The following is a 56,025-nucleotide window of genomic DNA, read 5'->3' as shown; positions in this document are numbered from 1 at the left end:
GTCTTCAAGGTACAAATGCAGAAGAAGGAGCGGCTATAATTAATAACTCAGGCTTAAAGGTATTTTCTGCAGTTTTATTAAAAGATGCGGCAAGATTAGTTTCTGAAGTTTTAAAATAGATTGCAATGAAGATTATTTGCGTTGGGAGAAACTACGTTGATCATATAAAGGAGTTATCTAATGAAAAGCCAACTGATCCCGTTATTTTCATTAAACCTGATACTGCGTTAATAGATAATTCACATGCTTTTTATTACCCATCTTTTTCATCAGACGTACATTATGAGCTAGAACTAGTTTATCGTGTAGGAAAAGTTGGAAAAAACATTGAGTCAAAATTTGCTTATAAATATATTGACGCAATAGGATTAGGTATTGATTTTACGGCGCGAGATGTGCAAAGTAAGTTAAAAGAAAAGGGTTTACCTTGGGAAAAAGCCAAAGCATTTAATGGTTCTGCATTTGTTTCCACACTACGTCCCATATGTGAATCAGATTTTTCAAATTCAATTGAATTTGAATTATTTCAAAATCAGCAATCTGTACAAAAAGGTAATTCAGATTTAATGATTTGGAATGTTTCTGAATTAATAGCTGATATCTCAAAATACTTTACTTTGAAATCAGGTGATTACATATTTACAGGAACTCCTGCCGGTGTCGGACCTGTACAAATAGGGGATATCTTAAATGGATATTTACAAGGAGAGAATTTATTTGAACTAGCAATTAAATAAAATGGCTTTAACTATTGGTTCTTCTGTACCTATAACGGAAATGATTGATTCTGCTGGTGTTAAGCACAGTTTACTGGGTAGTAAAACAGTTTTGTATTTTTATCCCAAGGATAATACACCAGGATGTACAGCTCAGGCTTGCAATTTGAATGAAAATTTAGATTATTTAATGTCTAAAGGTTATAAGGTAATTGGAGCAAGTGTAGATTCTACTAAATCTCATGATAAATTTATCGCTAAATTTCAATTGAAATTCCCTTTGATATCAGATGAATCACATAATATCGTTGAGGCATTTGGTGTTTGGGTAGAAAAATCAATGTATGGTAAAAGTTATATGGGGATAGCTCGTACGACATTCCTTATTGATGAATTGGGAATTATTACAGATATCATAACGAAAGTGGATACCCAAAATCACACTCAACAAATCCACTGATCGAATTATTATGCAAACAACAGAATTACAAAAAGTCGCATCCCAAGTACGTCGGGATATTTTACGTCAAGTGCATGGTGTCCAGTCAGGTCATCCTGGAGGCTCTTTAGGATGCACTGATTTATTAGTTGAACTATTTTTCAATTCCATGAATTTGAAATTAGATAGTTCTGGTCAAGTGATTTTTCAGATGGATGGAAAAAATGAAGACGTTTTTTTTCTTTCCAATGGCCATATCTCACCACTTTTATACAGTGTATTAGCTCGTCGTGGTTATTTTAACGTATCAGAATTAGCCAGTTTTCGTAAGCTAAATAGTAGGTTACAAGGTCATCCTACACCTCATGAACATTTAGAAGGCGTGCGTATTGCTTCAGGTTCGTTGGGTCAAGGATTAAGCGTAGCAATTGGTGTTGCACAGGCTAAAAAGCTTAATTCAGATAATTCAATAGTATATTGTTTGATGGGGGATGGAGAACAAAATGAAGGTCAAGTTTGGGAAGCTGCCATGTATGCACCCCATCATAACGTGAATAATTTAATAGTATTTATAGATGAAAACGGCCAACAAATTGATGGCCCAACTGAAAAAATCATGAATAACCTAGACTTAGAGGCTAAGTATCAGGCTTTTGGTTGGCAAGTTTTACGAGTGGACGGCAATAATATGTCTGATTTGACAGCAGTAATTCGAGAGTCTAAAGCTCTTTTAGTAAATAATAAACCTGTTATGGTTATTATGAAAACGGAGATGGGAGCTGGCGTTGATTTTATGATGCATAGTCACAAATGGCATGGTGTGGCACCAAATGATGAGCAACTTGCCGCTGCTCTTGGGCAATTAGAAGAAACTTTAGGAGATTATTAATAAATAGAAATGGCATTATTTACATACGATACTAAAAAGGATACACGATCTGGCTTCGGTGCAGGAATGGAATACTTGAGTCAAAATAACCCTAAAGTTGTCGCATTGTGCGCGGATTTGATTGGTTCTTTAAAGCTGGAATCATTTATTAAAAATTCCCCTGAAAGATTTTTTCAGACAGGAATTGCAGAGGCTAATATGATTGGATTAGCTGCTGGACTATCAATCGGTGGATATATTCCCTATGCCACTACTTTTGCAAATTTTGGTACAGGGCGTGTTTACGATCAAATACGTCAGTCTGTGGCATATTCCGGTAAAAACGTCAAAATAGCTTGTTCTCATGCTGGGTTAACTTTAGGTGAAGATGGGGCTACGCATCAAATTTTAGAAGATATTGGATTAATGAAAATGCTTCCAGGTATGGTCGTAATTAATCCTTGTGATTATAATCAAACTAAAGCTGCAACTATAGCCATTGCTAGCTATGAAGGTCCGGTTTATCTTCGTTTTGGACGTCCGGTAGTTCCTGTTTTTACCTCAGAGAATCAAGTTTTTGAGATTGGTAAAGCATTGCGGCTTATAGAAGGAACCGATGTAAGTATTTTTGCAACTGGTCATTTGGTGTGGGAAGCAATTATTGCTGCAGAAATATTATTAGAAAAAGGAATTCATGCTGAGATAATAAATATACACACGATTAAACCTTTAGATGTTGATGCTATTCATACCTCAGTTGCTAAAACTGGTTGTGTTGTTTCAGCAGAAGAACATCAAATTAATGGGGGTTTAGGAGACTCTATTGCACAGTATTTAGCGTTAAATTTACCTTCACCGCAAGAATTTGTAGGTGTCTATGATACTTTTGGCGAATCTGGGAAGCCGGCTGAATTGATGGAAAAATATGGTTTGAATGCGAATTCTATCGTTGAAAAAGCATTACTAGCTATATCAAGAAAAAAATAATAGTTTAAAATGGGTAACCAATACCTATATTAAATTCTATTGGGTTTTCAACTGAACTAAATGATGTTTTGTTGAAAACCCATTTTTCGTTTTTAGGCATAGCAGGATTTAACACTTTACTTGCTAAATCTAATCTTAAAAGAAAGTATTCGAAATCCCATCTTAATCCGATGCCTGTTCCCACTGCAATCTCATTTAAAAAACTATTAATTTTCCAATTTCCTACAGAAAGCTGTCCTGGATATGAAATATTCCAAATATTACCGGCATCTAAAAATAGGGCTCCATTCATAGTGCCAAGAAATTGAATAATTTTAAATCTATATTCCAATGAAGATTCTATTAAAACGCTGCCCGGTTGCTCAATTAAATTTGTGAATGAATTATATGAACCTGGACCTAATCGTCTAGGTTTCCATGCTCTTAGACTGCTTGGGCCTCCAATAAAAAAGTTCTTTTCATAGGGTAATTGATAATCATTTTCACTTCCATATACATAAGCTAATCCACCAGCGAATTTATAGGCTAATTGTGACTGTTTTTTCGGTCCAAAAAGAACATACTTTCGATAATCTAAATTAAACCTTAAATATCTGTAGAATTGCAGTTCTTGGTTGGATTGAAATAAATTCTCAATAAAGGTAATTCGTTTATTTCTAATTAAATTTAATGAAGTACCCCCTGATTCTAATCCAATTTGAAAACTTCTACCGTCTACTAATTTATTCGAAGGGAGAAATGATCTGTAGTTATATTGAAATATAATACTAGAAACAAAACTAGGATTAAAGCTGCGATATAGATTATTTCCGCGTTCTCTCAAACTTTCTAAATAGGAAGTAAAACTAGTTGAAGTTTCTGTTAGAGGATAATTTGTATTTATTACGTTGACATCAAATAATGATAATTGAAAATATTTATTAACTGACTTTCTCCATTGATATCGTTGGAATAATTTAAAATTTGTTCTTAAATACTCAGGCCTATTTATGTAATCATATCCTAAACCAAACTGGGTTTGAGATCCTATGATATTTGACGACCATTTTGAAAAATATGCGGGTATATATAGTGTAGGAAGATTTAAAATCGCTGTCAGGTTTAGTTCTAAATTTTTTCTTGTTTGATCTGTATTTATAAATCCAGTCTGTGCTTCAAATCCAATTCTACTATTAAATTCTAGATTATCTAGAACTGAAAATACACGACGAATTTTAAATGAATTAGTTAAAAAAGGACCAGGAATTCCTCTAAACACACTTCCACCTAATTCAGATGAAATATTAAATTTATCGTTCCGAATTAGATCGATTGTTGGATTGACTCGAGTTGCTCCGGTATCAAACTTTATAGCTACTGATTTATACTGATCTGTTGCGTAAATATTTTGAAGACTTTGCGTTATTCTATTTGCTGCATACATATCACCTTCTTTGAAGGTGACGATTCTTTTTAATTGATTTGTATTCAAAGATTGAGAAATCCATTTCTCTTCTTTTTCATTTAATTCTAAATGTAATTCATTGAATTTGACAAGTCCAATACGAAAGAGTCGATCATATTGAATATTAGTAGTGGATATGTTTGAATTCGGAATCTTATAAGCCAATGATATTGATGTCAGTGTAGAATCTTTTGTATCGTTTAACTTAATTCCAATCTGATCTTCATTAAAGTAATAATATCCTTGATTTCTTAGTGTTTCACCTAGTTTTTTTTTCTCCTCTTTTAATAAAGAAATAGAAAGTCTACTGTTCAATTTAATTAAACTTTCTTCACTTATGAATTTCTTTACTATATTTTCTAGAGCTGGATTGTTAATTATAAGCGTGTCTTTTTTAGTAAATAAACTTGGTAGGCCCTCTGAAATTACATATTCAATTTTTATTTTATTGTTTATTGAGGTATCTATTTTAATAGCAATTTGAGAGTTTAAATAACCAATAGAACTGTAATAACGAGAAATCTTATCTCTTATTGAATTCACTGAAGAGGTATCCAGCACTTCAGGTTGGCGTTTAAAAAGTTGAAACTTAGCTTCTTTTATATTTAATGAATCCTTTTTTCTTCTTTTAATTGTTAAATAACCGTTTAATTTGATAAAAATGTAAGGTTTATTTACTTCTTTTAATGAACTAAGGTTTGTTTTGAAATCCTCAATTTTAACATGCTTATTACCACTTATCGAAGTTTTTTCAATTGTATACAACGGAAGTTTATACATTTGCAAATTCGTACACGATAAGTGTAGAAAGGAGATTATAATTAAAAAAGAATAATAGCTTATATTTTTCAAGTGATGTTAACCAATAAACAAATAAAGTTAATTAATTCCCTACATTCTAAAAAAGGACGTTCGGAGAATCGATTATTTTTAGTTGAAGGGGAGAAAGGTGTAAATGAATTGTTAAATTCTAGTTTGAAAATTCATTCTATTATTATCAATGATAATATTAAACTTGATACTACTTTTTTAAATATTAAATGCACTGTTTTTTATGTTGCCGATTTTTTAATTCATCAACTTTCAACTTTGGTCACTAATAACTATGGATTTGCTATTGTAGAGATGCCTAATGAATCTTTTGTTTATATGCCTGATGAATTTACAGTTATTTTAGATGGTATAAGAGATCCTGGTAATCTTGGTACAATTATTCGTATTTGTGATTGGTATGGTATTAACCAAATTGTCTTATCTAATGATTGTACTGAATTCTACAATCCCAAAGTTATTAATGCTTCTATGGGCTCTTTCTTGAGAATATCACATATGTATGTTCAATTGGACACGTGGTTAAGTAAATATACGAACTCAAAAAAAATTGGAGCGGTACTTAATGGGAAGAATATACACGAATATGAATTTCCTGATGCCGGCTTTATTATTTTTGGAAATGAATCAAATGGCATTTGTCAATCAGTGATTGAATTAATTGATGATTCCGTAACCATTCCTAGTTTCGGCGGGGCCGAATCACTAAATGTTGGCATTTCGTGTGCAATTTTTTTGGATAATTTAAGAAGAAGTTAAATTTTCATTTAATTCTTTTTTTAAATAGACTTCAATTATATAATGAACTAAGTATAATAAGGGTGTTAATAGTATAGCAACAATGAATTTATATAAGTAGTTGTTCAAAGCCACATTGAACCACTGATTGACGCTCCAATTCCCGAAAATATAAAACGCAATACCAATAACTAGAAAACTATCGATTAATTGTGAAACTAAGGTAGATCCAGTCGCTCGTAGCCAAATGTGTTTTTTACCTGTTTTTGATTTGATTTTTTCAAAAATATAAGCATCTAATAATTGACTGACCAAAAAAGCTGTTAAGGATCCTGCAATTATTCCAAGACCCTGCCTAAATATTAATGAAAATGAATCATTTATATTACCTGTTTTTTCATTGACGGAAATCCAAAAATCAGCTGGGACTAATAAAGTTGCTAAATAAATAACAAGGAAGGAATATAATACAAATAGGGAAGTGGTGTATGAAATAAATTTTACTCCTCTTTTGCCAAAATAATCATTTATTAAATCTGATGTTATAAATACGATTGGCCAATTTAAAGCACCTGCGGTTTGATTAAATGACCATGTTTCACCCCAAAATGTTTTCAATTCTAATGGGTTGAAACCAAGAGATTTTTCAATACTTACAATTTTTACTCCGATAATCTCTGCTATTATTGCATTCGTCAAAAAGACACCGAATAAAACAATAAAAAGCTTTTGTTTTCGTGAAAATTGACTAAAAATCATATTCTATGATTATTAAAATGAGATGCAATTTTATCTAAAGCTAAATTTAATTGTTCGACATGTTGAAGAAATACAATTCTGAAATGATCTTTTCTCGTAAAATTAAATCCTTGGCCACCAACGACCAGAATTTTTTGTTCCTCTAAGAGTGTCATGACAAATTCATTGTCATCTTTAAACGTAAAAACATCAAGGTCAAATTTTGGAAAAAGGTAAAGTGCCCCTTTAGGTTTCACACATGAAACCCCTGGTATTGCATTTAATTTAGCATATGCAAGATTCATTTGTTTAGCTAATCTACCATCATTAGAAACTAAATCATTAATAGATTGGTAGCCGCCGAGTGCTGTTTGTATTCCGAGTTGTGTGATAACGTTGGCACAAAGTCTTGTGCTGAATAAAAAATTCAAGCCCTCAATATAGGATTTAGCTTTATGTTTTGCGCCAGTTAAAATCATCCAACCGCCTCTAAATCCTGCTGCACGATAGTTTTTTGACAATCCGCCCATGGTAACAATTAAAATATCTTCACTTAATCCTGCCGCTGAATAATGTTTAGCCGTGTCGTAAATTATTTTGTCATAAATCTCATCTGAGAACAAAATTAATTGATTCTTTTCAGCAAGTTTTACAACTTGTCTAACTGTTTCTTTTGTATAAACTGCTCCAGTTGGGTTATTTGGATTTATTAAAACAATAGCTTTTGTCTTGGAATTTATTTTATTTTCAATGTCTTGAATATTTGGATTCCAATCATTTGATTCATCACATTCGTAATGAATAGCCTTACCTCCTTGTAGGCCGACAACTGTAGTCCACAGTGGATAGTCGGGCGATGGAATTAAAACTTCATCGTCTGTATTTAGTAAAGCCGTCATAACTAGTGAAATTAATTCACTAACTCCATTACCAATATAGACATCTTCAATTAAACTATTTTTAACACCTTGATTTTGGTAATATTGCATAACAGCTTTTCTTGCCGCAAATAAACCACGTGAGTCTACATATCCTTGTGCAGACCGAATATTTACAATAATATCATGTATAATTTCATCGGGAGTTTCAAATCCAAATGCTGCAGGGTTACCAATGTTTAATGAAGTAATCTTATAACCCTGATTTTGTAATACAATGGCTTTCTCATATACTGGACCACGAATTTCATATTTTAAATTGTCAAGGCGCTTACTTTTATAAATATCCATATGTTCCAAATGATAGAAATGTAAAATTAGTAAATTACTTTTGATTCTTTAATTCGGTAATTTGTATTTAAATGAGGTCATATTAGGCGGTATAATAGCTATATTCATTCTTTTGATGAATTTAGCTTTAAGGTATTATGTTGTTTTTCGAAAAGGAGCACGAATTTCTAACCTAGTAATAGTGAAAATGTTTTTACGTACGTTAATACTATTGTGTTTAATTTTGGTTGTATTGTCTAGTTCAGAGGACAGAAGTAGCTTAAAGTCAAAAAGTGAGAGTAACTTAATTTTATATTTAACAATTTCAGAATATCAGAATAAACTTATTTTTACTGAATCAACTAGATTGAAATTAATTGAAATAGCAAATGCAGCTAAAATTGAAAAAATTGGATTAGTAATATTAAATACGAATAGAAATTTAGGCAACTTTATAATTCCTACAACGAATAAAAGTAGATTTATTAATTTATTGCGTAATGAATATTTTAAAAATAGATCAGATTATAATCTTCAAAAGATTGATTTAAATAAAACCAATACCAAATATTTAGACGTAAATAATTCTGATTTCTCTGAAGGCTCTAGTTTTATTTCTGAAAGTAATGAACCAGTTAAGCTTATAAATTACTTTACTTATATTTTTGAGATATCGTCCTTAAAAAATTATTTACTAATTTTGACGATAGTATTAATATCGACTGATTTAATTTTTAAATTAAAGATTTTGAAAATATAATTTGTTCTCATCCCTCATTTATATTGCTATATTATTGTATCAGAGTATATACACTTTGTCTAATGATTCATATAATAAACAGGTATTAAAGCTAAATCAGTATCTAAGTGTAGTAAAATTAGAAAGAGCTGAAAAGTCTATTAAACAAATGAAAAAAAACACAATTTTCAACGATTTTGAGGCTGAAAGTAGGCTAAAATTAATAAGTGTGAAATCAGGTTATCCTTCAAACTATCACAAAACAGTGAATTTCACACAATCAAGTAATACGAATGATTTAATTTTAAATTCTTTATTAATTGATAGGATATATAGTTCAGCATTAGCCCAAAAAATGTTAAAAAAAGGGATAATTGAAAATTCAAACTCTGATAGCTTGGTTTATGTTTTCGAATTATTAAAATCAAATACTTCAAAAATTTCTTTAAGACCAAAAATATTTAATAAATCTACACTTACCCAACAATGGGACAAATCAGAGGCTTTGCAATTATTAGAGATAATGAAGAAAAATGAAAAGTTAATATTATAAATTTTTACATGAGTAATACTATTATTGAATTTCCTAATCAAACCTCTTTTTATAAAGGAAAAGTGCGTGATGTTTACTCTTTTGGAGAACATCTATTAATGATTACATCAGATAGAATTTCTGCATTTGATGTAATATTGCCACGTTTAATTCCATTTAAAGGTCAAGTTTTAAATCAAATAGCTTCCTATTTCCTTAATGCGACTGCAGATATAGTTCCTAACTGGTTAATCAGTACACCGGCTCCTAATGCTGCTTTTGGAATCAAGTGCAAGGCTATACCAATTGAAATGGTTGTTAGAGGATATTTGGTGGGTCATTTATGGAGAGAATATAAATCGGGTAAAAGAATTATTTGTGGTGTAAAATTACCAGACGGATTAATTGAAAATCAAATTTTATCGTCACCAATTATTACACCTACGACAAAAGCAAGTCATGGTCATGATGAAGATATTTCAATAGTTGAAATTGTTAAACAGGGAATATTAAGTGAAAAATTAATTACAGAGATAAGTCAAATTTCACTCGCATTATTTCAACGAGGTCAGGAAATGGCTGATTCTAAAAATTTAATTTTAGTTGACACAAAATATGAGTTTGGTATTCGTGATAATAAAATTATTTTAATGGATGAGATACATACGCCAGATTCGTCTCGATACTTTTATAAAAATTTATATAAAGAACTTTTTACAAAAGGTTTGCCACAAAAACAGTTATCAAAGGAATTCGTTAGAGAATGGCTGATTGCAAATAATTTTCAAGGTAAAGAAGGTCAGAAAATTCCATTGATAACGGATGAATTTGTTTACCAAATATCTGAGCGTTACATACTTTTGTATGAGGAGATAACAGGTAATAAATTTGTAAAATCTGATTTAAAGGAAGATTACATATCTAATATTTATAATCAAATATCATACCATTTTTAAAATGTCATCTCAAGTTTATCAATTAGAAAAAAATGAAAGTTATGCTGTTATTGATTGGCTTTCAGCTGATTTAACTCAAACAAGCTCGGAGGAATTAGAATATGCAGTTAGAATATTATTTAAAAATGAATACTCGAATATTATTTTAAATGCGTCAAAAGTTAACATTATTGACGGTTTTGGTGTTGCAGCAATTAGGAAGGCTACCAAAATTTGCACAAATGAACTTGGCCTATTTGTCCTAATATTAAAATCCGATGAAGTTATTGATCGTCTTGATCAAGCAAAGATTGATGATTTGACTATAATGAATTCGGTCAAAGAAGGTGTAGATGCTATATACCTTAATGATTTAGCAAATGATTTTGAAGATGAATCTGATGCAAATACTGATGAATATGGCCTAGATGGATCTGATTTAGGTGAAGATTATTAATTTTATTGCACTTTTCTAAGAAATTTTATTTTAGTTCTTCGAATTAGCTTTATTCAAAAGATTATTTTGTTAAATACTTATTTGCCAAATCTATTTTGTGTTAAATTTGGATTAGACTTACATTTTATATTGCTCCCCAATAAATTAACTGTTTTATTTATTATACTTTTTTTATAATATATAATTTGAATAATCTAATTTCTATATGAATAATGTTGCCGAAAATGGACTTTACAGAAAAGAATTTGAACATGATGCTTGCGGTATTGGTTTTGTCGCAAGTTTAAAAGGTATAAAATCCCACCGTATTGTTCAAGACTCCATTAAGATGCTTATTCGTATGGATCACCGTGGAGCTTGTGGGTGTGACCCCAATTCAGGTGATGGAGCAGGTGTTCTTGTGCAATTACCTCATGAATTCTTTTTAGAAGAAACTAGTTTACTTGGATTTACTTTACCGTCTTTGGGCCATTATGGTGTAGGAATGGTATTCTTTCCGAATGATGAAACTTTAATAAAGGAATGTAAAGAGGTTATTGAACGCAAAACAAAGAAGTTAGGATTACGTGTATTGGGTTATCGAGTAGTCCCTGTAGATAATTCGGAAATCACAGGAGCAGATTCAGGTAATACAGAACCTTCTATTCAGCAATTATTCATAGAGAGACCGGTTGATTGTACCACTGAGATTGATTTTGAACGAAAACTGTATGTTTTCAGACAATATGTAGCTAAGTTATTAAATGAAACCATTTCTGGCTTAGATAACAATTTTTACTTTGCCTCTTTGTCATGCCGTACAATTATTTACAAGGGTATGTTAACTACGATGCAAGTTCCTGGCTATTTCTTAGATCTTTTTCAAGAGAATTTCACCTCAGCTTTAGCTATTGTTCACTCTCGCTTTTCGACCAATACGTTTCCAGAGTGGAAATTGGCTCAGCCGTTTCGTTTTATTGCGCACAATGGGGAGATTAATACAGTAAAAGGTAATTCATCTTGGATGCAAGCGCAATCAGCTTTATTCTCTAGTAAATATTTTACACAAGAAGAATTAGACATGATTCTTCCGGTTTGTAGTCTTGGACAATCAGATTCAGCCATATTAGACAATGCCATTGAATTATTGTATTTAACGGGTCGTTCGTTGCCGCATGTGATGATGATGCTTATCCCTGAAGCTTGGGATGGCAATGAAAGCATGGAGAAATATAAAAAGGACTTCTACGAATACCACGCAGCCATGATGGAGCCTTGGGATGGCCCAGCTAGTATTTCATTTACAGATGGTAAAATGATAGGAGCTACCTTAGATCGTAATGGTCTTCGTCCGTCGCGTTATTGGGTAACATCGGATGATCACGTTATAATGGCTTCAGAAGCAGGTGTCTTAGATTTAGATCCAGCCACTATAGTTTCTAAGGGCCGTTTACAACCTGGAAAAATGTTTGTGGTGGACATGGAACAAGGGCGTATTATTCCTGATGAAGAATTAAAAGAAAAGATTTGTCAACAACAGCCTTATGGAGAATGGTTGTTAAATAATAAGATCAGAGTAGAGGATTTACCAGAGGCTGGAAGTGAATTCAGGGAGCCAAAAGCCATTCAATTAGTCTCTAGACAACAGATATTTGGCTTTACTACGGAAGATATTCGTATTGTTTTAGCTCAAATGGCAGAGACAGGAAAAGAAGCTCTTGGTTCTATGGGTATCGATACCCCATTAGCTGTATTGTCTGAGAAGGCTCAGCATCTATCTTCTTATTTCAAGCAGCTATTTGCACAAGTTACGAATCCGCCAATAGATCCAATTCGTGAGCGAATGGTAATGTCGCTACTTTCTGATATTGGAGGTTTATCTAATTTATTAGAAGAAAGTTCTACTCATTGTCGTCAAATCGAAATTCAACAACCCGTATTACGTAATAAAGAGGTAGAAAAAATCCGTTGGATTGATCATGAGAATTTCCAAACAAAAACCATTCACATGACTTTCCGTGCGTCAGAAGAAGAAGGTGTTTTGAAGAAAGCTTTAGATCGCATTAATCAATATGCGGAAGATGCAGTGGATGATGGTTATTCCATCATTTTATTAACGGATAGAGGAATCGATAGTTCCCATGCACCCATTCCGTCCTTACTAGCTTTAGCCTCAGTACATAACCACTTGAATCGTACGAAAAAACGCGCCAAAGTGGGTATTATTATTGAAGCAGGGGATGTGTGGGAAACCCACCACTTTGCTACTTTGATTGGATATGGCGCGAGTGCAATTAATCCATATATAGCTTTTGAAACAATTAAAGCCATGAAAGATCAGGGTTTTGTTAATCAAGATTTAAGCTATGATAAATTAGAGTATAATTATATCAAAGCAGTTAATGGTGAACTTCTAAAGATTTTTTCTAAAATGGGTATTTCCACTTTGCAGTCTTATCAAGGAGCTCAAATTTTTGAAATTTTAGGTATAGGGAAGGATGTAGTTGATACTTATTTTACGGGTTCAATTTCCCGAATTGGTGGTATTAGTTTAGATATCATAGCCAAGGAAGCGCTGATCAAGCATGCGTCAGGATATCAATTATTAAAGCAAGATTCTCCCAAATTAGAAGTGGGTGGAATCTACCAATGGAAACAAAGAGGCGAAGAACATTTATTTAATCCAGCTACAATACATTTATTGCAGCAAGCTACAAAGCAAAATGACTATGCTGTTTATAAAAAGTATGCTCAATTAATTGATGACCAAAGTAAGAAAACTATTACGCTTCGTGGTTTGCTTAAGTTTAAATCTAGTACTGCCATTTCTATTGATGAAGTAGAACCAATAGAAAGTTTATTAGCTCGTTTTGCAACTGGAGCTATGTCATTTGGTTCTATTTCTTTTGAAGCTCATACGACATTAGCCATCGCTATGAACCGTATTGGAGGAAAATCTAATACAGGTGAAGGCGGAGAAGATCCTATTCGTTTTGAAAAAATGGCAAATGGGGATTCTATGAATTCAGCTATTAAGCAAGTAGCCTCAGGTAGGTTTGGTGTTACTGCACATTATTTAACGAATGCGAAGGAACTTCAAATTAAAATGGCTCAAGGTGCTAAGCCAGGAGAAGGTGGCCAGTTGCCTGGACATAAAGTGGATGATTGGATTGGAAAAACGCGTCATAGTACGCCAGGCGTTGGTCTAATATCTCCTCCTCCACATCATGATATTTATTCTATTGAAGATTTAGCTCAGTTAATTTTTGATTTAAAAAACGCCAACAGAGCAGCCAGAATTTCTGTTAAATTGGTCTCTGAAGCTGGCGTAGGAACTATTGCTGCAGGTGTTGCTAAAGCACATGCGGATCATATTTTGATTGCTGGTTATGATGGCGGTACTGGAGCGTCTCCATTATCATCAATTCGCCACGCAGGTTTACCTTGGGAACTTGGTTTAGCTGAAACCCACCAAACCTTAGTTAAAAATAAGTTACGTGGTCGTGTGACGATTCAGGCAGATGGCCAAATAAAAACAGGTAAAGATATTGCTGTAGCTGCTTTATTAGGAGCGGAAGAATTCGGTGTGGCAACGGCAGCTCTAGTAACAGCTGGATGTATTATGATGCGTAAATGTCACTTAAATACATGTCCGGTTGGAGTTGCAACTACAAATCCAGAATTAAGAGCATTGTATACAGGCCAAGCAGACCATGTGGTCAATTTATTCCATTTCTTAGCGCAAGAATTGCGGGAGATTATGGCTGAATTAGGTTTCCGTAAGCTTGAAGAGATGGTAGGCCGTGTTGATCTATTAGAGATGATTGATCTTTCAAGTCATTGGAAATTTAAGAATTTAGATTTAAGTCCCATTTTAGCACCCTCGGTTTTATCAGAAGGAGTTGCAGTATTTAAATCAGAAGAACAAGATCATGGTTTGTCAGAACAAATTGACTGGGATTTATTAAAAATAGCTCAACCAGCTTTGGATAAAGGTCAAACTGTAAGTGCAGAACTTGATATTATCAATGTAAATCGGTCGGCAGGAACTATTTTATCTAATGAGATAACTAAAAAATATGGAGCTAAAGGTCTTCCGGCTGATACTATAAATATTAAATTTAAAGGTACTGCTGGTCAATCTTTTGGTGCATTTGCGGTTAAAGGCGTTAAATTTGAAATCGAAGGAGATGCAAATGATTATGTAGGTAAAGGATTATGCGGTGCTACTCTTGTGGTATATCCTTCTCCAGAAGCATCGTTTAAAGCCTCTGAGAACTCTATTATAGGTAATGTGTCCTTTTATGGTGCAACCTCGGGAGAAGCTTATCTAGCTGGAATGGCTGGAGAGCGTTTTTGTGTACGAAACTCAGGCGCTAAAGTTGTTGTAGAGGGAATTGGAGATCACGGTTGCGAGTATATGACAGGTGGCTTAGTTATTATTTTAGGTAATACAGGTCGGAACTTTGGAGCAGGGATGTCAGGTGGAGTTGCGTATATTTTGGATGAACAGAATAAGTTCGATGCCAAAGTGAATCGCGAAATGGTAGAAATCACAGAATTAACACCGGAGGATAAGAGTATCATCCTGATGTTTTTAGAAAAGCACGTTGCTTTAACCGCTTCAGTTAAAGGTAAACAAGTCTTTGATAATTTTAATGCATTAGCTAGTCAATTTAAGAAGGTATTGCCTGTTGATTATAAGAATGCCTTAAGCTCTCGGAAATTAACTATTTCTGATGTTTTAGCTGACAAAGATAGAGTGTATCAAGATATTCAAGTAGAATTAAAATAGTATAGAATGGGAAAGCCTACCGGATTTTTGGAAATTGACCGCAAATTAGCTCCTAAAAGAGCAGTTTCTGAGCGTGTTAATGATTATAAAGAAATTGAACAACCGAATACTACATCGGACACTGAAGCGCAAGCCAGTCGTTGTATGGATTGTGGTACGCCATTTTGTCATAATGGTTGTCCGCTAGGTAATATTATACCTGAATTTAATGATGCTGTTTATGAGCAAAATTGGAAATATGCCTATGATATTCTAAGTACTACTAATAATTTTCCTGAATTTACAGGACGAATTTGTCCGGCTCCTTGTGAGTCATCTTGTGTATTAGGCATTAATAAACCTGCAGTTGCGATTGAATTAATTGAAAAATCTATTATTGAAAAGGCTTACTCAGAGGGTTGGGTAATTCCATTTATTCCTAAAATACGTAGTGGAAAAAAAATTGCTGTTATTGGTTCTGGTCCAGCAGGTTTGGCTGCTGCAGCACAATTGAATAAAGCAGGACATCTAGTTAGCGTTTATGAACGTGCTGATCAAATTGGAGGCTTGTTGCGCTATGGAATTCCTGATTTTAAATTAGATAAGTCAGTTGTCTCACGTCGGGTGGATATGATGAAGAAAGAGGGTATTACCTTTATAACAAATGCAAATATCGGAACAACCGAAAAATTAATTAATCTAATTAATACCTTTGATGCGGTTTTGATATCTACAGGTAGTACAGTGCCTCGATTTATTTCTGCAAAAGGAGACGATGCAAAAGGTATTTATCCAGCTATGGAATTTTTATCTCAACAGAATAAGCGTAATGCTACTATACCTCTAGAGGTTAACCATAAAGGTGAAGTCTATGGAAATAACAATATTTATGCTAGAGGAAAGCATGTGGTTATAATTGGTGGTGGAGATACAGGTTCTGATTGTGTAGGTACTTCTAATCGGCATAAAGCGGCCTCTATAACGCAGATTGAAGTAATGCCTAAACCTCCAATAGATAGAGCTTCAACTACTCCTTGGCCTAATTGGCCTACTATGTTACGCACATCTACCTCGCATGATGAAGGTGTAGAGCGTTTATGGTCGATTGCCTTACAAGAATATGTTAAAAATGATAAAGGTGAATTAGAAGCTTTGATAATTGGGGATATCGTTTACCAAATGAAAGATGGAAAAATGGAGCAAGAGGTTATTAATAGCAGAAAGATACCATGTGATTTAGCACTTATTGCTGCAGGTTTTTTACACACGGACCATAACGACTTATTCGAGCAGTTAACGGCTGCAGGAGTGAAGTCAGATGAGCGTGGTAATTTAGTTGCAAGTGCAACATATCAGTCTGATAATGAGAAAGTTTTCATCGCAGGAGATGCTAGACGTGGTCAATCTTTAGTGGTTTGGGCGATTTCTGAAGGTCGTGAGGCCGCCAGAAATATGGACATATATTTGATGGGAAAAAGTAATTTAGAAGGTAAAAATATCTCTAGTTTTGACCTAATGGCCAAATAATTTTTCAGCATAAATTTCATATACTAAATTAATTTACTACCTTTGTCCTCTCTTAAATGCTAGGAGAGATGCCTGAGAGGCCGAAAGGACATGTTTGCTAAACATGCGTACTGGTAACGGTACCGAGGGTTCGAATCCCTCTCTCTCCGCAGTCAATTTTCGGGGTGTAGCGTAGCCCGGTATCGCGCTTGGTTTGGGACCAAGAGGTCGTAGGTTCGAATCCTGCCACCCCGACAAAAGTCAATTTATGAGCGAGTGTTTTACACTGTACATAAGTTGGCTTTTTATTTTATTTTAGGTTCCGTAGCTCAGTTGGATAGAGCAACTGCCTTCTAAGCAGTAGGTCTTTGGTTCGAATCCAAACGGAATCACTAGTAAATTGGCTTATTTAATTTGCATTAATTGCTATAATATCTACCATTTTGTTAGGGAGAAAGTTGACTTTACTTAAGAATTCATTTGGAATCCTACTTCTCTGGATTTTACCCCCACTTATTTATTTCTTAAAGGCTTATGTTGGTTTGGGTGGAGGGTCAATTTTTACTGGTATAGTTTATAGTATTGGTATTCTTTTATTGTATACTTCTACACATGTAAAAATTGGATTTAAACCAAATATCATTTTACTACAAGTAGGGGGAGCTTTTTTTTGTCAAGCATTATTATATTTCTTTATCTATAATATGGAAGGTCGTTCCTTTGCCATAGATAGTATTAATTTCTTCTTACTTTTTTTCTTTTTTTTATTTTTACTTCGAGTTGATAACGAAGTTCAGAAGTATTTGCCTACTCTAATTTTATTTACAACTTTAATTACAAGTTTAGCCCTATTATATTCAATTTATACAAATCCTGAGTTTGTTCTGGGCTCTAGAGCTACTGTTCAATATAAGAGCAATTCGGGAGAATTCACTGGAAATCCTCAAGTTTATAGTCGAAATGGATTAGCGGGATTTATAATTTCAGTGTTACTACTTATTTACAATGGCAACAACTTATATTTAGGTGATAAATATTACACGAGAATATTGGCTCACTTTAATATGCTTATTAGTTTGCTCGTTATAGTTATAACTCAAACTAGGGCCACTATTTTGTCACTTGGCGTAGTTCTTATTTTAATGATTATATATGTTCTAAAGTGGAGAAATGTTTTTTCTAATATTCGAACTTATATTCTAATATACTACGGTATATTATTTTCATTATTACTTTATTTTGAAGAAAAATTTAAGTTTTGGAAATTAGTTACTAATTATTTCAATTCGTTTCAAACCCTATTTTTAAGAGCAGTTAATACAGGACTTAGTCTTGGTAAATCAAGTGAATTTGATGAGTCCGCTATGGGGAGAGTTGTAAATATTAATTATTTCTTAAATCTATGGAAGAATGATCCTTGGGGATTTATTTTAGGTCATGGATATAAAAAGAGATACATAGATATCCCTATTTTAGAATCCTTTATCAATTTCGGTTTTCTTGGCTTTTTCACTTTTGTTTTATTTAATTCATTGATATTCTATTTTTGCATTAAGGCGCTCAGTTCCCGTAATGTATTTCAAGTATTTATAGGTTTATTTTACATTCATACATTGGTGGCTACATTTGTCGCCGGGCGGCCTGTAGACTTTTCCTTTTGGGTTACTTACATTGTTCTAATTCGTTTTTTAGGAATCGAGTATAATGACAAGAAACTTTTATGAAAGTATTAATTCTACACAATCAACTTTGGACCCAATATAAATCAGTTATTTTTCAAGGGATATATGAAGATTTCGAAAAATCCTCTGATGAATTATTAGTACTTCAATCTTCAATTTGCGAAAGAAGCAGATTAAATATTATTGATTTTAATCTTTCCAATTTCAATTACACTTACCCGTATGTTTTGCTTAATGAAACTAGTCTAGAGGACTCTAATCCATTAAGAACTACTTTTCTTTGGATAAAATTTATATTAAAATTCAAACCAGACGTTATTAATTTAACAGGTTATGCGGAAATTGGGACTATTGTAGTTCTCGTTTTAGCAAAAGTATTAGGAATTAGAACATTAATGACAAATGAATCTATTCATTCTGACAGACTTCATTCATTTAGTGTAATTCAATTAATATATAATACATATAAGAATGTATTAATTAGTTTAACTGATGGCTTTTTGTCTTATGGATTAAAATCAAATGATTATCTATATAGATTGGGAGTAAAGAAGAGGCAAATACACTCGTATTTGAATACGTTTGACCGATCAAAATTCCATTTGTATGCAAACAGTACCTACTCAAATAATGTGCCCTATATATTGTTTGTGGGAAGGCTTTCTGAGGAAAAAAATATTGAAAGTTTAATAAATTTAGGCCGACTATTTAAAAACGATAATTTTAATTGTCAAATTAGAATAGTGGGTGACGGAAGTCAACTAGCAATTTTTAAAAAAATAGTTTTTAAGGAAGAGTTACCATTAGTATTGGAGGGGGCGATAAAATGGGATCAATTAGGCCCAATTTATGAGTCAGCAACTGCATTTATATTACCTTCGCTAAATGAGACTTGGGGGATGGTGGCGAATGAAGCATTAGAATATGGTTTGCCAGTAATTTGCTCTAGTGCTTGTGGCTGCGCAGATGATTTAATAATAAATGGATTTAATGGTTTAGTAATTGATGAGTTTAATTTTACCCTTGATAGCCCTAACTTAACTTATTTTCGAATTAAGGATTACATTGCTTCATTATTATTAAATGATTCATTGAAAGATTTAAATAAAAAAATTTCATCCATATATGATGAATCCAAACTTATTAGAGAGTTTGTTAGTGCCTTTAAATGTGTTAACTAAATGAAAAGAATTTTGCATTTATGTAATTATACTTGGGAAACTGGTGGTCCCCCCAGTGTCATATATTCGCATTCTAAAATACAAAATGGACACAATATAGAACAACATATATATTCTACTCCTTCTACTAGCCAAAACAACTATTATTTATCTTGTAACCAACGATTATTTATTTTCAAAAGATCTTTTTTTGCTAAACTATTACCTGATTTTTCATGGAAACTTTTTTACACTTTCTTGAATAATAGATTAGCATTTGATTTTATAATATCTCATGGATTATGGAATTTTGGTTCTATACTTCCATATATTATACCGAATAAAGCAAAGAAAATTATAACACTTCATGGTTTTTTGGATGATTATGTATTGGGTAAATCAATCATTTCAAAAAAAATATTTTGGATTATAATTCAAAAATGGTGCCTTAGTAAAGCCGATTTTATACACATTATTAGTAAAAATGAATTAGAATTTGTTAAATCAAACTTTCCATTTTTATCCTCTAAATTAGTATATATTCCTAATGGATTGGCTATAGAAAAAAGTGTAAAAATCATTGACAATATTTTTAAGGCAAAAATTGATACGATCTTATTAGATTCTGATATGGTGTTTTTGTATTTGGGGAGGTTAAATAAGAAGAAAGGGCTGGACTTATTAATTCCGGCGTTTATTGAATTTCAAAGCAAATATAATCTTAAGGCTAAGCTTTTATTAGTAGGGCCTGATGATGGATACAAAGCAGTCATAAAAAAAACATTATTCAAAATTGAGGGTGTTGGTAATACAAATTCAATTCATTTACTTGAGCCAGTAAAAAATACGGAAAAAACTTACTTATTAGAAAAATGCAATGTATTTATTCTTCCATCGTATTCAGAAGGTTTTTCCATAGCAGCATTGGAAGCAATTGGATATGGAATTCCAGGAATCTATAGTAATACTATTGGTTTTTCAGATGATATTAAAGAGTATGAGGCTGGGCTCATATGTGATCTTAATATACAATCAATTGAAGATAAAATGACTCTAATTGCTTCAGATTCAGATTTAAGAGAGTCTATTAAGAAAAATGGAATAAAATTATTTAACGATAAATTTAAAATAGAAACTGTTGCTAATCAATATATTCATCAGATATTAACTTAAAAAATGATTCCTAATCTGTCAATAATAGTATTAACATTTAATGAAGAAATTCATTTAAAACGTTTAATTGAAAATATTTCGCAGATTACAAATAAAATTTATGTTGTTGATTCTTTTTCAACAGATTCTACATTAGCAATTTTGACTGATAAAAATATAATTTTCAAGCAAAATAAATTCATCAATCATTCCAAACAAATTAATTTTGCAATAGATACGAATCCCTTTAATACAACTTGGATGATGCGTATTGATGCGGATGAAATCATTTCAAATTCACTAATAGATGAATTAAAGCATACTTTACAAGTACATGATAATAGTCAAGTTAATGGTTTTTATATTAACCGAAAAGTCATTTTTTTTGGTAAAGAATTAAATTTTGGTAGTTTAAATCCAATGTGGTTATTGAGGATTTGGAGAAAAGGTGAAGGTTTTTCCAACGAAAAATGGATGGACGAAAAGATTGTGCTTAAACACCCAAATACACTAAAATTAAATAAAGTATTTTTCGATAAAAATTTAAACAATTTGACTTGGTGGACTCAGAAGCATAATTTATATGCAAATAGAGAAGCAATTGAGATCTTGAAAGAAAAATATATTCGTTCATATAAAAATGAAGAAAAGGCTTCAAATAGAGATATAATTTTATTTAATCTAAAAAGTATATATAACAGATTACCTAAATTTTTACGTCCTATTTTATTATTTTTATATTCATATATATTAAGATTAGGTATTCTTGACGGTTATCCTGGACTAATGTGGAATGCGTTGCAAGTTTTCTGGTATAGATTTTTAGTTGACTGCAAAGTTTATGAAATTGAGTTTACGTTTAATTTTAATGATAGCGAGATTATTAATTATTTAAATAAGATTGATGAATAAAGTAGATTTTTCACGTTACAACCATGTAATATTTAATAGTTTTTCCTTAAAACTTAAATATTTTTTATGGTTAATTTGCTCGAATATCTTTTTCCTTACTAATATACCATATCCCAATAATCTAAAAGTATTTATTTTAAGGTCTTTTGGCGCTAAAGTTGGAAAAATTGCTATTATTAAACCTTGGGTAAAAATCAAATTTCCTTGGCTTTTATCACTTGGTGATCACGTTTGGTTAGGCGAATCATGTTGGATTGATAATATTTCATCTGTACATATTGGCAATAACGTATGTATTTCTCAAGGAGCACTATTACTCACAGGAAATCATGATTATACCCAAATTGATTTCCCATTAAATTCAAAAGAAATAATAATTGAAGATGGAGTTTGGATAGGTGCAAAAAGCATTGTAGTTGGAGGTGTTCATATTGAAACGCATGCTGTATTAAATATACATTCAGTAGCAAGTCGAAACTTAGAATCTTATACAATTAATCAAGGACATCCCGCTAATAAAATTAAAAATCGGATTGTTATAGATAAAGCCATATGAAAGAATATATAATGTTATTTGAGAATAAAGAATTTCAAATAATTTCATCACTTATTATTTCATTAATAATATCTATTGCTTCAATCCCCGTCATAATAAATATTTCAAAATTAAAAGATTTAATGGCTGAAATAGAGCTGAGAAGTTCACATGAGACATTGACACCAACACTTGGGGGAGTAGCCATATTTGCTGCTACATTGATTAGTTATTTTATTTGGGACAATCCTTACGAAGGCCATGAAATACATTTAGCTGTTGCTGATTTAATTATTCTATTTTTTCTCGGTATAAAAGATGATATTTTAATTCTTTCTCCAAAGAAAAAACTATTAATTCAGATCGCAGCTTCTGTTCTATTGATTACACTAGGAGATTTGAGAATTAATTCACTTTATGGTTTACTAGGCGTTAATAATATACCTTACTTTTTGAGTATAATTTTTACAACATTCATTTTCATTTCTTTAATTAATGCTATCAATTTACTTGATGGTATAGATGGTTTAGCAGGAACTGTGGGAGTTATGGCATCAATTTGTTTTGGTTATTTATTTTTCAATTTAGGTCTTTTTGCACATGCAACCTTAGCTTTTTCTTTAGCTGGCTCGTTAATTGGTTTCTTAAGATACAATTGGTCTATAAAAAATAAAATTTTTATGGGTGATACTGGTTCACTAATTGTCGGCTTTCTGCTATCTTTTTTTGCAGTTAAATATATTATTTTAAATAGTGACTATTTATATAATCCACAGTTAGGTAATGATGCACCTATTTTAGCCATGTTAATTTTAATTCTGCCGTTATTTGATACATTAAGAATGTTTATAGTTCGCCTACTAGCTTTAAAGTCACCATTTGAAGGTGATAGAAATCACTTGCACCATATTTTGATCGACCAAGGTATATCCCATATGGCTGCTACTTTATTGTTAGTAGGAGGTAATTGCCTACTGTTATTAGCATATTTTGTATTTCTCCCCAAATTCACAAACTATGAATTTATAGGCACAACAATATTGCTATTTAGTACCTATTGTACATTAGCTTTTCTTTTAACTAAAAGGATAAGGAATGTAGATAGAATCAAATTTACAAAGATTGATAAAATCAAAAGATTACAATTAATGGATGAGAAGAAAATTAAAGAACAACTTTCTTCAGAAGATCCTGCCAATGATTAAATTCAACTAATTGATTATAATTGTCTAAAACACTGTGAATTAAACTTGAATCGAATAATTCTAATTTATTTTGAATATAATCATCTATTTCAACTGAAATTGATTTGATGTCAAATGAGTTTATTAACATGCCATTAGTATCATCAATTAATAGTGAAGCGCCCCCTGAATTTAATGCAATAACAGGTTTACCTAAATATATGGCCTCAAGCATTGATAAACCTAGAGATTCTTCTCTTGAAGTAGAAAAGTATACACTAGAACTCTTAATTAAGTTATAGTATTCTTTTTGATTCTTGGGAATGATAAACTCAACATTATTATTGGATAATTTTTTATGAGTTTTTTTAATCCATGATGAATATCCGGAATTAGAAAATTGACCAACCCAAACAAATTTAAATTTTCTATCAACTAATTTATTTGCTACTTGAATGAATAAATCTGTGCCTTTTCTATAGGAGACAGTTCCCGCACATAATATAATGATATCATTATTGATAGATTGAGTGCTATTCAAATTAAGTTTATCAATATAATCTAAATCAATTGTAGATTTTACTATTTGCAAGTGTCCATTATATACACTACTAATTTCTTCATATACTAATTGAGAGCAAGCAATAATTATATTAGAATTAAGTATAAGATCAAAAACATGACTAGTTATATATGAATAATTCGATGCTAGTTCATGTATATGACAAATGGTTTTTACCTTAAAATATTGAGCATATTTTAGAACGTGGGCAGGGGTTAAGCTATTTATATACCATACGGAATATTTGTTCTCATCTTGTATCCTTTTGAGTTGAGATAACAATAAATCCTGACCAATATAATGTTGTACTTTATTAAAGAGATTATATTCAGTCTTTAAGCTATGATTAGTAATATGAGAAGGTAATTCATTAATTAATTCGCCCTGTTCACTTAATGCAATAATACCAATTTGAAATAATACTGGATCTAATTTAGATATTAGATTAAATAATACTACCTCTGAGCCAGTTCTCTTTAAATTATTTGTAAAAAATAATATTCTAATTTTTGACATTTATAAGCTTTAATAATTGGGAATAATTTTAAATAAAATACGCTATTCAATCAAAATTACTAAATTTATACTGATATTCTAAACATGATTAGATGAGTGCAATTGATGAGTTAAGAAAAGGAATCGATAATATTGATGACAACATATTACAACTGTTAAGTGAACGAATGGAAATCGTTGACCAAATAGGTGTTATTAAGCGGGAATCTAAAAGTTTAATATATCATCCTGATCGAGAAAAAGAAATTATAGATAGATTGATTAAAAACAATCGAGGTAAATTAAGTAATGAAGCTATTGAAGCTATTTTCCTTGAAATTTTCGGTGTTTCACGAAATCTTGAATTACCAGAATTAATTTCATTTTTGGGGCCAGAAGGAAGTTTTACTCATCAAGCAGCTGAATCAAGATTCGGTGCTGTAGCTGATTATATTTCGCTACCAAGCATTAAATCTATTTTTGATTCAGTAGAAACTGGGAGAGTTAAATATGGCATAGTACCTATTGAAAATAATCAAGAGGGAATGGTTAAAGAAAGTTTGGACCTACTACGTGAAAGAAATTTATTTATTATTTCTGAAATTATTATTGCAGTAAATTTTTGTTTGGCAACGAAAGAGGAATCTATTCAATCGATAAAGCAAATATTTTCTAAAGATATTGCATTTAACCAATGTCAAGGATTTCTTCAAGATTACTTCGCTAATAAACAGGATGATTTTTTTGTACATGTAGATTCAACATCAAAGGCAGCCAAACTTGGTATGGAGACTAAGTATTCCGCAGCACTTTGTTCTCACATTGCCGCAAAAATTTATGGTTTGCCAATATTGTTTGACAATATTCAAGATAATGATTCGAATCAAACACGTTTTGTTATCCTTTCAAAATTAGAAAATTTAAAAAAAACCAACAGAGATAAAACGAGCTTAGCTGTAAAACTGAAAAACGATAATCAACCAGGTACATTATTAAAATTATTACAGGAATTCCAAGATGCAGATATTAATCTATTGAAAATAGAATCTAGGCCACAAAAAGACACAAATGAATTTAAATTCTGGTTTTTTATAGATATTGAAGGAAATAAATTAGATACTAAGATTCAACAGTTAATTGATAAAAAAACAGACGAAATAACATTCTTAGGTAGCTACATGAATCTTTGTTAAATTATCTAAAGCATCTTTTTTATCTAGTATAATTTGCGTTTTTAATTCATCTAATGAATTAAATTTTCTTTCTGATCTAATTCGGCAAATAAATTGCGACTCTATTTTGTAGCCATATATGTCTGCATCAAAATCTATTAAATGTGTTTCTATTGATAAATTTGTACTACTCGTAACAGTTGGCTTATAGCCTACATTAGTTAATCCAATTATATTTTTGATTCCATCATGAGTCTCTAAAATATTATTTGTTAGATATACACCTGGGCAAGGTAAAACCTTTGTATTTTTTCTCAAATCATAATTAGCTGTAGGAAATCCAATTGTTCTTCCTAATTTATTCCCATGTACAACTTCTGAATGCACCGTATAATTATAACCTAAAAATTGATTAGCTAAGGCAATATTTCCAATATCAATTAGTTCTTTAATGCGACTACTACTTATGATTTCAGCATTAATCTTTTTTTCTTTAACAACGATAGTTTTAATTTTTTCCCCATAATGAAAATTAATATACTCAGGAGAACCTTGTCTATTTTTTCCAAAATGGTTGTCATATCCAAATATTATCACTTTACAATTAAGCTTTTTTATAAGAATATTTTCAATAAAATCTTTAGCTGATAAACTAGCCATTTTTAAATCAAAAGGGAGAACAATTAGTATATCAAGTAATGTATTGCTTAAATGTTTAATTTTTTCATCCAATGTAGACAATAATTTTACATTGATATCAGAAGATAAATACTCTGATGGATGGTTTGAAAATGTAATTAAAACGGATTTTAAATTATTTTTTTGAGCAATACGACAACAAGTATCAATAACTTGCTTATGACCTAAATGTACGCCATCGAACATACCAATCGATAAAACACAACCTTCAAACGTTTCTTTACTTAATTGATTTACACTAGAATATCTCCTCATAAATTGATTGATCAAAATTCTTAATGTCCTGTGCATCAGCAAGGCTGTATGTACCAATATGAGTCCTAGTTAATTTATTTAAGTATGCACCAGAATTTAATGTTAATGCCAAATCTCTCACTAAACTACGTATATAAGTTCCTTTGGAACAAGTAATCTTAAAACTAACCACTGGAAACTTAAGTGTATCTACTTCAAAATCATAAATTATAGCATCTCTACTTTTGATGACAAGCTTTGATTCATCTACACCAGAACGTGCATAGTTATATAATCGTTTACCATCAAGTTTTATGGCAGAATATATAGGAGGAACCTGTTTAATTTCTCCTATAAAATGATTTAAAACGGTTTCTTTAATCATTAATTCACTTATATGTGAAATAGGGAATTCTCCATTAAATTCAGTCTCTAAATCAATTGATGGTGTGGTTTTTCCAAAAATAAGTTCCCCTATATAGGTTTTTGGCATATTTTGAAAGTAGTCTATTTTCTTTGTGTGTTTACCAACACAAATAATTAAAAGCCCAGTTGCAAGAGGATCTAATGTGCCTGCATGACCTATTTTTTTAAATTTTCCGATAACTTTCAATTTTTTAACGACGTCAAATGATGTCCATGTTGATGGCTTATCAACTAAATAAAATTGATTTTCTAAACGCTCTATCTCCACAATAAATAAATTCCGAATATTAAACCTATAAATATTCTGTAATATCCGAAATATTTAAATCCATACTGATTTACCAAGTTTATCATAAATCTTATTGAAAAAAAAGCAACTATAAAAGATACAAAAAACGATACGCCAAGATAAATTACATTATTGCCTGAAGCGAAAACTTCAATATCATTACGGTAATCAAATATTTTTTTTGCACATGCACCCAGAATTGTTGGTATACCTAATAAAAACGAAAATTCAATAGCATTTTGGTGACTCAATCCAGCCAGGCGTCCTCCTATAATTGATGCACCTGATCTTGATACCCCAGGGATCATTGCTAAACATTGAAACAAACCAATTTTAATTGATTGTAGATAGCTCATTTCATCAATTTTATCGTCTTTACTTCCAGATATCCACTGATCAATAAACACCAGAATAAACCCACCAATAATCCAACTAACACATATGAACCAATAGCCTTGAAAAAGATTTTCTAAAAATTCATCTAACAATAACCCTAATATAACAGCGGGTATAAAAGAAATGATAACAGATTTATAAATGTTTAAAGAAGTTGTTAGACGTTTAAAAAACAAAATAGGAACTGCACAAATGGCCCCTAATTGAATAAATATTGTAAAAAAATTCAAATATGGTGAGGGCTTAATCGATAATAATAACTCGCCAACTATTAAATGTGCAGTTGAGGAAATGGGCAGAAATTCACTTAGTCCTTCAATTACACCAAGAATAATTGCTTGGTAAAAATCAATCATTAGACTTCTTAGTAAATAGTGAAAAAATCGGAATAAAGACACCTAATAAAACTAATAATGGGCCTAATGTTATTCCTAAAAATCCAAAACCAAATAGCTCTTTATCTAATGTCATTACAAAAAAACCAATAAACATAGTCAATATTCCAACCACTAAAATTTTAATACTTGTCGAATTAAGTGGTAAATTATTTTTATCATTTGATGCCATCTTAAATTAAATTAGTGAGTGAACTTTTTAAGTAATTATTTAATACCCAAAAGGTACTGATAATACTAAAAATCAATGAAAAAATTAGATTAGAAACAAGAAAGATTAACTGAACATTTAAATTAAAAATAATTATTTGAATTTCTGGAATCTGCAAAGTGATAAGAAAGGCTAATCCATTAATTAATAATATACCCAAAATACTTCCAATAATTCCGAACCGTAATGATTTAGTTAAAAAAGGTTTCTGTATAAAGTTATTTGTTGAACCTAACAATTGCATTGATTTGATAAGTATTCTATTTGAATGAATTTGCAATTTAACAAAACCCAAAAATTGAAAATATATCCACAAACTAAGAATAATCATGAGAAGCAAAACAATACTTGTAATGAGTTTAATTTTAGGTGTTAAATCGAACAATATACTTGAAGGGTAGCTAACGTCGAAAATCCCCGGCATTAATTTAATTTTCCTTACTAAACTATTTACACTACTTGTTGACAAATAACTATCATTTATACCAAGTATAATTAAATTTTTAAATGGATTCATATCTCCTAATAGTTCCTCGTAATTTTCATGTGAAGAAGCCAAGAAATCTTTAGCTGTTTGTTCCTTAGAAACAAATTTTACATCAGTTTTATTGATAAATGTATCTAATTTTAATTTATAAATAGTCTCATTAATTTGACTTTTATTTAACGAATCATCTAAATAAACATATACTTTTATTTGAGACTTTAAATGATTTCCCCATGAATTTGCTCCAAGGAACAGAAAGTAAAACAAACCCATAATAAATGATAATCCAGCTATTGCAGCGATCATCATGGAGCTTGTTGATGATGATTTTACTTTATTATATTTCATTCTTTTGAATTCAATTTTTCAATTTGATCACGTAAATACGCTGCTTCTTCATAGTTTTCATTTGTCAAAGCTAATAACAAATCCTTTTCTAATTCAGACTTTGATTTAGATTGATAAATATCCGCGTTCAATCCATCTGTATCAACTTTAATTTCTTGATTTGAATTAAATCCAATAGAATTTAATAAATCTATATTTATGCGTATTTCTTTTTTAAACCTTATTGCAATTGCTATTGCGTCCGAAGGTCTCGCATCAACAACCGTATTCACATTATTATTAATTAAATGTAATTCAGCAAAAAAAATCCCGTCTTTAAAACTAGTAATTTCCACAAATTCTAAATCTGTTCGAGTAGAAAGTAAAATTTGAAAAATCAAATCATGTGTAAGTGGTCTTTTAATAGAAATACCCTCTATAAATATTGAAATCGATTGAGCTTCTTGATTACCAATTACAATGGGGAAAGACAAATCTGAGAGTTCAATACTTTGTAACACGATTACATAAGAATTAGCCGCTACAGAACTAGGAGCAATCGTATTTATTCGCAAGGTATGATATACGGGCAATTTGAATGATTTAGGCAACAAATATACCAAATTTGGTTCCTTTAATTAGCGATTTTTTAATTTATTTATTAGTCTAGGAACGATGTCAAAAACATCACCAATAATACCATAATCTGCGTTAGCAAAGAAAGGAGCATCAGGATCGTTGTTTATGACAACTATTGTTTTTGATGAATTTACACCCGCTAAATGCTGTATTGCTCCCGATATTCCGCAAGCTATGTAAACTGAAGGCGCTATTTTAACACCGGTCTGCCCAACATGTTCATAATGAGGCCTCCAATCAAGATCCGAAACAGGTTTTGAGCAAGCAGTAGCTGCATTTAAAATGGATGATAATTCTTCAATAATAGCCCAATTAGTTGGATCCTTTAGCCCACGTCCAGCTCCCACTACAATCTGAGCATCAGCAAGTGAAACCTTATTTGATACAGAATCAAAAGATAAAACGTTAAAATTATGTTTTAAAGTATTTAGTTGACAAGGAACAAACTCAATAATATTGAAACTAGAAGGGGAGTTGCTTGGATTAAAGTTATTACTTACTATATAAATGGAAGTACGTAAAGAACCGCTGTAAATAGCAATTGACTTATTGTTAAAAACACTTGATGAATAAATTAAATTATCGTTCTCTTTATAAAAATCAATAATTTGTGATTTTATGTTGAATTCTAAATTATAAGCAAGCTGAGACAATAAGCTATCAATTAAAAAAGACTTTAATGCAAACACTATATCTATGTTTCTTTTTTTGAAATCTGATGTTATAATTGAGACTGTATCTTTATCAATTATATTAATTGAAGAGTCTGAACCTATAAAAACCAATTCCGTTTTAAGTGAATCTGGCAAATTGTAAATAGAACATTTAGAAAATGTATAAATCACGATCTCCCCAATATCTAAACTAACTATTTTACTAAATAGATTAACAGATTTATCTGTTAAATATTCATCATTAAATTCGACAAATAAGGCTACTTTCTTCATACAATTAAATCTTAAATAATATATCAATCAACTCTTCCGCATTTTCAGAATTAATCATAATTCTTTTGCGTTTGGTTTCAACTAATTCTAATTTAAGTAAAGAATCAGATTTATATATTTTAGCCGGTAAAACTTTAATTTCCTTAGTTCTTGCAGACATAATTCCACGCATATTCGGTATTTTCCATTCAGCTATAGGTTCTTGACAACCTAAAACAATTGGCATATTACATGATATAGTAGCTTTACCAGAAAAAGTTTCTACTTCTAATTCGAGTTTATCATCAACAACTAAAAGCTTTTGAACCGGACTAAAAACTTGAATATTTAAATTTGCCGCTACTAAGCCAGGAACTAGCCCATTACCATAATCGATAGTTTCTTTACCCATTAAAATTAAATCAAATGGATTATTTTTAACGAAATCACTAATTTCATTACTTACCTGAATGGAATCACTTGGATCGGTGTCAATTCGTATGGCACTATCTGCACCCAAAGCCAAACACTTTCTGATTAATGGCTCTGAATTTATGTTACCTACATGCAAAACAACAACCTCAGCGTTGTTACTTTCTTTTAGTTCAATTGCACGTGATAACGCATAATCATCATACGGTCCGACAACAAAGGTCAAACCATCATAATTGAAATGCTTATTATCAGTTAATGTTATCTTTGATGTTGTATCTGGTACACATGAAATACAAACTAATATATTCATAATTTTAATTTTGTTATGCAAGCATACTAAATTGTTTTAATATAATAAAATGAACCGAAAAGAATTTATTGAAGAAGAAATAAAAAAGGAGCCAAACAATCCCTTTAATTATTATTTGTTGGCTTTTGAATATAAGAAACAAGGGGATTTCACTAATCTAGAAACTATTGCAGAATATATATTAGAAATCCATGCAGATTATCAACCAATTTACTATTTCTATGCTGAATATCTTTATTATACAAATAAAGAGATATTAGGTAAGGCAATAGCGCTTAAAGGGATAAAATTAGCGAACAAAAATAAGAATAATAAAATTGTGAATGAATTAGAGCAATTAATAGAAATTAACGAATATGATTAAGCAAATAACGCTTCCTCTATATCTTTTTCAATTTTTAAATTATCGATTATAAACTTTTGCCTTTCAGGAGTATTCTTGCCCATATAGTAATTTAATAACTGTGGAATGGTAAAATCTTTCTCCAAAATAACTGGTTCTAATTTTATATTTTCACCAATAAATGTACCAAACTCTTCCGGTGAAATTTCTCCTAGACCTTTAAATCTCGTAATTTCTGGCTTAGGGCCTAATTTATCTATGGCATTCCTGCGTTCTTCATCTGAATAGCAATAAATAGTTTCTTTTTTATTCCTTACACGAAACAAAGGGGTTTCAAGAATATACAAATGTCCATTTCTAACTAAATCAGGGAAAAATTGTAGAAAAAAGGTTAAAATTAATAATCGAATATGCATGCCATCCACATCAGCATCAGTTGCAATAACAATTTTATTGTACCTAAGATTATCAAGTGTATCTTCAATATCTAAAGCATGCTGAAGTAAATTAAACTCTTCGTTTTCATATACTATTTTTTTTGTCAATCCATAACTATTAAGTGGCTTTCCTCTAAGACTAAAAACAGCTTGAGTTTGAACATCTCTTGATTTTGTAATACTTCCACTAGCGGAATCTCCTTCTGTTATAAATAACACCGAATCAAGTTTTGATTCAGCTTTATCATCGGAAAGATGAACCCTACAATCCCGAAGTTTTTTATTGTGTAGATTAGCTTTTTTAGCCCGTTCATTAGCTAATTTTTTTATTCCAGCAATATCTTTTCTTTCTCTTTCAGACTGAAGTATACGTTTTAATATAGCATCTGCAACAGATGGATTCTTATGTAGATAATTATCTAGCTCAGTTTTAACGAAATCACCAATAAATGTCCTAATTGACGGAGAAGAAGAATCTGGTGAAATATTTGTAGATCCTAATTTAGTTTTTGTCTGAGATTCAAAAACAGGTTCTTGAACTCGAATAGCTATTGCGCCAACAATACTAGCCCGGACATCAGATGGATCAAATTCTTTTTTGAAGAATTCACGAACTGTGCGAACTAAAGCTTCACGAAATGCAGCTAAATGTGTGCCACCTTGAGTCGTATTTTGACCATTGACAAAAGAATAATACTCTTCGCCATATTGATTATTATGGGTAATAGCCATCTCAATATCGTTACCCTTGAGATGAACAATAGGATAGCGATTTTCTTCTGAATTTGTTTTTTTCGACAAAAGATCAAATAAACCTTTTTCAGAAAAATACTTTTGCCCGTTAAAATTAATTGTTAATCCAGCATTTAAAAAGGCGTAATTCCAGAATAGTGAATCTAAATATTGAGGAATAAAGTGATAATTTTTAAAAACTGTATTATCTGGCTCAAAACAAATAAATGTACCGCTTTTTGAGTTTGAAGATTCAATCTTTAAAGATTGACCAATTAATTCTCCTTTGCTAAACTCTGCCCACATTGTTTGACCATCTCGATATGACTGAACTTTAAAGTAATTGGAGAGCGCATTTGTTGCTTTTGTACCCACACCATTTAAACCTACTGATTTTTGAAATGCTCCTGAATCATATTTCCCACCGGTATTAATTTTGGATACACAGTCGATAACCTTACCTAATGGTATGCCTCTACCAAAATCTCGTACTTCTACTTTGTGGTCTGAAATTTTTACATCAATATGTTTGCCATTGCCCATCATATGTTCATCAATAGAATTATCCATGATTTCTTTTACGAGAACATATATTCCATCATCAACAGAAGATCCATCTCCTAATTTCCCAATATACATACCAGGCCTTAAACGTATGTGTTCTTTCCAATCTAATGACCGTATACTATCATCATTATAAACAGGGACTAAATTTTCCATATTTCTATTTCTTTCTTGACTTTTATTAAACTCTTTTAAGAACCTATTCTTATCATTAAACGATAGGAAAGAATTTCATAAAGTTAAGGATTGCTCCGCTTTTTTTCGTTATTTCGCATCTTATTCTCAAGATAATTTATAAGATTATGGCGCTTAGAAAATTTTGCTTAGCAATTTTATTATTACTTGTTGGTATCCAATTGAAAGCTCAGTTGTTACCTAACATGACAGGTATTCCAAGTCAGTTGTTAATGCGTTCTAATTTCTCTAATAACAACATGCCTCCACAAGGAGCGAGTAACAGTTCCAAAAGAACAGTATTGTATAGTAACCAACAGAAAAAATTAAGAGACAGTCTGATTACAAATCGAAATTTTTCTGATTTGACGGAAGATATCGACACTGCATTAGTCAGCTTAAGAAAAAAAATCTTTGGCTATGCTATTTTCAATAATAAAATTGGAGTTTTTGAGCCCAATTTAAAAATAGCAACACCAATTAATTATATAGTAGGTCCAGAAGATGAGCTAATCGTAGATATTAATGGTTATTCTGAAGAACATTATAATTTGATAGTTAGTCCAGATGGTTATGTTAAAATAAATAGAATAGGTAATGTTTATGTAGCTGGCTTAACAATAGACCAGGCAAAAAACAAAATCATCAACAAGCTATCCCAAATATTCATAGGATTAAAGCAAGGATCAAGTAATAGTGGACCTACATCCTTAAGTGCAAGTGTATCTCTAGGCAATATTCGAACAATTGGAGTATCAATTCAAGGTGAAGTTATGTTTCCTGGGACATATTCCGTGCCTTCACTTGCAAGGATAATGAATGTTCTATACTTGGCAGGCGGTCCGACGGAGAATGGAACTTTCAGAGAAATTCAATTAATAAGAAATAAAAAGTTAGTAGGTAAACTCGATTTGTATGACTTTTTAACTACCGGTATTCAACGAAATGATATGATCTTACAAGATCAAGATATTGTGAAAGTTGGCGTATACAAAACAAGAATTGAAGTAAAGGGAAAAGTTAAACGACCTGCTTTATTTGAAGTTTTGCCTAATGAAAATTTAGACTACGTTTTGAGTAATTTTTGTGGAGGATTTTCGGAAGACGCCTTTAAAGATCTAGTCAAAATTACAAGATATACAAATAGGGATAGGAAATTAATCGATTTAAATTCAGGCATTTTTAATTCATTTTATCCCCAGGCAGGTGATTTAATTCAGGTGGAATCAATTGACAAAGACAGATTTGAAAATAAAATCACTGTTATTGGTGAGGTGTTCAGACCTGGTGATTTTGCTGTTGAAGGAAACGAATCTCTTCTAAAAATCATTTCACGTGCCGGAGGATTAAAAGAGGATGCATTTCTTGATCGAATATTAGTTGAACGAATTAATGAAGATTTATCTAGAACTAATCTTTCGGTAAATCTTAAAGAAGTAATTCTAGATAATTCTAAGGATATCAAATTAAAAAGGGAGGATAAAATTTCAATTTTTTCAATTCTAGATTTACGCGAAAAATATACAGTTACGATACATGGTGAAATCAACATTGTAAAAAAAACCTTCAATTCGAAAGATTCAGATAAGAAAAAATCAAAAGCAGGTATAAAATTAACAACTGACGAGCAGCCAAATTATTTACAAAATAATACGGGGCAACTTCAGGGTAGTTATGATAATCAATTTCAAGATTTCCAAAATGACGAGGAGGAAGAAGAAAAAATTGATGTAGATACAGAAATAGCTAATGATTTAAAATCTGAATCTACTAGTAATTCATTAATTAACCGACAAGTAAAACTTACATTACCATACGTTGAAAATATGTCAGTAGAGGATTTGATTCTAAAAGCTGGTGGTTTACGAGAATCCGCTGCAACAGGTTTTGTAGAGATAGTAAGAAGGAAAAAAAATATAGGGCTTGATAGTCCAAAATTAATCAATTCACAAATTGCTGAAATAATTAAATTTGGAATTAGCAAGAACCTTCAGTTGGATGGAACAGCATCTTCGTTTAAATTAATGCCATTTGATGAAGTGTTTATCCGAACTTCTCCCAACTACGAATTACAACAATTTGTTACCATGCAAGGGCAAATTGTATTCCCTGGAGTTTATGGATTAGAAAAAAAAGACGAACGCTTATCAGAACTAGTAAGCCGAGCCGGTGGATTAAATAATCAGGCATACCCTCAGGGTGCTAAATTAATTCGTAAAAACCAATTAACAGAGTCCGAGAAGACAAGAAAAAAGGAACAACTGAGTCAAATACAAAATAATTTTAACGGTGTTTCAATTAGAACTGAAGAATCTGCTACTAAGAACACAGAATTAATTGGTATTAATCTTTTAGCCGCTATAAACAACCCTGGTGGGGAAGAAGATTTATTTTTGAACGAAGGTGATATTATAGATATACCAAGGGAGCCTCAAACAGTAAAGGTTACAGGTGAAGTGTTATATCCCAATAGCGTAAAATATAATGAAGGAAAATCATTTAAAGATTTCATTTCAGAAGCAGGAGGATTTACTGCTAATTCGTCAAGAAAAAGGGCCTATGTATTATATTCTAATGGATCTGTCAAACGAGCAAGGAACGTTCTATTTATTCGATATTTTCCTAAAATTGAAAGAGGAGCGGAAATTATAGTACCGAGAAATGTTAAGAATGTCAACACTGCTCAACAAGTATTCCAGTTGGTTTCAGTTCTTACTGGTACAGTTACAAGTGTAATCGGTATTATCACGCTTATAAAAGCAACGGCAAATTAAATATGGAATTACGAGAGGATCAATTTTCATTTAAACGTTTGGTTTTAAAATGTTTGTTAGTTATTCCCTATGTCAAGGAAAACAGAAAAGTATTATCCATAGGTGCATTTATTGGTTTATTAATTGGCGGGGGCTATGAATATTATAAAATTCAAGATGTAAACTTTAAAACAGAAATTGTCTTTGTAGTAGATGGTGACAGTGGGGGTAATGGTGGGGGACTACTAGAGTTAGCCAGTTCCTTCGGTTTAGGTGGCGGAATGGGCAGTAATGCTTCACTTTTTAGTGGAGAAAATTTTAAGGAACTTTTGAAAACGAAATCTATTTTCAGGAAAGCTTTATTAACTAAGGTCCGTTATGGTAATAAAGAAGGGATATTTGCTAATATTTTTCTTGAAAAATCTAGAATTAATGAATTTGAATGGAAAAATCGTCCAGCAGATTTTTACAACCATCGATTTAAATCAACTGAAATAAGCAAATTATCATCTCAAGATAGAAATATTTTAGATGCTTTATATGACTTTCTCAAAGGTCAAACGGTTATTGTCAATGATAATCCAAAATCTACATTTCAAACATTAACCGTTGAAACACGTGATGACACATTATCCTATATTTGGGCAAGATTATATTTGAAAACCGTAACGAATTTTTACATTGATACTAAAACAAAGAAATCTCAGGAATTATTAATTATTTTGGACAAACGTGTAGATTCACTACGATCTGCACTTTACTATACTCAAGGTAAATTGGCTAATTATAATGATCAAAATCAACAAATAATTTTTCAACGTGCACGTATTATTGCAGAGAGGCTTCAATTGTCATCTCAACAATTACAAGGGATGTATTTGGAGTCTGTGCGGAATTATGACAATCTAAAATTTTCCCTAGCGAAAGAGACCCCATTATTTACAATTATATCTGAACCCGAAATTAGCACAGCTGGTATAAGACATTTTTATGGCCCTATTACATTAATTGGTATCATTCTTGGAATTTTTCTTAGTAGCCTTATTTTAAATATAGTTCGAATTTATAGGGAAATGATGTCTAAATAGCTACATGAATAAATTTATAACCAAGTTTAAAGAAATAAATAAGGATTATGAGCTCTTAGTAATTCTAGCTAAAAGAGATATTTCTGTCCGTTACAAACAAACTATTTTAGGTATAGCTTGGGCCATAATAAGACCAATGGCAACTATGTTGGTTTTTTTATTTGCTTTTAAGAATGTTGCAAATATTAAAGATTTCTCAGGCTATCCAATTCAGTTAGTTATATTCTCTGGAATTCTCTTTTGGAATTATTTTGCTAATGGATTTCAGTCCATTAGTCAATCTATATTAATCAATGGTAATTTAGTCTCTAAAGTGTATTTCCCTAGATTAATCATTTGTATTTCTAGCTTAGCAGTTACTTTAGTTGACTTTCTTGTGGGACTTATCGTTTATGTAATTTTACTCATTGGCTTAAAGCAGCCTATAACTGAGTCTATTTTTCTGTTGCCATTAGCCTTGTTAGTAACTACATTATTTAGTCTCGGTCTTGGGTTGATTTTTGCTTCATTTGCAATTAAATATCGCGATTTACTACAAGCAATACCCTTGATAGTACAATATGGTTTTTTTGTTACTCCCATAGTTTATACTTCCAATGAATTCATGGGAAAATCTTGGTATCCAATTTACTTATGGCTAAATCCTTTAGCTTCATTTGTTGAATTTTTTCGATTTTGTTTGATACCAAATTATCCTACTTATTCTGTAAATGGTCTTTTTGTAGCCATTTTTATAAGTATCGTTACCTTTTTTATTGGTTTATGGATTTTTGATGTCAGGGAGGATTCATTTGTAGATCATTTGTAATATGAACATTATTGATGTTGAATCCGTTTCTAAAAAATATAATTTAGCTAAGCAAGGCGAGGCAAAATCGATACGAAATGGTATTTCAGAATTTTTTAAATCTAATCCAAAAGAAGAGTTTTGGGCAGTTGACGATATTTCATTTTCATTACAAAAAGGTGATAAATTAGGTATTATTGGAAATAACGGTGCTGGAAAATCTACTTTATTGAAAATTTTAAGTCGAATTACGAAACCAACTCACGGACATATCAATGTAAGGGGAAAAGTTGCGAGTCTGCTAGAAGTGGGTACTGGGTTTCATCCTGAACTAACTGGAAGAGAAAATATTTACTTGAATGGGGCTATATTAGGAATGTCTAAAGCTGAAATAACTTCTCAATTTGATCAAATTGTTGATTTCGCTGGAACTCAAATTAGTCAATTTTTAGATACACCGGTTAAACGATATTCCTCTGGAATGTATGTCCGTTTAGGATTTGCAATTTCTGCACATTTAAACCCTGAAATATTAATAGTAGACGAAGTCTTAGCGGTAGGTGATGCTGATTTTCAAAAGAAATCTTTGGGAAAGATGAAAGAAGTCGCCGCAAATGATCGAACTATTCTATTTGTAAGTCATAATTTGACGGCCGTTTCTAATTTATGCAATAAAACCTTGCATTTGGAGAAGGGGAAAGTAAAGCAATTTGGTGAAACAGGAGAGGTAATAAATAATTATATGGCTAATATGCAAAAGAATGTATATGAGCATAATTATTTAAGTTTTGATCAAGCACCAGGGAATAAGTTTGTTCGATTAAAATCGTGTGCTCTATCTCCAAAATTATTCGAAAATCAAACCTATATGGATGTTCGAAATTCAATTTCATTAGATATTGAATTTTGGAATAATCTTAATAATCAAAATTTGAATATTAGTTTACATGTTTATGCAAGTACTGGTGAATGTATTTTTAATATCAGTACACCGGCTATCAATTGTGATTTGGGTGTCATTAAAGCATCGACAGAAATCCCTTCAAATTTCATGAATGATGGAAGTTATATTATATCATTTATGATTGTAAAGGATAAATCTATTGTCCTTCACAATTTCGAGGAAATATTTAATTTTGAAATTGCTGATTACCGAATTGATACTTCCTGGTATGGAAAATGGCCTGGATATGTTCGTCCAAATTTTGATTTTTCATTAACACAAATATCAAATACGCTATAGATATGCTTCATGTAACTAAATCATATCTTCCTGATTTAAAAGAATATGTTGACTATTTAGAGAAAATTTGGTCATCAAATCACCTAACAAATGATGGTCCATTACTACTTGAATTAGAGAAAAAGCTAGCTGAATTTCTAGAAGTTGACAATCTTGTATTTGTTGGCAATGGAACAATTGCACTTCAATTAGCACTTAAAGCTTGTAACGTCATAGGAGATGTAATTACCACACCATTTTCTTATTGTGCAACAACCAATGCACTGATTTGGGAAGGTTGTAATCCAGTTTTTGCTGATATTGATCCAATTTCACTTACTGTAGAAAGTTCTCAACTCAAAAATAAAATTTCAGCCAAAACAAAAGCAATATTAACTACACACGTTTATGGGAATGCTGGTGATTTAGTAAAACAAGAAGAAATTGCTAGTAAAGCAGGTATTCCTTTAATTTATGATGGAGCGCATGCGTTTGGTGTGAAGTATAAAGGAAAGTCAATTTTCACTTATGGAGATGTAACTACATGTAGTTTTCACGCTACAAAAATATTTCACACGGTAGAAGGTGGAGCTGTCATAACTAAAGAAAAAAAAATGGCTGAAAAGGTACGCGAACTACGAAGCTTCGGTCATAAGGGAGACATATATTTATCAGCGGGCATTAACGGAAAAAACTCTGAATTTCATGCAGCAATGGGTTTAGTTAATTTGAAACATTTTAATCAAATCAAGGATCATAGAAAAAAGGCAAGTGAATTATATGAATTAAACTTAGATAAAAAAGTTCAAACAATTCAATGGAATACGAGTGTAGAAAGAAATTATAGCTATTTTCCAATAGTTGGTTTGAACAATGAACACATTTTACACATTATTAAATGCCTTAACGAAGCCAATATATTTCCGAGAAGATATTTTTATCCTTCATTAAACGAATTGCCTTATTTATTAAAACAAGCATGCCCTGTTTCTGAAGATATAGCCAATCGTATACTTTGTTTGCCTTTATCTGCTAGCATTACAGATGCGGAAATTCTTGAAGTAGTAAAAATAGTTAATTCATCATATTAATATTTCGTATGTATATCATAGTATTCATATCGTTTGTTTTACTATGTATAAAAATTGCATCTAAAATATCCAACAAAAATTTCGAGGATATTTTTGTAATAGGTTACATTCTATACACTGCTATCATAATAATGACTGGCTATATTCTCTCAGAACTTACAATTTGGGATAGTACTGTTGCTTGGTCAATTCTACCATTTCTTTTGTCTATTTGTTTTCATAGTTTTTTCACTTCCAACCTGTTCCAAAAAGAGCACACAAGTACTTCATCATTTAAAGTTACTGGTAGAGCGATTCAAAGATTACATGAAGTATATATTGGGTCAACAAAAACGGAGAAAGCTTCATTTTCCATTCTATTAATTTCTTATCTTTTAATACATTCTATTCAATTATCGTTAACCTATTACACGCCACCAAATGAATGGGATAGCATGACCGGGCATTTAAATCGTATTTTTTACTTTTTACAAAATGGCTCATTCAAGCATTTTATTGGAACAAATTGGAACATAGATACATATCCTAAAGCCTTTTCTTCCATTCAAGTATACCCATTTTTAATGTCTAACTGGAATGAACATTTTTTTAAACTGCCTAATATGTCGGCGTATTGGATTCTTTTTATTGGGTCATATGGAGTGTTGAAACGATTATTAATTCCTTTTGTAACGCGGATATTTTGTTCTTCCTTACTTTTATTTATCCCCATAGCTATTATTCAATCTACATCTACTGATACCGATATTGTATTAGCCGCTTATTTAATTTCAATAATTTATTTCCTATTTAGTTTTAGACAAACTCAAAAAACAATTTACATATACCTCAGTGTTCTTGCTTTTTCAATAGCCTTAAGTCATAAAATAACGTTTGTTTTTTCATTTATTCCATTGGCGATTATTCTTATTTATATTTTCATCAACTTAAAATCTCAAAATTGGATATATCAGATAAAGCATACCTTTCTTGCAGGTATAATTTTTCTTTCAACGATAACAATGCCAACTGGGTATTTAGCCAATTATGTAAATTATGGACACCCAATTGGTCCTAAAACGGCAACTCAACATCAATCAATTGAGCGAGCGGGAAATTTATACAAATTAATGGAACATGGAACTAGAAATTTGATTCGATATCAGTTTGATCTTTTAAATCTCGATGGATTAAGAAATATAGATTTTGTTGAAAAAAGTCAGAAAAAAATTAAAGTGTATTTTCAACGTATAGATCAAAAATTTAGTTTAGGTTTAGAAAATGAAACATCTTTTACAATAATTCCTTTTTCTTTCAATAGGCGTTTGGAATTTTATAATGGAACACCAATCTACGGTATTATATTCATCATATTTTGTATTCCATCACTTTTGTATTTACGAAAAAGAAACACCAAAAGAATCTATTATTATTTCTTTGCTGCGTATATTTTTCATTTAATTGCTCTTGCATATACTGCAGCTTATGATCCTTGGAAAGGCCGGTATATGCTTAGCACATTGGTATTTATTATTCCAATTATTGCCAATTGGCTTGCTGAAAAACAATTATTTCAAACTAATCAACTTGGAAAAATATTTTTAATTCTATCATCACTTCTAATTTCTTTAACTGGATTATCAACTATTTTACTTCACTTAAGAGCACTACCTTTTGGTACTACTGTTAAGCAATCTATTTTCAGTATGACTAGAATTGAAGCTCTAACTATTTCTAGACCTGATATATCCAAAGCGTATGCTAATTTTGAGAATTTGGTCCCGGAGAATGCAACTGTTGCCTTAGGTACTGTTAATGACGACTATGAGTATCCATTGTGGGGCCCAAATTTTAGTCGAAAATTAATCCCAATAAATCCTTTTGAGCAAGGTTTACAAGTAGTACCCAAGGAGACCGACTATCTATTTTTTGCAAAATCAGTAATTAAACCACAATCTGGTGATGTTAGATTGGGCACAAATTTCAATTTGTCAGAAGGAGTTATTGTCCGCGGCGAAGATTATTATCTTAGAAAACTAAAGTAGTACAACTATAAATGATTAGTGGTAATTACTAATTACTATCGGCGGACAAATCATAAAACCTTTTGATAAATTGCATTTGAAATGAATATAAAAGAAAATATAGCAGAAGGCCTTAGGTCTATTAAGGGTAACCTACTAAGAACTATTTTAACGGCTTTGATAATTTCGTTAGGAATTACATCGCTGGTGGGTATTCTTACAGCAATTGATGGTATTCAAAGTTCTGTCGATAATTCCTTTTCAGGGTTAGGAGCTAATTCATTTGATATTCGAAATCGACCTGCAAATCAAATGCGAAGAGAAGGGCAAAAAGAAAAACGATTTAAGAATATAGATTACCGACAGGCAACACGATATAAGCAATTATTTCTTGCAAAAGGGAAAGTTTCACTTAGGACGAGTGTTTCTGGTAATGCGATAGTAAAATACGAAAGCAAAAAAACGAATCCCAATGTCCGGCTTTGGGGTATAGATGATAATTCAATTGAGTTAAAAGGTTATAAAATAGGAGGTGGGAGAAGCTTTTCAACTAATGAATTTTTAAATGCAACGAACGTTTGTATTCTGGGGGTTGATGTAATCGAGCAATTATTTGAAAAGAAAAGCCCTTTAAATCAGGAAATAATTGTTAATGGAATAAAATTAAAAATAGTTGGTTTACTTGCTAAAAAAGGAAATATGATGGGAGGGGGAGATGATCGTATAGTTATGGTTCCTTTAGAAACAGGTCGAAAAATGGCTGTGGGTCGGAACTTAACATTTGATATTACTACATCTTCCACAAAAGTAGAAAACCTAGATAATTTTATGGAAGAAGCTAGAGGGGTAATGCGAAAAGTTCGTAAAGATCCATTGACGGCAGATGATTCTTTTTCAATAGACAGATCAGATTCAATAGCCAAAAGTTTTGAAAGCATTACATCTAGCTTACAATTAGGAGGATTTGTCATTGGTTTTATAACGCTTTTAGGGGCGGCTATTGCACTAATGAACATCATGATGGTATCAGTATCGGAAAGAACGCGAGAAATAGGAATAAGAAAGTCATTGGGTGCTACACCTTTTCGAATTTTGCAACAGTTTTTAATTGAAGCTATTGTTATATGTTTAATTGGGGGAGTTGGAGGTATTATTTTAGCTATACCAATAGGGAACTTAATTGCACAAGGAATAAGTGCAGGTGCAGCAAGTTTTATTATTCCTTGGTTATGGATGACAGTCGGAATAATTATTTGTATTCTAGTTGGCTTATTTTCAGGAATTTATCCCGCATTTAAAGCCTCTAAATTAGATCCTGTAGACGCTTTAAGATACGAGTAAATCATTTATTATTTTACGAGGACTTGATTTACATATGAATTTGCCCTACTTTTGCAGGGCAATTAGGCCAATTGGTTTGATTTAATTGCCCAGATGGCGGAATTGGTAGACGCGCTGGTCTCAAACACCCGTGGGTGCAAGCCCGTGCCGGTTCGACTCCGGCTCTGGGTACAAGCCTCTCAAGAAATTGAGAGGCTTTGCCTTTTTAGAGCTTTTTGGTAATTGTTTCCTTCCAATTTGAATAAGCATCTAAAGTTTTTGATAACAAATCGAATTTGGGTTCACAGGTACTTACTCGTTTAATTTTAGAAATTGCCTCTTTGGCAGAATGATAATAGCCTAAGCCAAATCCAGAACCGAGAGCAGCTCCAAAGGACCCATCAGACTCCAATAAATCTACAGAAACATTTGAAGCATTAACTAAAGCGGATGTAAAAACATCACTTAAATACATATTGGCATAACCAGCTTTCAGTTTATTCGCTTTTATTCCTGTTGCGTTTAACATTTCGATACCATAAGCCATAGAAAATGCAATTCCCTCTTGGGCAGCACGAATCAAATCAGCTTTACTATGTTGGTTGAAATCTAAGTTATCAAAACTCGCACCTATATTTCTGTTTTGAAAAATACGCTCTGCTCCATTACCAAAAGGTAAACAAACAAGTCCACGAGAGCCGATAGGTGATAGACTCGCTAAATTATTCATTTGATTATAAGACAAATCTGAAGCTATATTTTGACGGACCCACCGATTAAGAATTCCTGTACCATTAATGCACATTAAAACACCTATTCGTGTTGAATCTTTGGTATGCGTAACATGAGCAAATGAATTTACACGATTCATTTGATCATATGTAAGCGAGTCACTTACACCATAAACTACTCCAGAGGTCCCAGCAGTAGTAGCAATTTCACCAGGCTCCAAAACTCCCAATGAAAAAGCATTATTTGGCTGATCCCCTGCCTTATATGTGACTTGAACTTGGTTATTTAAACCAAGATTCTTAGCCACATTATCCGAAATGATTCCATGATTTGAAAATACAGGTTGAACTTCAGGTATCATACTTGGGTCAAAACCAAAATAATCCATTAATGGACTTGAAATATCATTAGCTTTAAAATCCCAAAATATCCCCTCAGACAGCGCTGAATTTGTTGTGGTAAATACATTCGTTAAGCGTCCAGCAATGAAATCTCCCGGTAACATGGCTAAATGTATCTTATCGTAAATTTCTGGTTGGTGAATTTTAACCCAAGCTAATTTTGAAGCTGTAAAATTACCTGGCGAATTCAAAAGGTTGTTTTCACAATACGATTTCCCAATTCCTGCATATGCCTCACTTCCAATTTCGACGGAACGAGAATCACACCAAATAATTGATGGCCTCAAAACTTGGTATTCTTTATCTATTACAACCAATCCATGCATTTGATATGAAATACCTATAGAAACAATATCCTTAGCATTATACGTGTTAGAAGAGTTGGCTTTCAAAATAGCTTCCTTAACACAAGTCCACCAATGCTCTGGATCTTGTTCAGCAAAACCAGGTTCAGGTGCTGATATTTCATTTTCTATTTCAGGGTATGAAGTAGAATAAATTAATTGTTGGTTTGCTGCGTCAACAACACTAACTTTAATAGACGATGTACCTACATCAACGCCACACAAAAGCATAATTTTCAGTTTAGATGTTACAAATAATCATACCAAGTTACCAAGTTAATCCTCATTTTAATCTGTCTCTAGTGAAAATTGAGATCAATAAAGGTGAAATTTTTTCATTAATTGGTAAAAGTGGTTCAGGTAAAAGCACAGTTGCAAAAATTGCTGTTGGCCTCAATCTATCGAATGACTCATCCATTATGTCAAATGGCTTCGAGGTAAATAATAACTCAGAAAGATTGATTCCTCAATTTATAGTAGCGGGTTATGTTCCACAATCACTTCATTTAAAACCACATCATACTGTTGAGGATTATTTAAATTTTCTATTTCAGAAAGAAACTGAATTAAATAAAACCAAATTAGTCAAGTTGTATATAAAGATGTTTCATATTCAGCATCTATTAAAATCAAAAATTCAATTGTTATCTGGAGGTGAAAAACAAAAAATAGCCTTAATTGAAGCAGTGAGTAAACCAATTGAATATTTGATACTCGATGAGCCATTTAGTCAATTGGATACAGAACAAAAAATGGAGTTTTCTACTATTTTACAACAATTAATTGAAAGCAGTCAAATCCCATGTTTATTAATTAGCCATGATTTAAGTGATATTATTCGCTTAAGTCAAAAGATTGGAATCATGGAAAAGGGAAAACTAATCTTTCAAGGGAATAGGACTAAATTTTGGAATTCAAAAAACAAAATAGCTCTAAGATTAAAAGATGCCATGATCTCATGGAAACAAGCAACGGATTATTGGATTAAAAACCAGCATACGTTTTAAGTTGGCTTGCATTCATACACGTTTTTGCCACCAACTCTTCCAAGGAAATTTCATAAAAATCTGCTAATTTTTGTGCTATAATAGGAATATAACTTGGACTATTAGGTTTACCACGAAAAGGTACAGGGGTGAGGTAGGGGCTATCAGTTTCTAAAACAATATGATCCAATGAAATATCTTTGATATCCTGAAATAAAGTTGAATTTTTATACGTGATGACACCACCTATACCTAATTTAAAACCTAAGCCGACCAATAATTCTGCTTCACGAGCGTCACCTGAAAAACAGTGAATAATCCCTCTCAAATCAACATAATCTTGTTTTTTCAATATTCTTATTAAATCCGCGTAGGCTTTTCTACAATGCACATCTATCCAAATTTTATGTTCTAATGCCCAGTGACATTGCATTTCAAAGGCTGTAATTTGTTCCGCTTTAAATGTAGTATCCCAGTAATAATCAAGACCAATTTCACCTATTGCTAATACTTTTTGTGTATTTAAAATATTCTTGAGATTTTCTAATTCTATCAAATAATTCTCCTTAACATATGTTGGATGTAAGCCAATCATCGGCAAGGCAAAATCTGGATATTTTTTTGAAACATTAATTAAGTCTTTCCAAGACTCAGAATCACAGTTTGGCATCCATACCTCTTTAATACCATTTGCACGAATTTCAGCTATATGAGCATCTAAGTCATTTGAAAAATGTGAGTTATATAAGTGGGCATGCGTATCTATCATAATGCTTTTAATAAATAATCTTCTCTTTTGCAGAATTCTAGTAATTCCGGTAATACCACTTGCAATCGTGGGAACGCTTTAACACTATCATGAAAGCTTAAAATACAACCAGGTTTAATTGACTGCTTCGCAGAACGTAATATATCACTGGGAGATAAATCTTTATTATAATCTCCAGATAAATACGTCCACATATATACGGGCTCCAGTTGACTGATTTGGTGGTAAATGTAATTGGTTATTCTTCCATAAGGAGGACGAAAACCTACAGAATTAACACCAAAACTATGAATTACATCTAGACAACTTTGGTAATCATATATGTAAGATTGATTTTTATACTTCCAGGCATTCGCATGATTCATTGTATGATTACCAATACTATGGCCTTTGTCAATAATTAACTGAACGAGCTCAGGATGCGCCAACATATTTTTTCCAATACAAAAAAAAGTGGCTTTGAAAGAGTACGTATCTAAACAATCCAATACAAAATTGGTAATTTCAGGTGTAGGACCGTCGTCAAAAGTAAAATAAACCTCGCGAGAATTAACTTTAGTCTGATATTGCCATATTAATTTAGGCAAGACCTTTGGAATAATAGCAGGTATTTGATGAATGAACATAGGCGAAATTATCATGCAAAATACAAACGTTAGTGCAGAAAAAATAATATTAGGCATTGACCCTGGTACTCGGTATTTAGGTTATGGCCTTATAAGAGCGCACAAAGATAAAGTGACCATTTTGCAGTATGGTGTACTTAATTTAACTAAATACACTACCCAAGGTGCCAAATTCCTAAAAATACATGAACGCGTCTTGCATCTGTTAGAAGAATTTATACCAGATGAAATAGCGATTGAATCTCCATTTTTTGGCAAAAATGTACAATCAATGTTGAAACTAGGACGTGTTCAAGGTATGGTCATGTCGCTTTCATATTCTAAACAAATTCCAATAACAGAATACGAACCTAAAAAAGTAAAACAATCAGTTACTGGAAACGGAAATGCTTCCAAAGAACAAGTATCCAAGATGGTTGAAATCATTAGCGGTATTAAACTAGAAAGTAAACTCCATGATGCTACCGATGCTCTAGGCATTGCAATTTGCCACCACTTTCATTCGAAGAATTTAACTTCTTCTGTTAAAGGTACACAGAAAGGTTGGGGCGCTTTTGTCAATGAAAATCCTGATCGAATTAAATAGATTTGAATTGATTTAATAATTCATCTATACTTTCACACGGAGACAGACAACGATCTCCAATGCAAAGCAAAAATGAATGAGACTGATCCTTAATAGGTACCCACGTAACTCGCAATTCTGGCAATTCATTTTTAGCATAATTACTCGGATTATATTTCACCAAAGCTTGCGGATTTTCCAACCATTCGGAATATATTCTAAGCCAGTTGGCATGATATAGTGGATTAGCTGTTGCTTGTTCAAGAACAGCGGCCAACATATCTTTTGCTCGTAAAGTAAGAGTCACATCGTTTAACAAAATACCAGACCAAAATAATACTTCACAAAGCATCGAATTAGAAGCTGGCATCACCGAGTCAGTTATCTCGTACTTATTTGAAATCAATACTGCGTTCAAGTTAGATTGAAAACTAAATAAACAATTTAATTGGCCATGATTTTGGTAAACACCATTAACTATTTTTCGTAGTTTTTCTAAATAGATTACATTAGCAGTTTCATTAAACAAATGAATTAAAAACAATCCATATGCACCATAATCATCTAAAAATGCATAAATCGGTTGATTTGAATAAGAGATTTGATGTAATAATAGATTGCTTTTTATATCCCAAAAGCTATTCATTGATTCCTCTAATGCAATAGCATTTTCCAGGAATTCTTGATTATTCAAACCTTTACTAGCTTGCACTAAACCAGATCCTAACATGGCGTTCCATGCCAATAATAATTTTGTGTCCGTTTGTGGCCTAATTCTTTTAGCCCTAGCGGTCGCCAGTGTATGTAGCTCTTTCTCGTAAACTACATTTAAAACGGAATGATTCTTAAATAATATATTTTTATTTTCTTCCCAATTACCAGTGCGCTTTATTTGAAAAGCTTGATAAAAAGGAGCATATTTATCAAAGGGTAAAATAGAATTTAATTCTTCAAACTCCCAAACATAAAATTGTCCTTCAATACCTTCACTATCAGCATCTAGAGATGCAAAATATAAACCTGAACTATCCCTTAATTCTCGATTTAAAAACCCAATTGTTGATTTAACTACTTCTTCAAATATCAGATTTGAAGTTCTTTCATAAGCTTTAGAATAGACGAAGACTAATTGTGCATTATCATATAACATCTTCTCAAAATGTGGGCAGAACCATTCAGAATCAACGGAATACCTAGAAAATCCACCACCAACTTGATCATATATACCTCCTTGAGCCATTTTTTCTAGTTGTCTATCCGAATGAATATATATACCAAGATTTGTGGCTAATTTTTCTGGTATAGACTCTAGAAATAAGCCTAAGGAAGGAAGTGGGAACTTGGGAGCTTTTTGAATACCCCCATAAATTGGATCCAAATACTTACTTATTTTTATAAGTATATCAGGAATAATAGTTGTTAACTCATTCAATTCAATGGGATATAAACCAATGGATTTATCTTCTAAATTAGCCGCAAAGCCATCAGCAGATTGCTGTAACTCTTCTTTGTGATTTTGAAAGGCAGTTTGAATAGAATTTAATAATTGAAGCCAATTTGATTTAGGAAAATAGGTGCCTCCATAAAAAGGTTTTTGATCAGGCATTAAAAAAACATTTAATGGCCAGCCTCCAGAAACACCCATTTGATGCAGCGCATCCATGTAAATATGATCAATATCTGGTCGTTCTTCACGATCTACTTTAATACAAACAAAATTTTCGTTCATTAGATCAGCCACTTGTTGATTTTCAAATGACTCATGCTCCATGACGTGACACCAATGACATGCTGCATAACCAATACTTAATATAATTGGTTTATCTAGTCTAATCGCTAAATCTAATGCTTCATTTCCCCAAGGTAACCAATGAACTGGATTATCTTTATGTTGCAATAAATAAGGACTTACTTGGTTTTGTAATTGATTCATCACGTAGATTAAAATAGATTAGTACTTTTGTTCAAACATTATTTATGCCTGAATATAAATCATTTATTCTAAATCCTGAAACGGCGCATTCCCCAGAATTGCTTCACCAATTTTTATTGGCAGAAGTAGGAGCAAAGCTATTAAATTCATGTCAGTATCGTATTGAAAAAAAATCTATTGACGCGCGTAGCCGACAATTAAAAGCAAATGTAAAAATTGGATTTTATCCAATAGAACATGATTTTTCATTTGATTTAAATTCACGCCAAGTAACAAAAAAACTAAATTCAAAAGTACCAAATGTTCTAATCATAGGTAGTGGACCGGCTGGTTTGTTTGCCGCATTAACTTTAATCAAATCAGGAATCAAACCTATTGTAATTGAACGAGGAAATAATGTACGCGATAGGAGAAGAGATTTAGCTGCAATCAACAAACATAATGTGGTTAATTCTGAAAGTAATTATTGCTTTGGAGAAGGTGGCGCCGGAACGTATTCTGATGGTAAACTTTATACACGTAGTACGAAGAGGGGGGATATAGACGCTGTCTTAGAGACATTTGTTGCTTATGGGGCCAATAAGAATATACTTTATGAAGCGCATCCCCACATCGGGACTAACAAACTACCTGGAATAATCTCTGCCATGCGTGAAGCAATTATTGAATCCGGTGGTGAAGTACATTTTAAAGAAAAAGTAGTCGACATATTGATCGATAATTTTAAGGTAAAGGGAATAGTCACTGAAAGTGGTAAAGAATTTCAAGCCGACCAACTAATCTTAGCCACTGGTCATTCCGCCAGAGATATTTTCCAGCATCTAGTTGACAAAAAAATTAAAGTTGAACAAAAACCCTTCGCGATGGGTGTCCGTATTGAACATACGCAATCATTAATAGACACGTGTCAATACAAATTAACTTCTCGTCCAGAATATTTACCACCTGCTTCATTCAGTTTAGTAACACAAACTAAATATAATGGTATTCAACGAGGTGTCTTTTCATTTTGTATGTGTCCGGGTGGATTTATAGTACCTTCCGCAACCGCACAAAATCAGGTTGTTGTCAATGGTATGTCACCTTCGCGGCGAGATTCAAAATATGCGAATTCAGGTATTGTTGTCAGTATCGCACCAGAGGATTACAAAGATTACCGAGATTATGGTCTATTGGCAGGAATGTACTTACAAGAAAACCTAGAACAAAAGGCAAATAAATTAGCTGGAGGAACCCAACAAGCCATTTCTCAATTAACTGGAGACTTTATTAAAAGAAAAGTTAACCAAACTACAAATCAAACATCCTATATACCTGGTTTGATTCCAGGGGATATGCGATCATTTTTACCTGATTTTATTGCTGAACCGCTTGCACTAGGTTTACAAGATTTTGATCGAAAGATAAATGGCTTTAGTAGTAATTTAGGTCAATTGATTGGCCTTGAAAGTAGAACTTCATCACCTGTAAAAATACCTCGTGACCCAATAACTTTGGAACATTCGGAAATTACTGGTTTATACCCATGTGGTGAAGGAGCAGGATATGCCGGAGGTATTATGTCGGCAGCAATAGATGGGATACGATGTGCTGAAGCAATCCGAATAAAGCTAAAACATGCATAATCGATTTGAGAAAATTATAGGATTGATAAATCAAATTCCCGATGCTACTAGTATAAAGGAAAATGCTAAACTAGCCTCAGTTGTATTAATTAAATTAAAGGATGATGAATTAGGCGATCGAATTATATTTATAAAACGCTCAAAATATGATGGACATCATAGTGAACAAATGGCTTTCCCTGGAGGGAAGAAAGATCAATCAGATCCTGATCTTCTTTACACTGCTCAACGAGAAATTAAAGAGGAGTTAGGCATTGAAATTGAAATATCTAGATTAAAATCTTTGAATCCACATTGGATTCCAATTTCAAATTATTGGATACAATCTTATTATATTGAAATAGATAAAAAGCTAAATTTTACTATTAATAAAAGAGAAATAAATCGTATTTTTGAAATACCTGTATCCTTTTTCAAGGACCCAGCCCAATTAAATTTTCATGAAATACATTATAATGGAGAGCCAGTTGATTCCCCACGATATGCATTTGAAGGTCAAGATATTTGGGGGGCAACAGCATTAATCATTTATCAGTATATTAAATTAGTTGATTAGAAATTTATATGAGCGAGCAAATAGAAGGTGAATTACAGAATCAAATTGCAATAGCAGGAATGTATGAAAATTGGTTCTTAGAATATGCCTCTTATGTTATTCTTGAACGTGCAGTGCCAGCAGTAGGTGATGGTTTAAAGCCAGTGCAAAGACGTATACTTCATGCATTAAAGGAAATGGATGATGGCCGTTTCAATAAAGTGGCCAATGTTATTGGTCAAACCATGCAGTATCACCCACATGGTGATGCCTCAATTAACGACGCATTAGTTAATCTAGGACAAAAAGAATTGTTGTTCGATTGCCAAGGAAACTGGGGAGACAATCGTACTGGTGACAGTGCTGCTGCAGCTCGTTACATCGAAGTTAGACTATCAAAATTTGCAAATGATGTTGTTTTCAATGCTCAAACCACAAATTGGCAATTATCATATGATGGTCGAAAAAAGGAGCCTATTACGCTGCCTATAAAATTTCCATTATTATTAGCCCAAGGAGTAGAAGGCATTGCTGTTGGTTTAGCAACAAAAATTATGCCTCATAATTTTTGTGAAATACTACAGGCTTCAATTGATTTATTAAATAATAAGAAAGCTGAATTGCTTCCAGATTTTCAATTTGGTGGACTTATGGATGCTTCAAACTATAACGATGGTTTACGTGGTGGACGAATTCGTGTACGAGCTCGTATTGAGGAATTGGATAAAAAAACACTTATAATCAAAGAAATACCTTACACGACTACGACAACTTCTTTAATTGATTCAATCATTAAAGCTAATGATACAGGAAAAATAAAAATTAAAAAAGTTATCGATAACACAGCAAAAGAAGTTGAAATTCAAATACAATTAGCACCAGGAATTTCTCCAGATGTAACTATTGATGCCTTGTATGCATTTACTGATTGTGAAGTTTCCATTTCACCCAATGCCTGTGTAATTGTTGAAGATAAACCTCATTTCATCGGTATTGCTGAAATATTAAAAGTTAGTACAGCACAAACAGTTGACCTACTTAAACAAGAACTTGAAATTCGTAAAAACGAATTAATGGAACGCTTGTTATTCAGCTCCTTGGAGAAGATATTTATTGAAAATCGGATTTATCGTCAAATTGAAGAATGTGAAACATTTGAATTAGTCATTGAAACTGTTGACAAAGGATTAGACCCATTTAAGAAAGATTTTTACCGTGAAATAACGGAAGAAGATATATTGCGCCTACTTGAAATTCGAATCAAAAGAATATCGAAATTTGACAGTTTCAAGGCAGATGAGTTGATGAAGCGACTTCTTGAGGAATTAGCTGAAGTAGAAGATAACCTCGCTAATTTAGTCAGATACGCGATAAATTACTTCAAAAACCTACTTCAAAAATATGGTAAGGGGAGAGAACGTAAAACAGAAATTCAAGGTTTCAATACGATTTCGGCTACCGTAGTAGCAGCTACTAATCAAAAACTTTATGTAAATAGAGCTGACGGTTTTATTGGATACGGCCTCAAGAAGGATGAATACGTAATGGATTGTTCGGATATAGACGACATTATTGTATTCAGACAAAATGGTACTTGCGTTGTTACAAAAATTCAAGAAAAAGTGTTTGTTGGCAAAGATGTCCTTTACGTATCCGTATTTAAAAAGAATGATGATCGTAAGGTATACAACTTAGTTTATGCCGACGGTAAATCTGGAGTTTCATATGTGAAAAGATTTAAAGTTACATCAGTTACGCGCGATCGCGAATATCGGGTAGTTGGCGCTGATGCTAAGTCTAAAATAACTTATTTTTCTGCTAATGAAAATGGTGAAGCTGAAGTTATCAGCATCAGTTTAACGGCAAATTGTACTGCCAAAATTAAACAATTTGATTACGATTTTGCCAAATTAGCAATCAAAGGACGAGAGTCTCTAGGAAACGTATTAACTAAATATCTGGTAAGAAAAATAATACAAAAAAGTGCAGGGGTTTCTACTTTAGGCGGTGTAGATATTTGGTACGACCCTACCATTGGTCGTTTAAACAGAGACCAACATGGTGACTATATTGGTAATTTCCAACCGACAGACTTAATACTAAGTATTTACAAGTCAGGCAATTACGAGCTCACAAATTTCGAATTAACAAATCGCTACCCAGCGGAAGAAATTCTTTATTTAAAATTATTTATTCCGAATGGGATAATTTCAGCTATATATTTTGACGGTGCTAATAAATCTCATTTTATTAAACGGTTTAAAATTGAAACGTCGACAATTGACAAAAAATTCCTATTTATCTCTGATCATAAAGCATCTAATTTATTAGCAGCTTCTGATAATTATTCACCAAATGTTCAGATAAAATATAAATCGGATGGAAAAACCAATGAAATTTTACTAGTTCCAATTGATGAATTAGTAGAATTAAGAGGATGGAAGGCGATTGGGAGTAAATTAAATTATACTAAATTAGTTGACATAGAATTTATTGAAACAGAGGCACAATCACCTGAACCGGAAGCCATTCGAGTTGTAGAACAGTCGGCAGAATCAGAGCCAGAACCTGCCATGAAAGTTATCATAGAGGAAGATCCTGATTCGGATTCAGATACAAATATTGAATCTAAATCTACAGCAAATATTGATGTTGAAGATATTCCTTTAATTATTAAAGGAGAAGTTCTTACGAATGAAATCGATGATATTCCTTTAGAAATTAAAAACTATTCAACTGATTCAATACCCAAAGAAGCTAATAAAGGTGAACAATTAGGTTTATTTTAATTAAAAACGATGAACATGAATAACCCCAAGGTATTACGCGCATGGGCATTTTATGATTGGGCTAATTCAGTTCATTCGTTGACAATAACTTCTGCGATTTTCCCAATTTATTTTCCGATTGCTGCAGTTATGGCCAATAATTCAAAGGAGATCAATTTCTTTGGATTGGAACTGATTAATACAGCTGTATTCTCATATACCATATCTGCTGCATTTTTAATATTAGCAATCTTAATGCCGCTATTATCTGGTATTGCCGACTACCAAGGAACGCGTAAGGGCTTTATGAAATTCTTTTGTTATTTAGGCTCAATTAGTTGTATGATGCTCTTTTTCTTTGAAAAAGGCAACTACTACATAGGAACCTTTGGGTTTCTTTTTTCAATTATTGGATGGGGAGGAAGTATGGTTTTTTACAATTCCTTTTTACCACAAATTGCAACTCCTGATCGATTTGATGAATTAAGTGCACGAGGATTTTCGTATGGTTACATTGGTAGTGTTATTCTACTACTGCAAAATTTATCTATGGTTCTAATGCCTCAATGGTATGGAAATATATCTGGAGATTTAGCTTCTAGAATATCATTTCTTAGTGTAGGCGTGTGGTGGTTCCTATTTTCACAAATACCATTTTATTATTTACCAACAAGTAATACGAGTAATAAAAAAGAGAGATTTTGGTTA

At 32.0% G+C, this 56,025-nt stretch carries 49 protein-coding genes and 4 tRNA genes; 36 read left to right on the top strand and 17 right to left on the bottom strand.

Going from position 1 to position 56,025, the window contains the following annotated elements; translation table 11 throughout:
* Positions 1–125: 125 nt before the first annotated feature.
* Genes AC1W6K_RS06785 through AC1W6K_RS06770 form a run of 4 tightly spaced genes read left to right on the top strand, consistent with a single transcriptional unit; the run spans position 126 to position 3,010 of the window.
* Complete coding sequence (locus tag AC1W6K_RS06785) at positions 126–737, top strand: fumarylacetoacetate hydrolase family protein (protein WP_481719470.1); 612 nt, start codon at positions 126–128, stop codon at positions 735–737.
* Between the two features lies 1 nt (position 738).
* Entirely contained in the window at positions 739–1,176 is a 438-nt protein-coding gene (locus tag AC1W6K_RS06780; protein ID WP_481719469.1) for a peroxiredoxin, read from the top strand.
* Between the two features lie 10 nt (positions 1,177–1,186).
* The gene (locus tag AC1W6K_RS06775; protein WP_481946906.1) at positions 1,187–2,044 is read left to right on the top strand and encodes a transketolase; all 858 of its coding nucleotides are present in this window, start codon (positions 1,187–1,189) and stop codon (positions 2,042–2,044) included.
* Positions 2,045–2,053: 9 nt separating this feature from the next.
* A complete protein-coding gene (locus tag AC1W6K_RS06770) occupies positions 2,054–3,010 on the top strand; it encodes a transketolase family protein (RefSeq protein ID WP_481946905.1) in 957 nt (318 codons plus the stop codon).
* 4 nt (positions 3,011–3,014) lie between these two features.
* Here the strand turns inward: AC1W6K_RS06770 and tamL are convergent, their stop codons facing one another.
* Entirely contained in the window at positions 3,015–5,234 is a 2,220-nt protein-coding gene (tamL, locus tag AC1W6K_RS06765) for a translocation and assembly module lipoprotein TamL (protein WP_481946904.1), read from the bottom strand.
* Positions 5,235–5,309: 75 nt separating this feature from the next.
* Between tamL and AC1W6K_RS06760 the strand changes: the two genes are divergently transcribed.
* On the top strand, positions 5,310–6,044 hold the full coding sequence (locus AC1W6K_RS06760) for a TrmH family RNA methyltransferase (protein ID WP_481719465.1): 735 nt from the start codon (positions 5,310–5,312) through the stop codon (positions 6,042–6,044).
* On the opposite strand, the gene AC1W6K_RS06755 is transcribed toward AC1W6K_RS06760, so the two are convergent.
* Entirely contained in the window at positions 6,030–6,782 is a 753-nt protein-coding gene (locus AC1W6K_RS06755) for a queuosine precursor transporter (protein WP_481946903.1), read from the bottom strand. The genes AC1W6K_RS06760 and AC1W6K_RS06755 overlap by 15 nt on opposite strands.
* Positions 6,779–7,990 (bottom strand): pyridoxal phosphate-dependent aminotransferase, encoded by a 1,212-nt coding sequence (locus AC1W6K_RS06750; protein WP_481946902.1) that lies wholly within the window; start codon positions 7,988–7,990, stop codon positions 6,779–6,781. The genes AC1W6K_RS06755 and AC1W6K_RS06750 overlap by 4 nt, the downstream gene beginning before the upstream one ends.
* A 232-nt stretch (positions 7,991–8,222) precedes the next feature.
* Here AC1W6K_RS06750 and AC1W6K_RS06745 point away from each other — a divergent pair, with 232 nt between their 5' ends.
* The 15 genes from AC1W6K_RS06745 (at position 8,223) to AC1W6K_RS06675 (ending at position 23,537) form a co-directional block, all read left to right on the top strand.
* A complete protein-coding gene (locus AC1W6K_RS06745) occupies positions 8,223–8,729 on the top strand; it encodes a hypothetical protein (RefSeq protein WP_481946901.1) in 507 nt (168 codons plus the stop codon).
* 148 nt (positions 8,730–8,877) lie between these two features.
* Positions 8,878–9,261 carry a hypothetical protein gene (locus tag AC1W6K_RS06740; RefSeq protein WP_481946900.1) on the top strand — a complete coding sequence of 128 codons (384 nt, stop codon included), beginning with the start codon at positions 8,878–8,880 and terminating at the stop codon, positions 9,259–9,261.
* Between the two features lie 8 nt (positions 9,262–9,269).
* Entirely contained in the window at positions 9,270–10,196 is a 927-nt protein-coding gene (locus tag AC1W6K_RS06735; RefSeq protein ID WP_481946899.1) for a phosphoribosylaminoimidazolesuccinocarboxamide synthase, read from the top strand.
* A gap of 1 nt (position 10,197) precedes the next feature.
* Positions 10,198–10,632 (top strand): STAS domain-containing protein, encoded by a 435-nt coding sequence (locus AC1W6K_RS06730; protein ID WP_481946898.1) that lies wholly within the window; start codon positions 10,198–10,200, stop codon positions 10,630–10,632.
* A 205-nt stretch (positions 10,633–10,837) separates the two neighbouring features.
* Positions 10,838–15,406: a glutamate synthase large subunit gene (gene gltB, locus AC1W6K_RS06725; RefSeq protein ID WP_481946897.1), complete on the top strand. Its 4,569-nt coding sequence runs from the start codon at positions 10,838–10,840 to the stop codon at positions 15,404–15,406.
* A 6-nt stretch (positions 15,407–15,412) separates the two neighbouring features.
* A complete protein-coding gene (locus AC1W6K_RS06720) occupies positions 15,413–16,912 on the top strand; it encodes a glutamate synthase subunit beta (RefSeq protein WP_481946896.1) in 1,500 nt (499 codons plus the stop codon).
* A gap of 62 nt (positions 16,913–16,974) precedes the next feature.
* Positions 16,975–17,061: transfer RNA gene (locus AC1W6K_RS06715), tRNA-Ser, on the top strand.
* An 11-nt stretch (positions 17,062–17,072) separates the two neighbouring features.
* A tRNA-Pro gene (locus AC1W6K_RS06710) sits at positions 17,073–17,146 on the top strand.
* Positions 17,147–17,209: 63 nt separating this feature from the next.
* Positions 17,210–17,283: transfer RNA gene (locus AC1W6K_RS06705), tRNA-Arg, on the top strand.
* A gap of 51 nt (positions 17,284–17,334) precedes the next feature.
* Positions 17,335–18,615 (top strand): O-antigen ligase family protein, encoded by a 1,281-nt coding sequence (locus AC1W6K_RS06700; RefSeq protein ID WP_481946895.1) that lies wholly within the window; start codon positions 17,335–17,337, stop codon positions 18,613–18,615.
* Positions 18,612–19,754 (top strand): glycosyltransferase family 4 protein, encoded by a 1,143-nt coding sequence (locus AC1W6K_RS06695; protein ID WP_481719455.1) that lies wholly within the window; start codon positions 18,612–18,614, stop codon positions 19,752–19,754. Before AC1W6K_RS06700 ends, AC1W6K_RS06695 begins: the two co-directional genes overlap by 4 nt.
* On the top strand, positions 19,755–20,906 hold the full coding sequence (locus AC1W6K_RS06690; RefSeq protein WP_481946894.1) for a glycosyltransferase: 1,152 nt from the start codon (positions 19,755–19,757) through the stop codon (positions 20,904–20,906). It abuts the gene before it with no gap.
* A 3-nt stretch (positions 20,907–20,909) separates the two neighbouring features.
* On the top strand, positions 20,910–21,797 hold the full coding sequence (locus AC1W6K_RS06685; protein WP_481946893.1) for a glycosyltransferase family 2 protein: 888 nt from the start codon (positions 20,910–20,912) through the stop codon (positions 21,795–21,797).
* Positions 21,790–22,353 (top strand): WcaF family extracellular polysaccharide biosynthesis acetyltransferase, encoded by a 564-nt coding sequence (locus tag AC1W6K_RS06680; RefSeq protein ID WP_481946892.1) that lies wholly within the window; start codon positions 21,790–21,792, stop codon positions 22,351–22,353. The genes AC1W6K_RS06685 and AC1W6K_RS06680 overlap by 8 nt, the downstream gene beginning before the upstream one ends.
* Entirely contained in the window at positions 22,350–23,537 is a 1,188-nt protein-coding gene (locus AC1W6K_RS06675; protein ID WP_481946891.1) for an MraY family glycosyltransferase, read from the top strand. Before AC1W6K_RS06680 ends, AC1W6K_RS06675 begins: the two co-directional genes overlap by 4 nt.
* Here the strand turns inward: AC1W6K_RS06675 and AC1W6K_RS06670 are convergent.
* The gene (locus AC1W6K_RS06670) at positions 23,497–24,594 is read right to left on the bottom strand and encodes a glycosyltransferase family 4 protein (protein WP_481946890.1); all 1,098 of its coding nucleotides are present in this window, start codon (positions 24,592–24,594) and stop codon (positions 23,497–23,499) included. The two genes, AC1W6K_RS06675 and AC1W6K_RS06670, sit on opposite strands and share 41 nt — an antisense overlap.
* Positions 24,595–24,686: 92 nt before the next feature.
* Between AC1W6K_RS06670 and pheA the strand changes: the two genes are divergently transcribed.
* Complete coding sequence (gene pheA, locus AC1W6K_RS06665; RefSeq protein ID WP_481946889.1) at positions 24,687–25,766, top strand: prephenate dehydratase; 1,080 nt, start codon at positions 24,687–24,689, stop codon at positions 25,764–25,766.
* Here pheA and AC1W6K_RS06660 read toward each other — a convergent pair.
* The 8 genes from AC1W6K_RS06660 to AC1W6K_RS06625 are packed head-to-tail and all read right to left on the bottom strand — an operon-like array spanning position 25,740 to position 31,519.
* Positions 25,740–26,699 (bottom strand): bifunctional riboflavin kinase/FAD synthetase, encoded by a 960-nt coding sequence (locus AC1W6K_RS06660; protein WP_481946888.1) that lies wholly within the window; start codon positions 26,697–26,699, stop codon positions 25,740–25,742. The two genes, pheA and AC1W6K_RS06660, sit on opposite strands and share 27 nt — an antisense overlap.
* Positions 26,683–27,372: a tRNA pseudouridine(55) synthase TruB gene (truB, locus tag AC1W6K_RS06655; RefSeq protein ID WP_481946887.1), complete on the bottom strand. Its 690-nt coding sequence runs from the start codon at positions 27,370–27,372 to the stop codon at positions 26,683–26,685. Before truB ends, AC1W6K_RS06660 begins: the two co-directional genes overlap by 17 nt.
* Complete coding sequence (locus AC1W6K_RS06650) at positions 27,363–28,145, bottom strand: undecaprenyl-diphosphate phosphatase (protein ID WP_481946886.1); 783 nt, start codon at positions 28,143–28,145, stop codon at positions 27,363–27,365. Before AC1W6K_RS06650 ends, truB begins: the two co-directional genes overlap by 10 nt.
* Positions 28,138–28,356, bottom strand: a complete 219-nt coding sequence (locus AC1W6K_RS06645; protein ID WP_481946885.1) for a DUF3098 domain-containing protein — start codon at positions 28,354–28,356, stop codon at positions 28,138–28,140. Before AC1W6K_RS06645 ends, AC1W6K_RS06650 begins: the two co-directional genes overlap by 8 nt.
* 1 nt (position 28,357) lies before the next feature.
* A complete protein-coding gene (locus tag AC1W6K_RS06640; protein WP_481946884.1) occupies positions 28,358–29,230 on the bottom strand; it encodes a cell division protein FtsX in 873 nt (290 codons plus the stop codon).
* Positions 29,227–29,823, bottom strand: coding sequence for a bifunctional nuclease family protein (locus AC1W6K_RS06635; protein WP_481946883.1), 597 nt, complete (start codon positions 29,821–29,823; stop codon positions 29,227–29,229). The genes AC1W6K_RS06640 and AC1W6K_RS06635 overlap by 4 nt, the downstream gene beginning before the upstream one ends.
* Before the next feature lie 24 nt (positions 29,824–29,847).
* Positions 29,848–30,795, bottom strand: coding sequence for an electron transfer flavoprotein subunit alpha/FixB family protein (locus tag AC1W6K_RS06630; protein WP_481946882.1), 948 nt, complete (start codon positions 30,793–30,795; stop codon positions 29,848–29,850).
* Between the two features lie 4 nt (positions 30,796–30,799).
* Positions 30,800–31,519 (bottom strand): electron transfer flavoprotein subunit beta/FixA family protein, encoded by a 720-nt coding sequence (locus AC1W6K_RS06625; RefSeq protein ID WP_481946881.1) that lies wholly within the window; start codon positions 31,517–31,519, stop codon positions 30,800–30,802.
* Between the two features lie 49 nt (positions 31,520–31,568).
* Here AC1W6K_RS06625 and AC1W6K_RS06620 point away from each other — a divergent pair, with 49 nt between their 5' ends.
* Entirely contained in the window at positions 31,569–31,883 is a 315-nt protein-coding gene (locus AC1W6K_RS06620; protein ID WP_481719227.1) for a hypothetical protein, read from the top strand.
* On the opposite strand, the gene AC1W6K_RS06615 is transcribed toward AC1W6K_RS06620, so the two are convergent.
* Positions 31,880–33,751: a DNA topoisomerase IV subunit B gene (locus AC1W6K_RS06615; RefSeq protein ID WP_481946880.1), complete on the bottom strand. Its 1,872-nt coding sequence runs from the start codon at positions 33,749–33,751 to the stop codon at positions 31,880–31,882. The two genes, AC1W6K_RS06620 and AC1W6K_RS06615, sit on opposite strands and share 4 nt — an antisense overlap.
* 146 nt (positions 33,752–33,897) lie before the next feature.
* Here AC1W6K_RS06615 and AC1W6K_RS06610 point away from each other — a divergent pair, with 146 nt between their 5' ends.
* From AC1W6K_RS06610 to AC1W6K_RS06575, 8 genes are all read left to right on the top strand, one after another.
* Positions 33,898–36,543 (top strand): SLBB domain-containing protein, encoded by a 2,646-nt coding sequence (locus AC1W6K_RS06610; protein WP_481946879.1) that lies wholly within the window; start codon positions 33,898–33,900, stop codon positions 36,541–36,543.
* A gap of 2 nt (positions 36,544–36,545) precedes the next feature.
* Positions 36,546–37,610 carry a hypothetical protein gene (locus tag AC1W6K_RS06605; protein ID WP_481946878.1) on the top strand — a complete coding sequence of 355 codons (1,065 nt, stop codon included), beginning with the start codon at positions 36,546–36,548 and terminating at the stop codon, positions 37,608–37,610.
* 4 nt (positions 37,611–37,614) lie between these two features.
* A complete protein-coding gene (locus tag AC1W6K_RS06600) occupies positions 37,615–38,418 on the top strand; it encodes an ABC transporter permease (RefSeq protein ID WP_481719231.1) in 804 nt (267 codons plus the stop codon).
* Position 38,419: 1 nt separating this feature from the next.
* Entirely contained in the window at positions 38,420–39,640 is a 1,221-nt protein-coding gene (locus AC1W6K_RS06595; RefSeq protein ID WP_481719232.1) for an ABC transporter ATP-binding protein, read from the top strand.
* Between the two features lie 2 nt (positions 39,641–39,642).
* The gene (locus AC1W6K_RS06590; protein ID WP_481719233.1) at positions 39,643–40,710 is read left to right on the top strand and encodes a DegT/DnrJ/EryC1/StrS family aminotransferase; all 1,068 of its coding nucleotides are present in this window, start codon (positions 39,643–39,645) and stop codon (positions 40,708–40,710) included.
* A 131-nt stretch (positions 40,711–40,841) separates the two neighbouring features.
* On the top strand, positions 40,842–42,734 hold the full coding sequence (locus AC1W6K_RS06585; RefSeq protein ID WP_481946877.1) for a hypothetical protein: 1,893 nt from the start codon (positions 40,842–40,844) through the stop codon (positions 42,732–42,734).
* An 81-nt stretch (positions 42,735–42,815) separates the two neighbouring features.
* Positions 42,816–44,054, top strand: a complete 1,239-nt coding sequence (locus AC1W6K_RS06580; RefSeq protein WP_481946876.1) for an ABC transporter permease — start codon at positions 42,816–42,818, stop codon at positions 44,052–44,054.
* 87 nt (positions 44,055–44,141) lie between these two features.
* Positions 44,142–44,225 (top strand) — tRNA-Leu (locus AC1W6K_RS06575).
* Between the two features lie 34 nt (positions 44,226–44,259).
* Here the strand turns inward: AC1W6K_RS06575 and AC1W6K_RS06570 are convergent.
* Positions 44,260–45,741: a xylulokinase gene (locus tag AC1W6K_RS06570; RefSeq protein ID WP_481946875.1), complete on the bottom strand. Its 1,482-nt coding sequence runs from the start codon at positions 45,739–45,741 to the stop codon at positions 44,260–44,262.
* 71 nt (positions 45,742–45,812) lie between these two features.
* On the opposite strand from AC1W6K_RS06570, the gene AC1W6K_RS06565 reads away from it, so the two are divergent.
* A complete protein-coding gene (locus AC1W6K_RS06565) occupies positions 45,813–46,517 on the top strand; it encodes an ATP-binding cassette domain-containing protein (RefSeq protein WP_481946874.1) in 705 nt (234 codons plus the stop codon).
* Here the strand turns inward: AC1W6K_RS06565 and AC1W6K_RS06560 are convergent.
* A complete protein-coding gene (locus AC1W6K_RS06560) occupies positions 46,495–47,265 on the bottom strand; it encodes a TatD family hydrolase (protein ID WP_481719238.1) in 771 nt (256 codons plus the stop codon). The two genes, AC1W6K_RS06565 and AC1W6K_RS06560, sit on opposite strands and share 23 nt — an antisense overlap.
* Positions 47,262–47,891 carry a polysaccharide deacetylase family protein gene (locus tag AC1W6K_RS06555; RefSeq protein ID WP_481946873.1) on the bottom strand — a complete coding sequence of 210 codons (630 nt, stop codon included), beginning with the start codon at positions 47,889–47,891 and terminating at the stop codon, positions 47,262–47,264. Before AC1W6K_RS06555 ends, AC1W6K_RS06560 begins: the two co-directional genes overlap by 4 nt.
* 13 nt (positions 47,892–47,904) lie before the next feature.
* Here AC1W6K_RS06555 and ruvC point away from each other — a divergent pair, with 13 nt between their 5' ends.
* Complete coding sequence (gene ruvC / locus AC1W6K_RS06550) at positions 47,905–48,477, top strand: crossover junction endodeoxyribonuclease RuvC (protein WP_481946872.1); 573 nt, start codon at positions 47,905–47,907, stop codon at positions 48,475–48,477.
* Here the strand turns inward: ruvC and AC1W6K_RS06545 are convergent.
* The gene (locus AC1W6K_RS06545; RefSeq protein WP_481946871.1) at positions 48,470–50,389 is read right to left on the bottom strand and encodes a thioredoxin domain-containing protein; all 1,920 of its coding nucleotides are present in this window, start codon (positions 50,387–50,389) and stop codon (positions 48,470–48,472) included. The two genes, ruvC and AC1W6K_RS06545, sit on opposite strands and share 8 nt — an antisense overlap.
* Before the next feature lie 44 nt (positions 50,390–50,433).
* Here AC1W6K_RS06545 and AC1W6K_RS06540 point away from each other — a divergent pair, with 44 nt between their 5' ends.
* The 4 genes from AC1W6K_RS06540 to AC1W6K_RS06525 form a co-directional block, all read left to right on the top strand.
* Positions 50,434–52,014: an NAD(P)/FAD-dependent oxidoreductase gene (locus tag AC1W6K_RS06540; RefSeq protein ID WP_481719242.1), complete on the top strand. Its 1,581-nt coding sequence runs from the start codon at positions 50,434–50,436 to the stop codon at positions 52,012–52,014.
* On the top strand, positions 52,007–52,570 hold the full coding sequence (locus AC1W6K_RS06535) for an NUDIX hydrolase (RefSeq protein ID WP_481946870.1): 564 nt from the start codon (positions 52,007–52,009) through the stop codon (positions 52,568–52,570). Before AC1W6K_RS06540 ends, AC1W6K_RS06535 begins: the two co-directional genes overlap by 8 nt.
* Positions 52,571–52,578: 8 nt before the next feature.
* On the top strand, positions 52,579–55,338 hold the full coding sequence (locus AC1W6K_RS06530) for a DNA gyrase/topoisomerase IV subunit A (protein WP_481946869.1): 2,760 nt from the start codon (positions 52,579–52,581) through the stop codon (positions 55,336–55,338).
* Between the two features lie 15 nt (positions 55,339–55,353).
* A partial coding sequence (locus AC1W6K_RS06525; protein WP_481946868.1) for an MFS transporter occupies positions 55,354–56,025 on the top strand: 672 nt, incomplete at its 3' end.

This window comes from Aquirufa sp., from assembly GCF_964796385.1.
The sequence above is the reverse complement of the archived record's forward strand: the minus strand, read 5'-3'. Positions and strand labels throughout refer to the sequence as shown.

What these genes read in the sequence shown, in the direction of transcription:
- AC1W6K_RS06785 (WP_481719470.1), top strand. Translation starts at nt 126, where the DNA reads ATGAAGATTATTTGCGTTGGGAGAAACTACGTTGATCATATAAAGGAG.
- AC1W6K_RS06780 (WP_481719469.1), top strand. Translation starts at nt 739, where the DNA reads ATGGCTTTAACTATTGGTTCTTCTGTACCTATAACGGAAATGATTGAT.
- AC1W6K_RS06775 (WP_481946906.1), top strand. Translation starts at nt 1,187, where the DNA reads ATGCAAACAACAGAATTACAAAAAGTCGCATCCCAAGTACGTCGGGAT.
- AC1W6K_RS06770 (WP_481946905.1), top strand. Translation starts at nt 2,054, where the DNA reads ATGGCATTATTTACATACGATACTAAAAAGGATACACGATCTGGCTTC.
- tamL (WP_481946904.1), bottom strand. Translation starts at nt 5,234, where the DNA reads ATGTATAAACTTCCGTTGTATACAATTGAAAAAACTTCGATAAGTGGT.
- AC1W6K_RS06760 (WP_481719465.1), top strand. Translation starts at nt 5,310, where the DNA reads ATGTTAACCAATAAACAAATAAAGTTAATTAATTCCCTACATTCTAAA.
- AC1W6K_RS06755 (WP_481946903.1), bottom strand. Translation starts at nt 6,782, where the DNA reads ATGATTTTTAGTCAATTTTCACGAAAACAAAAGCTTTTTATTGTTTTA.
- AC1W6K_RS06750 (WP_481946902.1), bottom strand. Translation starts at nt 7,990, where the DNA reads ATGGATATTTATAAAAGTAAGCGCCTTGACAATTTAAAATATGAAATT.
- AC1W6K_RS06740 (WP_481946900.1), top strand. Translation starts at nt 8,878, where the DNA reads ATGAAAAAAAACACAATTTTCAACGATTTTGAGGCTGAAAGTAGGCTA.
- AC1W6K_RS06735 (WP_481946899.1), top strand. Translation starts at nt 9,270, where the DNA reads ATGAGTAATACTATTATTGAATTTCCTAATCAAACCTCTTTTTATAAA.
- AC1W6K_RS06730 (WP_481946898.1), top strand. Translation starts at nt 10,198, where the DNA reads ATGTCATCTCAAGTTTATCAATTAGAAAAAAATGAAAGTTATGCTGTT.
- gltB (WP_481946897.1), top strand. Translation starts at nt 10,838, where the DNA reads ATGAATAATGTTGCCGAAAATGGACTTTACAGAAAAGAATTTGAACAT.
- AC1W6K_RS06720 (WP_481946896.1), top strand. Translation starts at nt 15,413, where the DNA reads ATGGGAAAGCCTACCGGATTTTTGGAAATTGACCGCAAATTAGCTCCT.
- AC1W6K_RS06695 (WP_481719455.1), top strand. Translation starts at nt 18,612, where the DNA reads ATGAAAGTATTAATTCTACACAATCAACTTTGGACCCAATATAAATCA.
- AC1W6K_RS06690 (WP_481946894.1), top strand. Translation starts at nt 19,755, where the DNA reads ATGAAAAGAATTTTGCATTTATGTAATTATACTTGGGAAACTGGTGGT.
- AC1W6K_RS06685 (WP_481946893.1), top strand. Translation starts at nt 20,910, where the DNA reads ATGATTCCTAATCTGTCAATAATAGTATTAACATTTAATGAAGAAATT.
- AC1W6K_RS06680 (WP_481946892.1), top strand. Translation starts at nt 21,790, where the DNA reads ATGAATAAAGTAGATTTTTCACGTTACAACCATGTAATATTTAATAGT.
- AC1W6K_RS06675 (WP_481946891.1), top strand. Translation starts at nt 22,350, where the DNA reads ATGAAAGAATATATAATGTTATTTGAGAATAAAGAATTTCAAATAATT.
- AC1W6K_RS06670 (WP_481946890.1), bottom strand. Translation starts at nt 24,594, where the DNA reads ATGTCAAAAATTAGAATATTATTTTTTACAAATAATTTAAAGAGAACT.
- pheA (WP_481946889.1), top strand. Translation starts at nt 24,687, where the DNA reads ATGAGTGCAATTGATGAGTTAAGAAAAGGAATCGATAATATTGATGAC.
- AC1W6K_RS06660 (WP_481946888.1), bottom strand. Translation starts at nt 26,699, where the DNA reads ATGAGGAGATATTCTAGTGTAAATCAATTAAGTAAAGAAACGTTTGAA.
- AC1W6K_RS06650 (WP_481946886.1), bottom strand. Translation starts at nt 28,145, where the DNA reads ATGATTGATTTTTACCAAGCAATTATTCTTGGTGTAATTGAAGGACTA.
- AC1W6K_RS06645 (WP_481946885.1), bottom strand. Translation starts at nt 28,356, where the DNA reads ATGGCATCAAATGATAAAAATAATTTACCACTTAATTCGACAAGTATT.
- AC1W6K_RS06640 (WP_481946884.1), bottom strand. Translation starts at nt 29,230, where the DNA reads ATGAAATATAATAAAGTAAAATCATCATCAACAAGCTCCATGATGATC.
- AC1W6K_RS06630 (WP_481946882.1), bottom strand. Translation starts at nt 30,795, where the DNA reads ATGAAGAAAGTAGCCTTATTTGTCGAATTTAATGATGAATATTTAACA.
- AC1W6K_RS06625 (WP_481946881.1), bottom strand. Translation starts at nt 31,519, where the DNA reads ATGAATATATTAGTTTGTATTTCATGTGTACCAGATACAACATCAAAG.
- AC1W6K_RS06620 (WP_481719227.1), top strand. Translation starts at nt 31,569, where the DNA reads ATGAACCGAAAAGAATTTATTGAAGAAGAAATAAAAAAGGAGCCAAAC.
- AC1W6K_RS06615 (WP_481946880.1), bottom strand. Translation starts at nt 33,751, where the DNA reads ATGGAAAATTTAGTCCCTGTTTATAATGATGATAGTATACGGTCATTA.
- AC1W6K_RS06610 (WP_481946879.1), top strand. Translation starts at nt 33,898, where the DNA reads ATGGCGCTTAGAAAATTTTGCTTAGCAATTTTATTATTACTTGTTGGT.
- AC1W6K_RS06605 (WP_481946878.1), top strand. Translation starts at nt 36,546, where the DNA reads ATGGAATTACGAGAGGATCAATTTTCATTTAAACGTTTGGTTTTAAAA.
- AC1W6K_RS06600 (WP_481719231.1), top strand. Translation starts at nt 37,615, where the DNA reads ATGAATAAATTTATAACCAAGTTTAAAGAAATAAATAAGGATTATGAG.
- AC1W6K_RS06595 (WP_481719232.1), top strand. Translation starts at nt 38,420, where the DNA reads ATGAACATTATTGATGTTGAATCCGTTTCTAAAAAATATAATTTAGCT.
- AC1W6K_RS06590 (WP_481719233.1), top strand. Translation starts at nt 39,643, where the DNA reads ATGCTTCATGTAACTAAATCATATCTTCCTGATTTAAAAGAATATGTT.
- AC1W6K_RS06585 (WP_481946877.1), top strand. Translation starts at nt 40,842, where the DNA reads ATGACTGGCTATATTCTCTCAGAACTTACAATTTGGGATAGTACTGTT.
- AC1W6K_RS06580 (WP_481946876.1), top strand. Translation starts at nt 42,816, where the DNA reads ATGAATATAAAAGAAAATATAGCAGAAGGCCTTAGGTCTATTAAGGGT.
- AC1W6K_RS06570 (WP_481946875.1), bottom strand. Translation starts at nt 45,741, where the DNA reads ATGCTTTTGTGTGGCGTTGATGTAGGTACATCGTCTATTAAAGTTAGT.
- AC1W6K_RS06560 (WP_481719238.1), bottom strand. Translation starts at nt 47,265, where the DNA reads ATGATAGATACGCATGCCCACTTATATAACTCACATTTTTCAAATGAC.
- AC1W6K_RS06555 (WP_481946873.1), bottom strand. Translation starts at nt 47,891, where the DNA reads ATGTTCATTCATCAAATACCTGCTATTATTCCAAAGGTCTTGCCTAAA.
- ruvC (WP_481946872.1), top strand. Translation starts at nt 47,905, where the DNA reads ATGCAAAATACAAACGTTAGTGCAGAAAAAATAATATTAGGCATTGAC.
- AC1W6K_RS06545 (WP_481946871.1), bottom strand. Translation starts at nt 50,389, where the DNA reads ATGAATCAATTACAAAACCAAGTAAGTCCTTATTTATTGCAACATAAA.
- AC1W6K_RS06540 (WP_481719242.1), top strand. Translation starts at nt 50,434, where the DNA reads ATGCCTGAATATAAATCATTTATTCTAAATCCTGAAACGGCGCATTCC.
- AC1W6K_RS06535 (WP_481946870.1), top strand. Translation starts at nt 52,007, where the DNA reads ATGCATAATCGATTTGAGAAAATTATAGGATTGATAAATCAAATTCCC.
- AC1W6K_RS06530 (WP_481946869.1), top strand. Translation starts at nt 52,579, where the DNA reads ATGAGCGAGCAAATAGAAGGTGAATTACAGAATCAAATTGCAATAGCA.